Genomic DNA, 57,671 nt, shown 5'->3' with positions numbered 1-57,671 from the left:
TGGTAAAGGAATTAGCTAAAGCTTTAAATGCAGAATTTGCATGTACTAGACCATTGATTGAAGCAGGCTGGGTCGATGCAAAAAGACAGATTGGATTAAGTGGAAGAACTGTAAGACCAAGGCTGATAATAACTTGTGGTATATCAGGAGCAGTTCAGTTTACAGCTGGAATGAATAATTCGGATTATATATTTGCTATTAATACAGATGAAAAAGCACCAATATTCAAGGTTGCACATTATGGAGTTATTGGAGATATGTATGAGGTAATTCCTGAATTAATAGAAAAGATAAAACTTGCTAAGGAGGCATAGGCTATGAGTTATAAAGAAGTTGAATTAAAGGATTATGAATATATATTAGCTATTGCAGAAAATGATAAGGAAAGAGTATTCTTTAGAAGTGAAATAAATGAAGATTATAGTCATGATGAACTAGGTGGAATTAAAAAAATGCCTGACATAGTAATCCAAGCTATAAGTACAGAGGAAGTTTCAAAAGTAATGAAGTATGCTTATGAGAATAACATTCCAGTAACTCCAAGAGGATCGGGTACAGGTCTTGTAGGGGCAGCAGTTCCTCTTAAAGGTGGAATAGTTATCGATCTTAGTAGAATGAATAAAATATTAGAATTAGATGATGAAAATTTGACTCTTACCTTAGAAACAGGCGTATTGCTTATGGATATTGGTAAATATGTTGAAGAATTTGATTTGTTCTATCCTCCAGATCCAGGTGAAAAATCAGCAACAATAGGTGGAAATATAAGTACTAATGCAGGTGGAATGAGAGCTGTAAAGTACGGAGTGACTAGAGATTATGTAAGAGGACTTGAAGTTGTTCTTCCAAACGGAGATGTAGTTAATTTAGGAGGTAAAGTTGTTAAAAATAGTTCGGGTTATTCCTTGAAGGATTTAATGATTGGTTCTGAAGGAACTTTGGGAATAGTAACAAAGGCGATATTGAAACTATTACCACTTCCTAAAAAGGCAGTAAGCCTTCTTATACCTTTTGGCAGCCTTGAACAAGCAATAGAAACTGTTCCTAAAATAATTAAATCTAAATCAATACCAACAGCAATTGAATTTATGCAGAGAGAAGCTATCCTTGCAGCAGAAGAATTTTTAGGAAAAAGCTTCCCAGATAAATCTTCAGATGCATACTTATTGTTAACTTTCGATGGAAATTCCACAGAAGAAATTGAAAAGGATTATGAAAATGTTGCAAATATCTGTTTAGAAGCAGGAGCACTAGATGTATTTATTTCAGATACAGAAGAAAGGCAGGAATCAATATGGTCAGCTAGAGGATGTTTTCTTGAGGCGATCAAGGCTCTAACTAGCGAAATGGACGAAGTTGATGTTGTTGTTCCAAGAAATAAAATTGGAGAGTTTGTAACTTTTACACACGAGCTTGAGCATAAAGCAGATGTAAGAATAAAAAGTTTTGGGCATGCTGGAGATGGAAACTTGCATGTATATATATTAAGAGATGAATTAAAAGAAGATGAATGGCATGCAAAACTAGATGAGGTTATGCAGATCATGTATGATAAGGCTAAAGAATTAAAAGGACAGGTTTCAGGAGAACATGGTATAGGCTTTGCAAAGAAAGGATATTTAAAGCAATCTTTACCTGATGAATGTATAAACATAATGCAGGGAATAAAATTGGCTTTTGATCCTAAGAATATATTAAATCCAGGAAAAGTATGTGAATAAAATTATTATAGTAAATTTTATAAGATAATCAGATACAGTTTAACACTATCGTATATTAAAAATTAATAATACGATAGTGTTTTTTATATAGAGAATAATTCAGCACATAATGGAAAAAACTATATTAAATAATAAAAATATATTGAAAAATAATTCAAAACAAGATAAAATTAAAATATAATAATAATAAACAATATTAAATAAGCTGAAAGGAGAAAGAGAAATGGAGCAAATAATAATGTCTCAAAGGATTGAAAAGTTAAAAGAAAAGATGCTATCTGAAAAAAGATATGCATCAATTGAACAAGCACTTATTATAACAGAAGCATACAAAGAAAATGAAGATAAGCCAGTTATTATAAAAAGAGCATTAGCATTAAAAAATTCTCTTTCAAAATTAAAAATCGGTGTTGAAGCAGAAGAATTAATTGTTGGGAATCGTACAAAGGGTGTTAGATATGGAGTAGTATTTCCAGAGAGCGGAAGTTCATGGATTGATAAGGAATTTGAAAGTCTTCCAACTAGACCTCAGGATAAATTCAATGTAAGAGCAGAAGGTATAGAGAAATTCCGTGGAATTATTAAGCCTTATTGGGAGGGACATTCATTAGAGGATGTCATTAAAGCAAGGTATGGAAAAGAAATTAATGAGATTTCAAAGGTAGTAAAGATAAACCAAAAGGATCATGCTCAAGGGCATATTTGTCCCAATTGTAAAGAATGGCTTAAATTAGGGCCAGAAGGAATAAAACAGAGAGCATTTGATAAAATAAAAAATGCAGGTGGGGAAAATAGAGATTTCTATGAAAGTGTTATTATTGCAATGGAAGGTACACAAGAATTTATGCTTAGATATCATAAATTAATGATAGAAAAAGTAAACAAAGAGACCGATGAAAATCTGAAAGCAAGTATGCTCAAAGTGGCTGAAAACTGCAAAAATCTTTCAATAAGACCAGCGGAGAGTTTTCATGAAGCTGTGCAGGCAATTTGGTTTTTATTTGTCATACTTCATATGGAATCCAATGCATCATCTTTTTCACCAGGGAGAATGGATGAATTTTTATATCCATATTATAAGAAGGATATAGAAAATGGAACGCTTAATAATGAAGAAGTGCTAGAAATTATTGAATGTCTTTGGCTTAAATTTAATCAAATTGTGTATTTAAGGAATTCTCATAGCGCTAAATTTTTTGCAGGGTTTCCGATAGGATTTAATATTGCAATTGGTGGGCAGGATGAAAGTGGGAATGATTTTTCTAATGAATTATCTTTCTTATTTTTAAAAGCGCAAGAGCATTTAGGTTTACCTCAGCCAAATTTATCTGTGAGATTGCATAAGGAAACAAGTGAGAAGCTATTAAAAGAAAGTATAAAGGTTGTAGCAAAGGGAAGTGGAATGCCTCAATATTTCAATGATGAAGCAGTGATTTCAGCAATGATAGATTTAGGCATTAATGAAAAGGATGCACGAGATTATGCGATTGTAGGGTGCGTGGAACTTACCACTCAAGGGAACAATCTTGGGTGGAGTGATGCGGCAATGTTTAATTTGAATAAAGTATTAGAATTGACGCTAAATAATGGAAGATGCTTAATGACAAAAGACTTAATAGGTTTAGATTTAGGTAATTTAACTACTTATAATAAATATGAAGATTTAGAGGAAGCTTTTTCTAAGCAGATAGATTATTTTGTAGATAAGATGATTTTAGCATGCGAGCAAGTTGAAAAGGCCCATATAGATGTTCTACCATCTCCATTTTTATCATCCGTTATTGATGATTGCATAGAAAAAGGAATTGATGTTACAGCAGGTGGAGCAGTATATAATTTATCAGGAATTCAAATGATACAAGTTGCAAATTTAGCAGATAGCTTGGCTGCGATTAAACTTTTAGTTTATGATGAGAAAAGAATCCCTAAAGAAGAATTATTAAAAGCACTACAAAATAACTTTGAGGGATATGAAATTGTACGAGCAATGTTGTTAAATAGAGCACCTAAATATGGTAACGATATTGAATGGGTAGATGAGATTGGAGCTAAATGGGCTAGATACTTTAATAAAAAGCTTAAGAATTATACAAATTATCGTGGAGGCCCATATCATACTGGAATGTATACAGTATCGGCGCATGTTCCAATGGGTGAAAATGTAGGTGCATCTGCAGATGGAAGATATGCAAGATCTCCTTTAGCAGATGGGGGAATGTCACCTGTATATGGAAGGGACATTGCAGGACCTACTGCAGTCTTAAAATCAGTGTCGAGATTAGATAACGTGTTAACTACTAATGGTGGATTATTAAATATGAAATTCCTACCTGAGTTCTTTAAAACAGAAACAGGAATTGATAAATTTTCAAGGTTCTTAAGAGCATTTGTAGATTTAGAAATACCACATATTCAATTTAATGTTTTAAGAAAAGAAGATTTATTAGCAGCGCAGAAGAATCCAGAGAACTATCGAAGTTTGACTGTACGTGTAGCAGGCTATACCGCATATTTTACTGAACTTGCAGGAGAATTGCAAAATGAAATTATAGCTAGAACAAGTTATGGAGATATATAGCTTATGGATGGAGATAATTTAGCAGTACGAGGAAGGATTTTTGATATACGAAGATTTTCAACTCATGATGGAGATGGAATAAGAACAACAATTTTTCTTAAAGGCTGTCCATTAAGGTGTGTGTGGTGCCAAAATCCTGAAGGGATTTCGGAAGATGAGCATCTGATTCACTTTGAAAATAAATGCATAAGGTGTGGACTGTGCGTGAAGAATTGTGTTAATAAATCTGTTATAGAGAAAGATAATAAAATATCTATTATTCAAGAGCAATGTACAGAGGAGCAAAATAAAATTGTTATTGATGTTTGTCCAACAGGAGCATTAACTATGGATTCTAAAGTTTATACTTTAAATGAGATCATAGAAATAGTTATGAGGGATAGAGCATTTTTCAAATATGGCGGAGGAGTTACATTATCAGGTGGAGAGCCGCTTTTTCAAAAGGAATTTACAGTAGTTTTACTAAAGAAACTTAAAGAAATTGGCATAAATACAGCAATTGAAACTTCGTTGTTTGCACCTAGTAAATATGTATTAGAGATATTGCCATACATTGATATAATTTTTGCTGATTTAAAAGTATTTGATGAAGAAAAGCACAAGGCTTTTGCAGGCGTAAGCAATGAACTTATTAAAAGAAACATTAGTCTTGTTTTAGAAAGTGATAAGAAAGATAATATAATTATTAGAACACCATTAATACCAGAGTTTACAGCAAATAAGGAGAATATTAGTGATATAAGCAGCTATATTTCAAAGATATATTCAAATGTAAAATATGAACTATTAAATTATAATCCACTTGCAAAAGCAAAATATAATTTAATAGATAATTTAGATTATTGTTTTGAAGAAAACCCACAAATGTATAGTGACGAGCAAATGAATGAGTTTTATAATATTGCTTATGCAGCAGGAATAAAGAATTTAATTAAGCAATAAGTTTATTTTTATAATAATGTCTTAGAAACTCAGCAATTTTCAGCATATTCTTCAGAATAAATATTCTAATATTTTTAAGAATACAAGAATATTAAAAAGCAAGAATATGAAGTTGTAGAGTTAAAAGCGTTGTTTAAAGTATATATAAGTTAAAAGTAGAGGAGAAGATAGAAATGTTAATATTAATTGATGATGCAAATTTAGATGCAATTAAAAGAATTTATGAAAACTACCCATGTGATGGAGTAACAACAAACCCTTCTATTTTAAAAAAACAAGGTGGAAATCCTATGAAGGTATTAAAGGAAATTAGAGAATTCTTACCAGAAGGTGCACAGCTTCACGCTCAAGTAGTATCATTAACAGCTGAAAAGATGGTTGATGAAGCTCATCATATGCTAGAAGTATTAGGTAAAGATACATTTATAAAGGTTCCTGTAACAAGTGAAGGAATAAAAGCTATGAAATTATTAGCTAAGGAAAATGTTAATATTACGGCTACAGCTATATATACAGCAATGCAAGCGTTTATAGCAGCAAAAGCAGGTGCTAGATATACAGCACCTTATGTAAATAGATTAGACAATATGGGAGCAGATGGTGTTCAAGTGGCAAAAGACATTCACGATATGTTTAAAGTTCATAATTTAAATGCAGATGTATTAGCTGCAAGTTTTAAAAATTCACAACAAGTTTTAAATTTGTGCAAGTATGGAATTGGCTCCGTCACAGCAGCACCTGATGTAATTGAGGGATTAATTAAGCATGATGCAACTACAAATGCAGTAGAAGTATTTACGAAAGATTTTTATGCTTTAGTTGGTGAAGGAAAGACCATGGAAAGTTTATAGCATCAATGAATATAATTTAATAAGAGATAAATTTACATTAAAATGTATGGATATATGTAAACAAACAGAACTGCAGCTCATTGAATTAGAAGCAGGACATAAGGCTGCCTGCAACCTATATAATAAATAAAAATATTTGAACAAAGAAAACTATCCAATAATATAACTTCAAATGAAGCTATTTATATTGGATAGTTTTTTATGCTTTAAGTAGCACTTGTTACAAGTACTAATGAATATAGCACAAAATTATAAGGTAGAGATCAGTTGGATTTAGGAGTAGTTTAATTAGATTTGACTTTAATATAAGATGTAAGTAGAATCAGTATGGCACATAATTAATTAAGTTTATACTTAATTTAGGAGGGACTTATTAGAATTGAAGGGTAAATGTTACTATTGCGATAAAGAATTGACAGAAAGAACTATTAAGAGGCATATGAAAAGCTGTGCTGTAATGAAAAAAAGAATAAATGAAGAATTACAAGAAAATAAGAAAACAAGAAGTCAATATATTATATCTATTAAACCTAAACGTGGTAAGAGTGAATTCTGTATATATATATCTATAGATGAAGCACTAGGCTTGGTGCATATAGATAAATTAATAAGAGATGTTTGGATGGAAAATGATGGGCAGCTCAGTGGATTTAAAATCAACAGAAAATTTTATGAAAACAAAAAAATGAATATTAAGCTAAACGAGATATTAGAGATTGGTAAAAAATTTGAGTATGAATATGATTTTAAAAACACAATTAATTTAACTTTAGAGGTTGTTGATAAAATTGAGGTATCTAAAGAATTTTCTCAAATAGAGATAATAGCACGAAATGATGAAACTAAGCATATATGCAATAAATGTGAAGCAGAAGCTAAGTACTTTAGCTATGAAAAAGAAGAATGGTTATGTGAAAAATGTATTGATAAAGAAGACAAAGGATTGAAAGAATTAGACGATTGTAATTCTCAAGGAGATAGAGACTACCAGTGCTTTGCTAAAAAGGATGGGGAGGAAGTATACTTACCAGGCAATAATAATAAATATAAGCCTTTAAGAAAAAAAGCGATTAAAAGAGAAGATAATGATGAATTTTCTGATTTTAATAAAGAGGATAATATAGAGAGCAGTTGCGAAAATTTCTCTGAGGAAGTTCATGAATTAAAAGAAGATATATTTTTAAAAGATGCGTATTCTTTTGATATTAATACACTAGTAAGAAATTTGGATAAGGATAATATATATGATATAGGTAAAAATATTAAGATTAAAGGTATAGAAAATTTAGAAAAAGATCAGTTAGCTGATAAATTTTTACATAGCTATGAAAAAGCTATAGAGGATACATTAAATCTATTTGATGAAGAAAGATATAAAACATTAAAAAAAGTAGTAGATAATGCAGGCATCCAAGTGATGGACAATAATGAATTTGATAAGCATATGAATTATTTTGCTTCAATAGGAATGCTCTTTAAGGTTAGGGATAATGATGGACAAGATATAGCATTAATCCCAGAAATTCTTCAAAATTTAATTAAAAACAGAAATAATTCAGAATATAAGAAGCTTATAAGAATAAATACAGAAATAATAGATCTCTTTAGAGGAATGAATAGAGCTTATGGAATTATTAAGACAATTGATGTAATAAGTTTATTTGCAAAATATGGTATCAGAGAGTCAGAAAAAATTAATATTAAAGAAGTCATACAGGAAGCACAATATTATTATGATGAATATTATGAAGAAGAAAAGTTTATTATAAATAGCGAAGTATCTATGTGGCGCATGATGATAAAGGAAATAGATGAGAATTTAGATTATGCCGTAGTTTCTAAAGAAGAATTGCTTAGAACATCAAAACCAGATTGGATTTATACTTCAAAGATAGGTAAAGATTTCGTGGAGGAAGTTATAAGGGTATTAAATGCCGAGGAAGATGTTTTAAAAGAAATTGTAGAATCTTTGATTAGTGAAATTCAAAAAAGAGATTTTGATGAAATTATTGATGATATATTAGGTACAGATAATATCAATAATGAAAATGTAAAAGAATTTGTATATGTTAGTGTAGGTAAATTACTTAGAAATATAAGATTATGGAAATATAAAGGCGCAACTATTAATGAGAGAGTGAAATGTAAGATTGAAGCAGAAAAGAAGACTACTGTTGGTAGAAACGAGCCGTGTACATGTGGAAGTGGGAAAAAGTATAAGAGATGTTGTGGAATAAATATTGGGTGATCTATGTTTAATATAAAGGAGAATATATAAATTACTAATTGAGTCAGCTGTATCTTGACTCACACATGTCGATATTTTGACATATAATGAACTAGTATTATTACATGGAGTTGAAAATGCGTGATATACGGGCTGATTTTAGCTGGAGGTAAGGGCAGTAGACTATATCCTCTATCAAGAGCCGATCAACCAAAACAATTTTTGAAGCTGATTAATAATAAAAGCTTTTTAGTTAACACCGTTGATAGGATAATCCCCTTAATAGATAAAGATAATATTTATGTTGTGACAAATACAGATTACAAGGACAAAGTTAAAGAAGAACTTGTTGGAATTAAGGAAGAAAATATTTTTGTAGAGCCTGCCAATAAGGAGACTGCTACCTGCATTGGTTTATCGGCAGTGAAGTTATTAAAACAAGATGCCAATGCAATTATGGTTGTATTGCCATCAGATCATTATATTCAAGGTGAAAAGAATTATATAGATACGTTATCTCAAGCAATTGAGATGGCAAATAAGAGAAGATGCATTGTTACACTTGGAATCGAACCAAGTAGACCAGAAACTGGCTATGGTTATATAGAAATGGGAGAGAGGACAAATGGAAATATACCAACTTATAGGATTGCTAGATTCACAGAAAAGCCAAATTCAGAGGTTGCTAAGGATTTTGTATTAAAAGGAACTTATTTATGGAATTCTGGTATGTTCATATTTAGAGCAGATGTTATTTTAAGAGAAATAGAAAAATATCTACCTAAATTGCATAAATCATTAATGGAAATATATAAAAACTTAGGAGAAGAAAAAGAAGATGAGGTAGTTAAAGAACAATATGAGCTTATAGATGGAATATCAATTGATTTTGGAGTTATGCAGAGAACAAGAAAAGCATATGTCATAAAATGTGATTTCAATTGGGATGACATGGGAAGCTTTGGAGCTTTAAGTAGATTGTTAGACACTTATAGGAATAATAGTATATCTAAAAATGTTTATGTTGATGATTGTGAGAATTGCTCTATTTTTGGTGATAAAAATTTAATAATTGGATTTGGAATTAAGGATTTAGTTGTAGTAGATGCTGGAGATGTGATACTAGTAATGGATAAAAATAAGGATCAAGAAATAAAACATCTGTTAAATAAACTCAACGAAGAAGAGCAATTTAATAAGTTCCTATAATAAATGAGCTGTTTCAAATATATTAATTATTTTGGAACGGCTTAATTGTATTTTATTAATATGTCTGTAATTAAGAAGCTTCTTAATAATATAAATTTGAATTAATAACATAGTAAGCAAGGGGATATAGGAATGAGAATAATAACTTCTATGAAAAAATAAATTAACCGATTTAATATAAAGAATTTAATAACAAACATATATGTTAGCAGAATAAAAAAAATAAATTCTAAAAATATAATAAAAACTCAATAGCTAATCTTGATAAAATTGGTTTTATGAACAGATAATACTTGAATAAATTCTGAAATTAACTATTGTAAATTTGTACTTGGAGTATTATCATAAGGGTACAAATTAAATTTGGATTATATTGAAGAAATAATATATAGAAAATAAACATATCTATAGAATTATATAAAGTGAAATGTAGAGGATGTGATTAAGCTTTGATGATTAACACTCACAAGGTTATGGCTGAGAATATTATCAAATATGCTAACACAAAAAGTATTTATTTAATTAATAATAAAAGGTTCATATGGGGGTGCGTGAAGCCTGATTGTGTACCTAAATATAAATTTATGAAGCATTACTTTGATGAAAGTATAGACATGGTGGTTGAGAAAATTATATATTTATCAGGACTAACTTTGGAAGATATTTATTATGATATGAGCATTGGAAAGTTTAGTGAAGAACTTGGAGTAATATGTCACTTTTTATGTGATTTTTTTTGTGCTCCGCATTATTATAGATGGGAATTTAAAAGCACTAGTGCAGTTAGACAGCATATGGCATATGAAAATAAATTAGCGAAGTTAGCTAAAAATTTCAAGCATGCAAGAATTATAAATACTAATATAGATCCAAGTAATATGAAAGAATTTATATTGCAGTTACAAAAACAGTATGATGGAATAATAGATTATAAGAATGATTTAACATTTTCATATTATGTTTGTGATAGTGTGTTAAATATGATTTTAAATAATGTTTTCTTAAATGATAATAAGGTAAGTAAAGTAATTTAGGATAGAGCTTAAAATATCTCAAAATGATAGGATGTTATTTTGGGGTATTTTTTGTTACTTTTCATGTAATTTATGGCTTTTACAAAATAGTTGTTGCATAAATATAATAATCGTAATATAATTCAGTAAATATATGAACACGTGTTCATGCTCTTAAGGAGGATAATTATGACTAATAATGAAGAAATTGTTGAAAGCTGCAATTGTAATGTTATACATGAAGATGTTGTGTCAAAAGTTAAAGATTTGTTGCCTAAAGATGAAGTTTTATATGATTTAGCAGAATTATTTAAAGCTTTTGGAGATTCGACAAGAGTTAAGTTATTATGTGCTCTATTTGAGGCAGATATGTGTGTATGTGATTTGGCAGCAGTTTTAGGAGTGAGTCAATCTGCAGTATCCCACCAATTAAGGACATTAAAGGCGGCAAGACTTGTGAAATTTAAGAGAGTGGGTAAGGTTGTATATTATTCATTAGATGATGAACATATAAAAGGAATATTTAATCAAGGCTTTGAACATATAACAGAATGATTAAATAAATTAGAATTTACTTATAAGTATAGGCTATTTAAATACGTTTCTAGAAATAGTCTATAAATTTTATAAATAATTAAATTAAGCTTGACATAAAATTAGAGAAGTATGGTAGAATCATAATAGTTAGTTATATTAAGAGATAGGAATGTCAGATGCATATTGTTAAAAAAAAGATTAATCATGGTTATGATAAAAATAATATCAATTGCATGAACTGATTTATATAGTTAAAAAATTATTTAGGTAGGAGAAAGTAATATGGAGAAAAATAAAAATATATCTATGGCGGTTATTAAAAGATTGCCAAAATATTATAGATATCTTGAAGAGCTTATGAGAAATGATGTAGATAGAATTTCTTCAAAAGAATTAGGTGAAAAAATAGGGTTTACTGCGTCACAAATTCGTCAAGATTTAAATTGCTTCGGTGATTTTGGGCAACAGGGATATGGATATAATGTCAAAGATCTATATAATGAAGTCAGCTCTATTTTAGGATTGAATAGGGGATATGAAGCAGCATTGATTGGTGCAGGTAATATAGGGCAAGCAGTTTCCAATTATTCAAGATTTGAAAATTTAGGGTTTAAAATAACTGCTATATTTGACGCTAATCCTAAGCTTATAGGAATGAAAATTAGAAATGTGGAAATCATGGACATAGATGAGATGTCATCTGTATTAAGTTCGCGTAGAATAGATATAGGAATAATATGCGTTCCAAGAAAGAATGCACAAACAGTAGCTGATGAATTGATAAAAGGTGGTATAAGAGGAATCTGGAATTTCGCACCTGTTGATTTAATTGTTCCAGATTATGTGAAGGTAGAAAATGTTCATTTGAGCGAAAGTTTGCTGACTTTAATTTACTTATTGAATGAAAGTGATAATTAAAATTAATATTATAATGTTTTAATATATATAAGTTGCGATAATGAAACTACAGTACTATTGTTTATATGAATACGAGCATAAAATATGTAATGTAAACTCTTTAACACAACTTATATAGTTATATATAATAGTAAATCAATATTCTATGTTATTTTGTGGTATAGTACATTAGTGTGTTTGCTGAATGTGTTTGACATTTAGCAAACACATTTTGTTTTATAACGAGAATACTGAGATAATTACTGGCTTATTAATTTTTTTCATATGTTTATAAGTAAAAACTTGTATTAAAACATAATATTTTATTGCAAATAACTCAATGACGTATTATAATTTTACTTAAGGCGTGGTTGCTTTAATATTTTTTTAAATTCATTTGTTAATAATATAACAAATGAATTTAAAAATATCAAAAATAGTATGAAAATTAAAAAAATAAGTAAGCAAGTTTGAAGGAGGACCTTAACATGGAATTAAAAAATGTGATTCTTGAGAAAGAAGGACATTTAGCTATTGTTACAATCAATAGGCCAAAAGCATTAAATGCATTAAATTCAGAGACTCTAAAAGATTTGGATGCTGTTTTAGAAGATTTAGAGAAAGACAGCAATGTATACGCAGTTGTATTAACTGGTGCTGGTGAAAAATCCTTTGTAGCTGGAGCGGACATTGCAGAAATGAAGGATCTTAATGAAGAACAAGGTAAAGAATTTGGAATCTTAGGAAACAATGTTTTCAGAAGATTAGAAAAATTGGATAAGCCAGTTATTGCAGCTGTGTCAGGATTTGCTCTTGGCGGCGGATGTGAGCTTGCTATGTCATGTGACATACGAATAGCTTCAGAAAAGGCTAGATTTGGTCAACCAGAGGCAGGACTTGGAATAACACCTGGATTTGGTGGGACTCAAAGATTAGCAAGAATTGTAGGACCTGGAAAGGCAAAAGAATTAATCTATACTTGTGATTTAATAAAAGCCGAAGAAGCTTACAGAATAGGTCTGGTAAATAAGGTAGTTCCATTAGAAAGTTTAATGGATGAAGCAAAGGCTATGGCAAATAAAATTGCAGCTAATGCTCCAAAAGCAGTTGCATATTGCAAAGATGCTATAGATAGAGGAATGCAAGTTGATATAGATGCTGCTATTCTAATAGAAGCAGAAGATTTTGGTAAATGCTTTGCAACTGAAGATCAAACAGAGGGAATGACTGCATTCTTAGAAAGAAGAGCAGAAAAGAATTTCAAAAATAAATAATTTTTAAAGATTAAGTTAAAAATCTATTAAAGATTTATATATAGTTGTTATCAAATAGGTTTAATTAACAAGGAGGGTAATTTAATGAATTTCCAATTAACTAGAGAACAAGAATTAGTACAACAAATGGTTAGAGAATTCGCAGTAAATGAAGTTAAACCAATAGCTGCAGAAATCGATGAAACAGAAAGATTCCCTATGGAAAATGTTAAAAAGATGGCAAAGATTGGAATGATGGGTATCCCATTTTCTAAGGAAGTTGGAGGAGCAGGCGGAGATGTACTTTCATACATAATCGCTGTAGAAGAATTATCAAAAGTTTGTGGTACAACAGGAGTTATACTTTCAGCTCATACATCATTATGTGCATCAGTAATAAATGAACATGGTACTCCAGAACAAAAAGCAAAATATTTACCAGAACTTTGTAGTGGTAAAAAATTAGGTGCTTTTGGTTTAACAGAGCCAGGTGCTGGTACAGATGCAGCAGGACAACAAACAAGTGCTGTGCTAGAAGGAGACCATTATGTATTAAATGGTTCAAAAATATTCATAACAAATGGTGGAGTTGCTGAAACTTTCATAATATTTGCTATGACAGATAAGAGCCAAGGAACAAAAGGAATTTCTGCATTTATCGTAGAAAAATCATTCCCAGGATTCTCAATAGGAAAATTAGAAAACAAGATGGGTATTAGAGCATCTTCTACTACAGAATTAGTTATGGAAAATTGTATAGTACCAAAAGAAAACTTAATTGGAAAAGAAGGTAAGGGATTCGGAATAGCAATGAAGACTCTTGATGGAGGAAGAATTGGTATTGCAGCTCAAGCATTAGGTATTGCAGAAGGAGCATTTGAAGAAGCTGTTAACTATATGAAAGAAAGAAAGCAATTTGGTAAGCCACTTTCAGCATTCCAAGGATTACAATGGTATATAGCTGAAATGGATGTTAAAATACAAGCAGCTCAACATTTAGTATACAAGGCAGCATGCAAGAAGCAAGCTGGAGAACCATACTCAGTAGATGCTGCAAGAGCTAAATTGTTTGCTGCAGATGTTGCAATGGAAGTTACAACTAAAGCAGTGCAAATCTTTGGTGGATACGGATATACTAAGGAATATCCAGTAGAAAGAATGATGAGAGATGCTAAAATATGCGAAATCTACGAGGGAACTTCAGAAGTTCAAAAGATGGTTATCGCTGGAAGCATTTTAAGATAGGAGGACATTGATAATGAATATAGTAGTTTGTGTAAAACAAGTTCCAGATACTACAGCAGTAAAAATAGATCCTAAAACTGGTACATTAATTAGAGATGGAGTTCCATCAATCATGAATCCAGAGGATAAGCATGCTTTAGAAGGTGCATTACAATTAAAAGAGCAAGTTGGCGGAAAAGTTACAGTTATTAGTATGGGACTTCCAATGGCTAAAGCAGTTTTAAGAGAAGCATTATGTATGGGAGCTGATGAAGCTATCCTATTAACAGATAGAGCACTTGGGGGAGCTGATACTTTAGCTACTTCAAAGGCATTAGCTGGAGTTATTGCAAAATTAGATTATGATATAGTATTTGCTGGAAGACAAGCGATTGATGGAGATACTGCACAAGTAGGTCCAGAAATAGCTGAACATTTAGCAATTCCTCAAGTAACTTATGTTCAAGATGTTAAAGTTGAAGGAAGTTCATTAATAGTAAATAGAGCATTAGAAGACGGACACCAAGTGGTAGAAGTTAAAACTCCATGTCTATTAACTGCAATCGAAGAATTAAATGAAACTAGATATATGAATGTTGCAAATATATTCGCAACTTCTGATGATGAAATCAAAGTTATGAGTGCAGCTGATATAGATGTAGATGTATCTGAATTAGGACTTAAAGGTTCACCTACAAAGGTTAAGAAGTCAATGACTAAAGAAGTTAAAGGTGCAGGAGAATACGTTAGAGAAACACCTAAAAATGCAGCATATTATGTTGTAGGAAAATTAAAAGAAAAACACTACATCTAAGATAATAGGAGGGTAATTTATTATGAATATAGCAGATTACAAAGGCGTTTGGGTCTTTGCCGAACAAAGAGAAGGCGAATTACAAAAAGTATCTTTAGAACTACTTGGTGAAGGTAGAACAGTAGCAGATAAACTAGGAGTAAAATTAACTGCCGTATTATTAGGCAGCAATATAGAAGAATTAGCAAAAACTTTAGCACAGCACGGAGCTGATGAAGTTTTAGTTGCTGATGATAAAAATTTAGAACATTATACAACTGATGCGTATACTAAGGTTATTTGCGATTTAGCAAGTGAAAGAAAACCAGGAATATTATTTGTAGGAGCTACTTTTATAGGAAGAGATTTAGGTCCAAGAATAGCAGCTAGATTAACAACTGGATTAACAGCTGACTGTACATCAATCGATGTTGATGTTGAAAATGGTGATCTTTTAGCTACAAGACCTGCATTTGGTGGTAACTTAATGGCTACAATAGCTTGTCCAGAACATAGACCACAAATGGCTACAGTAAGACCAGGAGTTTTTGCTAAAATCAATACTGATGGAGCAAACTGCAAAATTGAAAAAGTTGAAGTTAAATTAGCTGATAGTGATGTTAGAACAAAAGTTTTAGAAATTATTAAAGCTAAGAAAGATATCGTAGATATAGCTGAAGCAGATTTCATAGTATCAGGTGGTAGAGGAGTTGGAAATAAAGAAAATTTCCAATTACTAAAAGAATTAGCTGATGCTTTAGGCGGAACTGTAGCAGGATCAAGAGCAGCTGTAGAAAAAGGATGGATTGATGGAGCATACCAAGTTGGTCAAACTGGTAAAACTGTTAGACCTCAAATTTATATAGCTTGTGGTATTTCAGGAGCAATTCAACACGTTGCAGGTATGCAGGATTCAGATTTAATCATTGCTGTTAATAAAGATGATTCAGCTCCAATAATGAAGATTGCAGATTATGCAATTGTTGGAGATCTTAATAAAGTAGTACCAGAATTAATTGCTCAAGTTAAAGAAATAAAGAGTGCTGAATAATTTAACCTGTTCTTTATAATTTGTTTTTGATATTGTAGTTTCCTTTTGATGGTTAATAATATAACAAGAAAAACAATTTGTTAACATGGTTAATAATTATTTAACAAGAATTTTGTTGTTAATTTAATCCTTAGTTAAAATTGATTTATTTTAACTAAGGATATCTATAATAAAAGTTTTGAGGAGGAATAATCTATGAAAAAGATTTTTGTACTTGGTGCAGGAACTATGGGTGCTGGTATTGTTCAAGCATTCGCTCAACATGGTTGTGAAGTAATAGTAAGAGACATAAAGGACGAATTTGTTGATAGAGGAATAGCAGGAATAGCTAAAGGCTTAGACAAACAAGTTGCTAAAGGAAAGATGGCTGAAGCTGATAAAGAAGCTATACTTTCAAGAATTTCAGGAACAACTGATATGAAGTTAGCTGCTGATTGTGACTTAGTAGTTGAAGCTGCTATTGAAAACATGAAAATAAAGAAAGAAATCTTTGCTGAATTAGATGGAATTTGTAAGCCAGAAACAATTTTAGCTTCAAATACATCATCTTTATCAATTACTGAAGTTGCTTCAGCTACAAAGAGACCAGATAAAGTTATAGGAATGCATTTCTTTAATCCAGCTCCAATAATGAAGCTTGTTGAAGTTATAAGAGGAGCTGCAACTTCTCAAGAAACTTTTAATACTGTTAAGGAAATATCAGAAGCAATTGAAAAGACTCCAGTAGAAGTTGCTGAAGCACCAGGATTTGTAGTAAATAGAATTTTAATTCCAATGATTAATGAAGCTACTTTCATATTACAAGAAGGCGTTGCTTCAGTGGAAGATATCGATGCAGCTATGAAACTTGGAGCTAATCACCCAATGGGACCTTTAGCTTTAGGAGATCTTATTGGTCTTGATGTATGTTTAGCTATTATGGATGTTTTACTTACTGAAACAGGAGACAGCAAATACAGAGCTAGCAGTCTTTTAAGAAAGTATGTTAGAGCTGGATGGCTTGGAAGAAAATCAGGAAAAGGATTCTATGATTATTCTAAATAATATATAGTCTTAAAAATTCTCAAAAGAAGATATTCTTTTGAGAATTTTTTAATTTGTTTTTTTACAAGTAAAGGATTTTGAGGATTTATATAGAAATATATAAATAATGGGAAAATTGTGAATATTTCCGTTAGTATATATTTTAGGGAGGGTTATTAAAACTATGATGAGATTTACATTACCAAGAGACATTTATTATGGAAAAGGATGCTTAGAACAATTGAAAACTCTTAAAGGCCAGAGAGCAGTATTAGCACTTGGTGGAGGTTCCATGAAAAAGTTTGGTTTTGTTGACAAGGCTTTAGAGTATTTAAAGGAAGCTGGAATAGAAGTCAAATTAATCGAAGGAATAGAACCTGATCCATCAGTTGAAACAGTGCTTAAAGGTGCTGAAGTAATGAGAGATTTTAAACCTGACTGGATAATTGCTATGGGTGGAGGATCACCTATAGATGCAGCAAAGGCGATGTGGGTATTCTATGAACATCCAGAAAAGACTTTTGATGATATCAAAGATCCGTTTACAATACCAGAACTAAGAAGCAAAGCTAAGTTTTTAGCAATACCATCAACAAGTGGTACTGCTACAGAAGTAACAGCATTTTCTGTAATCACAGATTATAAGACTGAAATAAAATATCCTTTAGCTGATTTTAATATAACTCCGGATGTAGCTATAGTAGATTCAGAGTTAGCAGAAACAATGCCGGCTAAATTAACAGCTCATACAGGAATGGATGCTTTAACTCATGCAATTGAAGCATATGTAGCGACATTACATTCACCATTTACTGATCCATTAGCTCTTCAAGCTATTGAAATGATTGATGAATACTTGCTAAAATCTTATGATGGGAACAAGGATGCTAGGGAACAAATGCACTATGCTCAATGTTTAGCGGGTATGGCATTTTCTAATGCATTACTAGGAATAACTCATAGTATGGCTCATAAGACAGGAGCTGTATTCCATATACCTCATGGATGCGCAAATGCTATATATCTACCATATGTAATTGACTTTAACAAAAAAGCTGCCTTAGATAGATATGCGAAGATAGCTAAAAGATTAGGGTTAAGTGGTACAAGCGATGATGAGTTGGTAGACTCATTGACAAGTTTAATAAAGGAATTAAATAAGAAAATGGCAATTCCAAGCACACTAAAAGAATATGGAATTGATGAAGAGGAATTTAAAGCAAAAGTCGATTTGATTTCAGAAAGAGCAATTGGAGATGCTTGCACAGGTTCAAATCCAAGACAAATAAATAAGGATGAGATGAAGAAAATATTTGAGTGTGTATATTATGGAAACAAAGTCGAATTCTAATAAGTAATATAATAATGACTGAGACAGATTAATTAATAAGATTAACTCTGACCCAGTCAATTTTTTTAGTTTATTTTTGATAAATTAGAAGGCGGAGATTCAGATTGAGTGATATAATATATTAAAGAATAATTATTTTCGATAGGAGAGATGAGAATGTTAAAGGAAACAGCCATGAAATATTGGGCAGATGAATATGATTTAAATTGTGCAGAGTGTATTATGTATGCAGCTAACGAAGAATATAATTTAAATTTGTCAGAAGAAACACTAAAAGTTATGGCGGGTTTTGGAGGTGGAATGGCAACAGGAGACGTTTGTGGAGTTATAACTGGTTCCATTGGTGTAATAGGAGCAATGTTTACAGAGGTAAGTGGCCATAAGAGTCCAATTGTTAGGGAGATGACGAAAGAACTTATAAATAGCTTTAGAGAAAAATTAGGACATACTAAATGTATAGATTTGAAAAAAGAATATAAAGATGTTAAAAAGTGCACACTAATGATCGAGACAGGTGCTGAAATTTTAGAAAAGATAATTTTTAAGGAAAAACATAAATAAATAATTAGAACGGAATATAAAATTTAATATTCGCTTTAAATTTAAAAGGAGTAGTAATACAATGGATTATAAAAATATAAAATTTTCTAAAGATCATGTGATAATAGAAGGCGTTAAGAATTTTAAACTTAAACATATATTTGAATGTGGACAAATTTTTAGATTTGAAGAGATAGAAGAGAATGATTTTATAGTCATTGCTTTTGGAAAATTAATTGAAGTAAAAGAAGAAGGAAGTAATGTAATAATTTATAATACAAATGAAGAAGAATTTAATAGGATTTGGTTAAATTATTTTGATCTAAATAGAGATTACTCAGATATAAAGGAAGAGCTTTCAAAAGATGTTTTGCTTAAGCAGAGTATAGAATTTGGATATGGGGTAAGAGTAATGAATCAAGATCCATTTGAGATGCTTCTTAGCTTTATTATTTCAGCTAGAAATAATATACCATCAATAAAAAAGACTGTAAATAAAATATCAACTAAGTGGGGAAAAGAAATTAGTTATAAAAATAAAGTGTATTATGCTTTTCCGAGCATATATGAAATAAAAGATGCAACGTTAGAAGAAATACAAGAGACGGGAGCTTCTTTTAGGAGCAAGTATTTAATAGATACGATTAAAAACGTATATAATTCAGTAAAAGATGAAAACTTAAAATTGAACGAAGAAAATTCATACATTAAATATAATTTAGATTATATTAAAAGATTAAGTGATGATGAATGCCATGATGCACTTCAAGAATTTAAAGGAGTAGGCTCCAAAGTGGCAGATTGCATAATGCTATTTTCTATGGAAAAGACTTCAGCATTTCCAGTGGATGTATGGGTTAAGCGGGCAATGATTCATTTCTATGGCGCAGAAGATTCATCATTAAATAAAATAAGAATTTTTGGAAGAAATAAATTTGGAAAATTATCTGGTTTTGCGCAACAATATTTATTCTACTATGCGAGGGAAAACAAAATAAATGTTGGTGATTAAGTTGTTAAGTATAATACTTTGAGTTAAGGCACTTGAAAATAAATAGCAATTTTGAACTTGTTATTTATTTTCAAGTGCCTAAAATTATATGGAAATTGGTATAAGTTAAAGCGAAGCTTATTTTTTGCAAACTATATGAATATATCACAAATAGCAAAAGCTTTGTGAATATATTGACGAAGTTTAAGGTGATATATAATGTTAAATTGGCTCATTTTTTTGAGAAATGTCCGAATATACAGAAAATTACTTTAGAGTAAATAATTCAGAATATTTAAATTATATAAAAATTGTTATAGTTTTAACAAGAGTATGGTATAATTATCTCATGCTATAATATGAAAGTAAAAAAATAATCATAGGAGAGTGTATATTAATGTTTCAATTTGAAAATCGACTTTTAAAGTTAAAGCATGAGGTTTTAACTAGAGTAGCAGTATTAGCTAAGGAAAATAAAATAAGCAAGGAAGAGTTAGAAAAAGTCCCTTATGATATGATTCAAGGAGATATTCCAAATTATAGAGATACAATTGAGCAAGAAAGAGATGTAGTCTTAGAAAGAGCAAAACTTGCAGCAGGTTATAAGCCAAATGGTAGAAATGGACAAGAGTTAATTAATGTAGAAGATGAAAAACAAATTTTATATGTAATAGAAGAAGCATGTGATAGATGTCCAACAAAGAAATTTCAAGTTACTGATGCATGTAGAAATTGTGTTGCTCATAAATGCCAAAGCGCATGTAATTTTGGAGCAATTACATATGTTGATGGTAAAGCTTATATTGATCCAGATAAATGTAAGGAATGTGGAATGTGTAAGAAGGCATGTCCATACGATGCTGTTGCAGAAGATATGAGACCATGTAAAAAATCATGCCCTACAGGTGCATTAAGCTATAATGCTGAAGATTTAAGAGCTGAAATTACTGAAAGCAAATGCGTAAATTGTGGCGCATGTATGTCAGCATGTCCATTTGGAGCAATAGAAGATAAGAGTTCAATAGTTAAGATAGTTTATGATTTAATGAGCAAAGGTAATATATATGCTATGGTTGCACCAGCAATAACTGGAGAATTTGGACCAAAGACAACTTATGGACAAGTTAAAAATGCAATCAAGGCAGTAGGATTTAAGGATATGATAGAAGTAGCATGCGGGGCAGATGCTGTTACTGTGCACGAAAGCAATGAGTTCGTGGAAAGAATGGAAAGAGGAGACAGCTACATGACAAATTCATGTTGTCCAGGTTTCCTTAGCTATATTGAAAAAATGATGCCAGATCAAGCAGAAAGAATTTCAGGAACTGTTTCACCTATGGTTGCTACAGGAAGATATATAAAATCTAAGGATAAGGATGCAAAGGTTGTATTTGTAGGGCCTTGTACTGCTAAAAAAGGTGAGGCGTTGATAGAATCAATAAAGGATTCTGTTGATTATGTATTGACTTTTGAAGAATTAGTAGCTTTATTTGATGCATTCGAAGTAGACCCAGCAAACTGTGAAGATATAGTAGTTGATGAAGCATCTATTTTTGGAAGAAACTTTGCTGTAGGTGGAGGATTAACTGCGGCTATAGAGAACTATGTTCAAGAAAAAGGTGTTAATATAGAATTTAAACCAGTCAAGGTTTCAGGTGGAGCTGAAATTAAGAAAACTATGACTATGGCTAAAGTAGGAAAATTACCTGGAAACTTTATTGAAGGTATGATGTGTGAAGGTGGTTGCATAAATGGAGCAGCTAAAATTGTATCAGTAATGAAAGCAAAAGCACCTTTCACAAAGATAAATCAACAAACAACAATTAAGAGTGTGTTATCTAATAAAGCGTTAGAAGAATTCCACGATATAAATTTAGAAAGATAATATAATTTATAAGAAGTTTTTATGGGAAGACTATAATATTAAAGCTTATAGATATGATAATATCATTTAAAACTTAATTTTGGATATTCATTCATAGTAATAATTAAAATTGAAGGTGTCTAAAAATAATTAGAGATTATTTTTAGACACCTTCCTTTTATATGAAAAACTGTATTTTATGCTTGATTGAAAGATTGTTTTTTGATTTAACAGTTTGTTAAAGTTTTAGGGCTGATGTATTGATATGGCAGGTATAATGGCTAATTAAAAGATAAGAATTTAAAAAATAACTATAGAATAAATAAAATGGAGAAAAATTAAGTAATTAAGACATATTTTAAGATAAAGAGTTATATTCGCTGAAAAGTGGGATATAATATTAGAAGTAATGTTTGAATTATATGGGTATAAAGGATATTATAATTATGTTAGCACTCGACGATGATGAGTGCTAACAGAAAAAGTAAAGATATTTTATATTTTTAAGGAGGGTTTTTCATGAATATTAAACCACTTGGTGAAAGAGTAGTAATAAAAAAATTAGAGGCGGAAGAAAAGACTAAAAGTGGAATAGTCTTAACTGGCACTGCAAAGGAAAGACCACAAGAAGCAGAAGTGGTTGCAGTAGGTCCTGGAGCTATTGTAGATGGAAATAGAGTAGCGATGGAAGTAAAAGTTGGAGATAAAGTTTTATATTCAAAATACGCTGGTACAGAAGTTAAAGTAGATGGAGACGAATATACTATATTAAAGCAAGACGATATATTAGCAATAGTTGAGTAATTAATTTTTTATTACAAGGCAATTTGAAAGTAAGAAATAAAAAGATATAAATAACATATAAAAAGGAGAGTGTTATAAGAAATGGCTAAGATGTTAAAATTCGGAGAAGATGCAAGAAGATCTATGCAAATTGGTGTAGATAAGTTAGCAGATACAGTTAAAGTGACTTTAGGACCTAAAGGAAGAAATGTTGTATTAGATAAAAAATTTGGTGCACCATTAATAACAAACGATGGTGTTTCAATTGCAAGAGAAATAGAATTAGAAGATCCATATGAAAACATGGGAGCACAATTAGTTAAAGAAGTTGCAACAAAGACAAATGATGTAGCTGGAGATGGAACTACTACTGCAACTTTATTAGCGCAAGCAATTATAAGAGAAGGTTTAAAAAATGTTACAGCAGGAGCTAATCCTATTTTAATAAGAACTGGTATTAAGATGGCTGTAGATAAAGCTGTTGAAGAAATTAAAAAAATCTCTAAGCAAATAGATGGAAAAGAGGATATAGCTAGAGTTGCTGCGATATCAGCTGCTGATGAAGAAGTAGGTAAGTTAATTGCAGACGCTATGGAAAAGGTAGGAAATGAAGGCGTTATTACAATAGAAGAATCTAAATCAATGGGAACTGAGTTAGATGTAGTTGAAGGTATGCAATTTGATAGAGGATATGTATCTCCTTACATGGCTACAGATAATGAAAAAATGGAAGCCAATTTAGAAAATCCATATATATTAATAACTGACAAAAAGATTTCAAGCATTCAAGAAATTTTACCAATACTTGAACAAATAGTTCAATCAGGTAAAAAACTATTAATCATTGCTGAAGATATAGAAGGAGAAGCAATGGCAACATTAGTAGTTAATAAGTTAAGAGGAACATTTACTTGTGTAGCTGTTAAGGCACCAGGTTTTGGAGATAGAAGAAAAGAAATGTTACAAGATATCGCTATATTAACTGGAGGAACTGTTATCTCAGAAGAATTAGGAAGAGATTTAAAAGAAACTACAGTTGATATGTTAGGTACAGCTGATAGCGTTAAGGTATCTAAAGAAAATACTGTAATAGTTAACGGTAAAGGTGAATCTGTAGCTATAAAGGAAAGAATAGGTCAAATTAAGGCTCAAATCGAAGAAACAACTTCAGAATTTGATAAAGAAAAATTACAAGAAAGATTAGCTAAATTAGCTGGTGGAGTTGCGGTAATCAAGGTTGGTGCAGCAACAGAAACTGAATTAAAAGAAAAGAAACTTAGAATTGAAGATGCTTTAAATGCAACTAAAGCAGCTGTTGAAGAAGGAATAGTAGCTGGTGGTGGAACAGCTTATGTTAATGTAATTAACGAAGTTGCAAAATTAACTTCAGATGTTCCAGATACTCAAGTTGGAATAAACATAATCACTAAAGCGTTAGAAGAACCAGTAAGACAAATCGCAGCTAATGCAGGAGTTGAAGGTTCAGTAATAATTGAAAAAGTTAAAAATAGTGAACCAGGTATAGGATATGATGCACTACACGATAAATATATCAACATGATTAAAGGTGGAATAGTTGATCCAACTAAGGTTACTAGATCAGCACTTCAAAATGCAGCTTCAGTAGCTTCAACATTCTTAACAACAGAAGCAGCAGTAGCTGATATTCCAGCAAAAGAACCTGCAATGCCAGGAGCTCCAGGAATGGGAATGGACGGAATGTACTAAAATAAAAATACTATAAATGTATTTAATCAGAGTAAGCAATTATTATAATTGCTTACTCTTTTTCGTGATGTATAAAAAGGTTATTTGTAGTTATTCATAGATGTTAAAGATATAGCGTGGTGCTTGAATGTTTGCAACATCAAATAATAATTTTTTTCAGTGTAACTTCCTAAGATTGTTTTTTAAGTTGTAATAAATTTACATTAATATTGTATATAAAATGTAAAAATAGGAATAATTTTAATAAAAAATATTATAGGAGGGTATATGAGAAATAAAAAAAATTTAAGTATCAGAGAGAGAAAGGACAGAAAAAAGATTAAGAAGAAAGAAGGATTTACTTTAATTGAATTAATAGCAGTAATAGCTATTATTGGTATTCTAGCAGCTGCATTATTACCTAAAGTAAATGGATATATAAAAGAGGCCAAAAAGGTAAAAGTTGTTGATCAATGCAGGAAGGCTGTAATGGCGGTTGAATCTTATAATTTAACTAGTAGTACACCTATAGCTGACAGTTCAAGTGTTAGTAGCATACAGGTATCAACATCAGGGGCATATAAGTACTTAAGTGGTGGTAAGCTAGATAAACTTCCTGGAACAACTACAATTACACAATGTTATGAGATAGTGAATGGGGCAGAATTTGATTTATCAGATAATACAGATGATTTAGATACATCATCTATTGTTATTCAAAATACTAATACAAATACATAGTAACTAATAATTTTAAAAATGTAGATAGTATAAAGATAGAAAAGTAAAACGAGATAAATATATAAAACAACAAATTTTAACTTGATAATTATTTCTAATTTTAATTTTGCAATTTTAATTTCAAATTTGTTGACTTTGACTTATACATACATTATAATAGTTTTAATTCAAAAACATAAAACATTTAAAAACTTATATATACCTTGAATATGGCAAGGAGTATCTACCGGAAGCCGTAAATTTCCGACTATAAGTGATATTGGTATAGGCTAAGTATAGACTTTTATTAGCATATTAACGTCACTTCTGAGGTTAATATGCTTTTTTTTATACCATAAAATATGCAAGAAACAATTCAAGATGAACTTAAAATGAAATAAAAATTGCAAAAATCAAGGGGGATTTAAAATGGCTAAAATTATTAAGACTGCATATACTTTTGACGATGTATTACTAGTACCAAACAAATCAGAAATATTACCAAGAGAGGTAAGTACTAAGACAAGATTAACGAAGACAATTCAGTTGAATATACCTTTAATGAGTGCTGGAATGGATACGGTAACTGAATCAAAGATGGCAATTGCTATGGCAAGAGAAGGCGGAATCGGAATTATACATAAAAACATGACTATTGAAGAACAGGCAAAAGAAGTTGACAGAGTTAAGAGACAAGAAAATGGAGTTATTACAGATCCTATATTTTTATCACAAGATCATTTAATTCAAGATGCGGAGAATTTAATGTCTCAATATAGAATATCAGGAGTACCAATCACCACTAAAGAAGGAAAGCTAATAGGAATAATTACTAATAGAGATATAATCTTTGAGACAGACTATCAAAGAAAGATATCGGAGGTAATGACTAAAGAAAACTTAATAACTGCATCGGAGGATACAACAGTAGAGGAAGCTAAAGAGATATTGAAGAAACATAAAGTTGAAAAGCTGCCTTTAGTAGATAAAGACGGATATTTAAAGGGATTAATAACTATGAAGGATATTGAAAAAGTTAGAAAGTTCCCAAATGCAGCAAAGGATAGTAAAGGAAGACTATTGTGTGGAGCAGCAGTTGGAATTACTGGGAATATGATGCAAAGAGTTGAGGCATTAGTTAAAGCTCAAGTTGATGTTGTTACTCTTGATACAGCTCACGGACATTCAAAAGGTGTTTTAGATGCAGTAGTAGAAATTAAGAAAGCATATCCAGAACTTCAGGTTATTGTAGGAAATATTGCTACAGCAGCAGCTACAGAGGATCTAATAAAAGCTGGAGCAGATTGCATCAAGGTTGGTATTGGACCAGGATCAATTTGTACAACTAGAATAGTTGCTGGAGTTGGAGTGCCTCAATTAACAGCAGTTATGGATTGTGCAGAAATAGGTAGAAAATATGGAATCCCTGTAATTGCAGATGGTGGACTTAAATATTCTGGAGACATAGTTAAAGCGCTAGCAGCAGGAGCTTCAGTTGCAATGCTTGGATCATTATTTGCTGGATGTGAGGAAGCTCCAGGAGAAATGGAAATATATCAAGGAAGAAGCTACAAGGTTTATAGAGGAATGGGATCTTTAGCAGCAATGGAGAGTGGCTCTAAGGATAGATATTTCCAAGAGGGTAACAAAAAGTTAGTTCCAGAAGGAGTTGAAGGAAGAGTAGCTTATAAGGGATCAGTCTCAGATACTATATTCCAATTAATAGGCGGAATTAGATCTGGACTTGGATATTTAGGATCAAAAGATTTTGACACTTTATATGAAACAGCTAATTTTGTAGTTCAAACAGCATCAGGACAAAGAGAAAGCCATCCTCATGATATTAATATCACTAAAGAAGCACCAAATTATAGTGTAGGACAATAATAATTAAGGCACATGAAAATAAATAACACGTCCAAAGTTGCCATGGGATATTTTTCATCAGGCAAGGAGATAAAGTGGACTAATAGCAGGGTTATTAGGTCACTTTGTCGACGTAGCATTATGGAAAATAGACTGGCAAATGGACTTGCTATTTATTCGATTGTGCCCAAATGCACAGTTTACAGCGAACGGCAAAATAAGCATGTGAACTGTGCATTACTTAATTTAGTTAAGTAAATCTATGAAATATTTTTCTTAAAGTTAAGATAATAATTTTTTATGTTGAAAATTGTTTTAATTTATTGATAAAAACTCATATTTAGTTAATAATAGAGATTATAAGAATAGTTTAGGAGGAAAACATGAAAAGAGATTTAGTTTTAGTTGTTGATTTTGGTGGACAATATAATCAATTAATAGCAAGAAGAGTAAGAGAATGCGGTGTATATTGCGAAATTATCCCATATGATTATACTATAGAGAAAATAAAAGCTAAGAATCCTAAAGGTATAATATTTACAGGAGGACCTAATAGTGTTTATGGAGAAGATACTCCAACTGTAGAAAAAGAAGTTTTTGAATTAGGTGTACCGGTACTTGGAATATGTTATGGAGACCAATTAATGGCACATCTACTAGGTGGAAAAGTTGCTACAGCTCCAGTAAGAGAATATGGTAAAACAAATGTGGTTTTAGACAATTCTTCTAAGTTATTTGATGGAATTGAAAAAGAAGGAATTGCTTGGATGAGTCATACTGATTACATATCAGAAGCACCTGAAGGGTTTAAAATAGTTGCACATACAGATGTTTGCCCAGTTGCAGCTATGGAAAATGAAGAAAAGAAACTTTATGGAGTTCAATTCCATGCAGAAGTAGAACATACTCAATTTGGTCAAAAAATGTTAGAAAACTTTATACACAATATTTGTGGTTTAGAAAATAGTTGGACTATGGGATCTTTTGCGGAAGAAAAAATAAAAGAAATAAAGGAATTGGTAGGAGATAGAAAAGTGCTATGTGCTCTATCAGGTGGAGTTGATTCATCAGTTGCAGCTATGTTAGTACATAAAGCTATTGGACATAATTTAACTTGTATTTTCGTTGATCATGGTTTACTTAGAAAAGATGAAGGAGATACTGTTGAAAGAGTATTTAAGAAGGAATTTGATATGAACATTAAGAGGGTTAATGTTGCAGATAGATTTCTTGGAAAACTTGCAGGAGTATCAGATCCAGAAAGAAAGAGAAAAATTATTGGTGAAGAATTTATAAGAGTTTTTGAAGAAGAAGCTAAAAAGGTTGGTCAAATAGATTACCTTGTTCAAGGAACAATTTATCCAGACATAGTTGAAAGCGGAACTAAAACTTCAGCAACAATAAAATCTCATCACAATGTTGGTGGTCTTCCAGAAGATATGGACTTTGAACTTATAGAACCATTAAGAGAACTTTTTAAAGATGAAGTTAGAGCTGTGGGAGAAGAACTAGGAATTCCTCATAAATTAGTATGGAGACAACCATTCCCCGGTCCAGGACTTGCTATAAGAGTGTTAGGTGAAATAACAGAGGAAAAGCTTGAAATAGTGAGAGAGGCGGATGCTATTTTCAGAGAAGAAATTGCAAATGCAAATCTTGATGAAAGCATATGGCAATATTTTGCATGCTTACCTAACATTAGATCAGTTGGAGTTATGGGAGATGAAAGAACATATTCTCATACAGTGGCATTAAGAGCGGTTACTTCTAGTGATGCAATGACTTCAGAATGGGCAAGAATCCCATATGAAATCTTAGATTTAGTAAGCAGAAGAATTGTAAATGAAGTTAAGGGAGTAAACAGAATTGTTTATGATATAACATCAAAACCACCAGCTACTATAGAGTGGGAATAAGATTGAAAAGTTTCGAATAAAATATATTATAATTTAGAAAAAATTCAACAAAAAAATTATCAGCTTAGATATTATATGAAAAAGTAATATCTAAGCTGTTTTTTTAGCTATTTTTAATTTGTAGCACTGATGTATAGGAGTATTTTTCTAATAAAAAATAAGGATTTTAGAGGCGTTACTATTATTTTTGTCTAATTGATAGCAAATATAGCAAATCGGCATAATATATTATTAGGTAATTATTAAGATCTCTAAAATAACTTTAGAAAATATTTTTATCATTACGAAATTAGGTTGATTATATCGTATATGCTATCACCAATAAAAGTAAGTATGTTGGTGATGAATGCTGAATAAGTAGACTTAAGGATCAATTACAAAGGAGAGAAAAGAATGGAAAACAGAGCTGATTGTAATAGAGAATGTATAAATCATGATGAAGACGAATCTGTATGTAGAAAGAAAAGGGGATGCGAACCTCCTCGTAATAAATGTCAGCGTAAACCTGATAACAGAGGAGACCGTTTTGGTGAAGCATTAGAAGAAGCCTATAATGAAGGTTATAGAGACGGCTATTGTGATGGAGTTGAAGATGGTCGTGAAAAAGGACAAGAAGAAGCCTATGACGAAGGATATAAAGATGGATATGAAAAGGCAAAACAAGAAGTTATAGATTATATAAAGAAAAATAAATCTTGTGGCCATAAATGTTGCTGTTGTAAGTGCTGCTAATTAAAAACTATATATATAATAATATTATAAAAAAGAGGAGTATATTATGTATTCCTCTTTTTTGATGGCTTATCTGAAAGATTGGAATTGATAAATAATAATAAGAAAATATGAAATTAAGTTATTTAGAAAAGTTTAATTAAATAAGTTTAAGTAATATAGAATGTACTTAGACAAGTTATTTCTTGTCAATGGAAAAATACAGTATTAATTATTAAAACTATGCGCGATATAATTACATTACAGAAAGGAGGCAGATATAAATAGTAAAAGAATTAGGAGTTATGGATAAGACATAAGGATTACATTGAAGAAATGTAAACGATAAGAAAGATTTTAAAAAAGAAGGTAAATCAATTCGGGTAGGGATAAATTAATGAGTAATATTTTAATTTTAATGAGTATAATTGGGGATTGATTGTTTTCAAGGAGGCAACAATGAGGCATTTTTATACTGAAAATCGTTCTACAAGAATTTTAAAATTAATTGAACAAAGAAATTCAGTTTCAATTGACATTATTGCAGAAAAATTTGATGTAAGTTCTAAAACAGTTAAAAATGATGTGAAAGACTTAAATAATTTACTAAGAGGATCAGCAGTCATTGATAACAAGCAAGGTTTTTGCAAAATTTATATCGTTGATGGTATTAAGTTCAATAAAGTAAAGGAGAGCATATATAATCAGAAGGAATTTTTTAATTCACCTCAGAGAAGAATGGCATTTATTTTGCATAAACTCATGAATAGTGAAAAACCATATTTAACTGAGGAATTGGCAGATGAAATGAATGTAGGAAGAACTACTGTTATAGGTGATATAAAAAAAATTAGAGATATACTCGAGCATTATAACTTAAATATCGTAGGAAAAACAAATACTGGACTCTCTTTAGAAGGCTCAGAATTGGAAATAAGATTCTTTATCCTTGAAAATCTCTATGAAATGATTTATGAAGATCATGATCTAGATGTGGATATCATTGAGTTAGTTAAAAATATAATTGGTGAATATCATTTTGATACAACAACTCTCCATTCGTTTATACATTCTTTAACTGTGACTTTAGAAAGATTCTTAAATGGACATGTTATTACGGATATATGTGATAACTATATAGAACTTTTAAAAAGTTGGGAGTTCAACTTAGTGAATACAATATCAGATAAAATTGAGGAAAGGTTGCATATTACAATTCCAATTAATGAGAGACTTTTTCTGGTGTTACCCATTATAGGAATGAATACTCCAACTAATACGGAAGGAATTTCACAGCATATTCAGATCACAGAAGAGGTAATAAGCCTAGTAACTGAAATACTAGAATGTATTAAAGAACAAATGGGATTAAATGTAGCATTGGTAGATGATATACGTAAGGATTTTATATATCATATAGCTTTTTTAATTAATCGTTTGAAGTACAGTGTTAATATTCACAATCCAATAGTTGATGAAATTAAGGAGAAGTATAGACTGGCTTATAAAATGGCAGAGTTAGCGGGAGAGGTAATTCGTAAGCACTTTAACGTAGAAGTTACACAGGATGAAATAGGATTTATAGCAGCATACTTTGGAGTTTTCATTTCAGAACAGCAAAGAGAAAAGAGCAAAATATATAAAGTTGCAGTTATATGTGGGACTGGCAGGGTTACTGCAAGGTTAGTTGCTAGTCAGCTAAGAAGCATTTTTGATGCAAATACTGTAATAGATGTGTATTCAGATAGTGCAATTGCTGATGAGGTACTAGATAATTATAATTTAGTCTTATCCACTGTACAGATAAATTTTAATACTAATACTCCAGTAATACACCTAGGAAAAATATTTGATGAAGAGGTGTTAAAAAAAAGAATACAAAGTATTAAATATATAGATAAATTAGACATGCCGTCAATGCAGGGAAGGGATTCTATATTACTGAGCATTCTAGATGAAGATACTTTCTTTATTCTTAATAGTAAATTAAGCTACAAAGAAAATATAGATTATATGGTTGATAATTTATATTTAAAGGGCTATGTGGATTATGATTTTAAAGAAAGGATAAGAAAAAGGGAAGAAAAATCTACAATGAAGTTTAATGACTCTATAGCTTTTCCTCATACAATTAATTACCAAGCTGATCAGCTTGTGATTAGTTTAGGTATATTCCCAGAGGAAATGATGGAGAATAATCAAACAAAATTGGTATTTTTATTAGGACTTCCAGAGGAAACAAATGATGATACAATATTGGTTAAAATTTATGACGAAATTATAGCTATTGCAAATAATAAAAATACTATTGAGACTATTTCTAAGGTGAAAAATTATAAAGAATTAATTCTATATTTAACAAAAGAAAATGATATATTCAATTTGTGAATAGGAGGGGCATAATGAATTTTTGGTTTTTGATTATATGTTTTGGAATTGCATTTATATTTCAATATATACTTACCTTTATTCAAATGAAGAGTTTTACAGTTCATTATAGTAAACTGCGAAGAAAAGGTAGAGTTGCTATTGGTAAGGTAAAAGGTGGATTTAATGCCGGATGTATTGCTATGTTTGCAATTAATAAAGATGGAATAATACTTGAAGGAAGTTATATGCAAGGGGTAACAGTATTTGCAAGAGTAAAGAAATTAACAGGATTTGAAGGAAAAGACGTTGGAGTATTAACCAAAACAGATTGTGAAAATTTATCAAGGCCATTAGTTAAAGCAGTGTTAGAAGCTTCTTCAAATTATAACGTCATTATGGGCGGTGGCGAAGTTATAGAACCTCCTAGTCCTTTACAAAGATTAGGTAAATTTTTTACAGTTAAAAAATTAAGAGCCCACAATTAGAAAGGAGAAATGTATATGGACGCAATTGTTTATTTTGCAAAAGGATTTTCGTATTTATTTGAGGTTGGTGGAAATATATTTGTTGGCTGGGTAACTGGTATTATTCCAAGGGTATTATTACTTTTAGTATGTATGAATTCAATAATTGCTTTTATTGGACAAGACAAAGTTGATAGGTTTGCAAAATTTGCTTCAAAAAATGTTATATTGGCTTATGGAGTTTTACCATTTTTATCAGCGTTTATGTTAGGAAATCCAATGGCATTATCAATGGGAAAATTCCTTCCTGAAAGAATGAAACCAAGTTACTATGCATCAGCGTCTTATCATTGCCATACAAACAGTGGTATTTTTCCTCATATTAATGTAGGTGAAATATTTATTTATCTAGGTATTGCAAGTGGTATCACAACACTTGGACTTGATCCAACGGCTTTAGCAGTTCGTTATTTATTAGTAGGTTTAGTAATGAATTTCTTTGCGGGCTGGGTAACTGATTTTACTACAAAGATGGTTATGAAACAACAAGGTATCGAATTAAGTAATCAGCTTAAAATAAACTAGTTTAGGAGGGGATTTATATGGAGAAATATAATGCAATTAAAATTGTAAAAGGTAGTGGAGGTTTTGGAGGTCCACTTATAGTAAAGCCTGAAGAAGGAAAAGATACGTTATTATACATTACAGGTGGTGGAGCTGAACCTGAAATTGTAGAAAAAATTGTTAATTTAACAGGATGTAAAGCAGTAAATGGATTTAAAACAGCTGTACCGGAAGAACAAATTTTCTTAGTTATTATTGACTGTGGCGGAACACTTCGCTGCGGAATATATCCACAAAAGAAAATCCCTACAATTAATGTAATGCCAGTAGGTAAGAGTGGCCCTTTAGCAAAATTCATTACTGAGGATATTTATGTATCTGCAGTTGGTCTAGATCAAATTTCTTTAGCTGATTCAAATGCAGAGCCTATAACGGCTGCAGCAGCACCTGAAGCGGAGAAAAGAGAATTTAAATATAGTGCAGATAAAAAGGTATCACAAACATTGGCAGAACATAGTAAATCTAGTATTATTCAAAAAATTGGTATGGGGGCAGGTAAGGTTGTAAATACATTTTACCAAGCAGGACGTGATGCAGTTCAGTCGATGATTACAACAATATTACCATTCATGGCGTTTGTTGCAATGCTAAGTGGAATTATACAAGGTTCTGGATTTGGTAATTATTTTGCTAAGATATTAATTCCACTAGCAGGAAATGGAATTGGACTTATGATACTTGGATTTATATGCTCTATCCCATTATTATCAGCATTGTTAGGACCAGGTGCTGTTATTGCACAAATTATAGGTACTTTAATTGGAGTTGAAATAGGTAAAGGAACTATTCCTCCAAGTTTAGCACTGCCTGCATTATTCGCTATTAATACACAATGTGCGTGTGACTTTATACCAGTAGGTTTAGGTTTAGCAGAGGCAGAGCCTGAAACTGTAGAGGTTGGTGTTCCATCTGTATTATACTCACGTTTTATGATTGGTGTGCCTAGAGTAGTTGTTGCATGGATTGCAAGCATAGGCTTATATCAATAAATTACAAATTAAATTAATTGTGATTGATAGCTTTTTATAAGCAGCTCAATCACAATTAGTTTTCAATAAAAGAAATAATTATATTTTGAAGGAGCGAAAACATTTATGAGTAGTAAGATAATCTATAAAAACAAAGTAAAAGCGCTAGGAGATTTAGCAGAAACATTCTTAGATGAAGGAATGATTATATTTTTTGGAGACAATGCACCAGATACACTAGCAGATTATTGTTACTCTATTGATATAAATAAGGTTGAAGAGACAATAAAATCAGGACAAACTTTAATGCTTGATGGTATAGCTTTTAAAATTACAGCTGTTGGTGATGTAGCAGAAAAAAATTTGGTGAATTTAGGGCATATTACGGTTGCATTCAATGGATCAACAGAACCTACATTATCGGGAACAATATGTGTCGAAAAGAAGAAAATACCGAGCGTGAAAATTGGAAGTGAGATTAGTATAGTAGTATAATTAGTAGTTTTTTAATTTTATGAGATGTTAAATAAGTTAATAATAATTTTAAAATTATAGTTTAATGTTTTGTAAATGTATTTAGGAGGAATTTTTTATGGAAAGTACATGGCTTAATTTAGATGGAAAAACAGCAATAATAACAGGAGGGGCATCTGGTATTGGAAAGGCAGTAGCGCAGGAATTTTTAAACAATGGTGCAAATGTAGTAGTTTGTGATATGAATCCAGATAGACCAGAATTTGATGAAGAAAATGGAAATGTAGAATATATAGTTACTAATGTTGCAAGTAAACAAAGTGTGGAAGAAATGATTGAAAAAACTAAGGCAAGGTTTGGAAGAATTGATATAATTGTAAATAATGCAGGTATTAATGTTCCGAGATTATTAGTGGATTCTAAAGAGGCAAATGGAAAGTTTGAATTAGATGAAGGCGTTTGGGATAAAGTTATGAATGTAAATTTAAAAGGCGTATTTTTCTGTTCACAAGTAGTAGCCAGGGAAATGGTGAAACAAGGAGGAGGAGTTATTATAAATATGTCTTCTGAAAGTGGATTAGAGGGTTCAGAAGGGCAGAGTGTTTATGCAGCAAGTAAAAATGCAGTAAATTCTTTAACTCGTTCTTGGGCAAAAGAGTTGGGAAAATTAGGAATAAGGGTTGTTGGAGTTGCACCTGGTATTTTAGAAGCTACAGGACTTAGAACGTTGGAATATGAAACCGCATTAGCTTATACAAGAGGGATTACTATAGAGGATCTAAGAGCAGGGTATAGTAAGACATCCACAACTCCATTAGGCAGGTCAGGAAAGCTTTCAGAAGTTGCAGACTTAGTATGTTATTTGGCTAGTGATAGAGCAAGCTATATTCATGGAGTGACTTATAATATTGCCGGTGGAAAAACAAGAGGCTAAAGTTATCTTATATAGGTAATTTATATATATTATAAGTACAAAAAGTAATTTAAATAGACAGTATTTTTAAGTAAGACTTAGTTAAAATTTCAACTAGGTCTTGCCTAAATATATGGATAAAAGTAGTGATAATAGATTGGAATAAGTGCAGTAAGGCAAATGTATATTAATTATTATTAGAGTAAAAATAAAATAGAGAAAGTTAAAAGGATTTAAACAATATTAATTATTTGATGCATTGTTTTTGTTTGTTAAAATGACTAAAAGTATCCGTTAAAAAGCTAAAATTAACGATTGATTTAAATTTTTTGTGATATAATAAGAGTGATATTTTATTAGTATGGAGGTAGGATGAAGAAATGAATAAAGGTATATCATTGGATTTATCAAAATTAGCACCTTATTTAGACATGACTGAAGTTGACTATATGGAGGAAATGGTTAAAAGTGCCCATGAAAAGTTACATAATAAGACAGGAGCAGGAAACGATTTTTTAGGTTGGGTCGATCTTCCTGTAGATTATGATAAAGATGAGTTTGCAAAAATTAAAAAAGCAGCAGAAAAAATCAAATCTGATTCAGATGTATTAATCGTTATTGGAATAGGAGGATCATATCTTGGTGCGAGAGCAGCAATTGAAATGTTAACACATAATTTCCATAACGTATTAGGTAAGGATAAGAGAAAAGCCCCTAAGGTTTTCTATGTTGGAAATAATATTAGTTCAACATACATGGCTGAACTTTTACAAGCAATCGAAGGTCAAGATGTAAGTGTAAATGTAATTTCAAAATCAGGTACTACTACAGAGCCAGCAATTGCATTTAGAATTTTTAGAGATTATTTAGAAAAGAAATATGGAGTTGACGAAGCTAGAAAGAGAATATATGCTACAACAGACAAAGCTAAAGGAGCACTAAAAACATTAGCTGATGCTGAAGGATATGAAACATTTGTAGTTCCAGATGATGTTGGAGGCAGATTCTCAGTACTAACAGCAGTTGGATTATTACCAATAGCTGCAGCTGGAATTGATATAGATGAAATGATGAAAGGTGCTGCTGATGCAAGAGAAGCTTATTCTGATCCATCTATTAAGAATAATGATGCTTATAAATATGCAGCAGTTAGAAATGCTTTATACAACAAAGGTAAGGCAATTGAAGTATTAGTAAATTATGAACCATCACTTCACTATTTTAATGAATGGTGGAAGCAATTATATGGAGAATCAGAAGGAAAAGATAATAAAGGATTATTCCCAGCAGCTGTAGATTTTTCAACTGATCTTCATTCAATGGGACAATTTATCCAAGATGGAAAAAGAATAATGTTTGAAACAGTTATAAACATTGAAAAGGCTAAATATGAAATTAACATAGAAAAAGCTGATAGTGATTTAGATGGTTTAAATTTCTTAGCTGGAAAAACTATGGATTTTGTTAATAAGAAAGCATTCCAAGGAACTTTATTAGCTCATAATGATGGAGGAGTTCCTAATATGGTATTAAATGTACCAGAGTTTTCAGCATATTACTTTGGATATATGGTTTATTTCTTCGAAAAAGCTTGTGGAATCAGTGGACATTTATTAGGTATAAATCCATTTAATCAACCAGGAGTTGAGGCATATAAGAAGAACATGTTTGCTTTACTAGGAAAGCCAGGATATGAAGATATGAAGGCAGAACTAGAAAAGAGACTTTAATTAAATATATGAAGATTATAATTGATGGAGATGCCTGTGCAGGCATCTCCATCATTGAAAAAATAGCAAAAAAGTATGAAATTCCAATTATAATTTATTGTGATATTCATCATTTCATTCAAAGTGATTATTCAGAGGTTAAGGTTGTGGATAGTGGATTTCAAAGTGTGGATATGTATGTGGCAAATGAAACTAAACAAGGAGATATAGTTGTATCTCAAGATTATGGTGTGGCTGCCATGTGTTTATCTAAGAAAGCTAAAGTAATAAATCCAAAAGGCTTCATATATGATGAAAAAAATATCGATAGATTATTAGAGGAAAGACATATTTCGCAAAAAATAAGAAGAGGTGGAGGAAAAACCTCGAATCCTAAAAAGAGAACAGAAGAAGATGATTCAAAATTGGAAAGAAATTTAGTAAAACTAATAGAAAATTGATATGTTTTAGAAGCTTAAAAATATAGGCTTCTTTTTTGTATTTATGTTTAAATTAAACCTTAATACATGAAAACACAAGATTTATGTGGTAAGGAGAATGGTGTAGTACATATATTAAGATCTCGTTTTATATGTATATGATTTCTTCTAATGAAATATGTTATAATCAAAATAAAAATTAACTGGAGTTATTTACAAATAATGGTATAATTGTATATTATAATAATAGGGAATATTGAGAAGCATTTGTGAAAGGGGTATAGATTCATGGAAGAACTTCAGTTGAAATATGTTGAGATAATTTTTGATAAACAAACACCACAGAATATTGGAACGGAAATAAATATATCTAGTAGAATAGATGATTGTGATGGTAAATTAGAATACAAGTTTATAGTTGGTAAAGGCGGAATTTGGAATACAATACAGGAGTTTTCTGAGAATAGTAAATGTGTATGGAAACCTAGAACAGAAGGGGAGTATATGGTTATGGTACAAGCAAGGGATAAAGATGGGAAAAAGCCGTTAGATTATTTGGCAAGAGAAGAATTTTCTATAACAAATGATGAAGCAACAGATGCTATGTTAAATGAAGAAATCTTATCTAAGGTTGCAAACGATGAAGAAGGTGACATAAGCTTTAGAGGGATAGTAGAAGATGAAATTTCTTCTGATAACTTGGAGTTTAAAGAAGCTGTAAATAATGACCAAGAGAGTAATGTAGTATTTCTTGAAGTAAAAGAACTTTCGAAAGAAGAAAAAGAAACGTTGATAGGTGAAAAGAGTATTAATGAAGAATTACTTTTTTCAGAAGGAACTGAAAGAAGAGAGTGTAAAAAAATAGATTTTGAAGGAAATGAAGAAAAAGAAGTAGAGCTTATAAATACTATTATTACTGATAAAGAAGAATACATGGTTGGTGAAAAGTGTTCAATAGAAGTGAAAATGAATAATGAAGGTGCGTATTTATATAGATTTTATATTAAGAATAATGATGAATGGGATATAATAAGAGATTATGATACAAGTAATTTGTTAAAATATACAGTTAATGAAGAAGGAGAAAAAAAATTCTTGGTACAATGCAAGATGATGCAATCAACTGAGGCCTTTGAAGACTATAAAATTGTAAGAATAAATGTTAAAAGCATTAGAAAAATAGAAATAACAGATTTTAAATGCTTGAATAAAGCTCTAATATCTGGTGAAAAACTTGGATTTGTTGTAGAAACTAATGTTTATAAAAATGAAGCTGAAAAAGATAAAGTTGTATTGCTATATAAGTTTTATAAATTATATAAAGATGGAAAGTCTGTATGTATACAAGATTATTCTACAAGAAATGATGTATATTACAAGGAATTAGAAGCGGGAAGTTATAGGATTTTATGCCTTGTGAAGAGTATATTTTCTAATAGAGAATATGACGATAGAGCTATTTTAGTATATGACGTTAAACCATATGAAGATATAAAAATTAATAGTTTTGTAGCTAGTTTAAATTCTCCTCAAACAACTGAAACAGATATACGATTTACATCAGAAATACAAGGCGGAAAAAATTTATTATATAAATATAAGGTTAAGGGACCAATTGAGGAAGATACAGGATTTACTGCAGAAAAGGAATTTTCATGGAAGCCTATAGAAGCCGGAGAATATGAAATAATATTATATGTTAAGGATTCAGAGTATAAAGGCGAATATGAAGCTACTAAAAAAATAGCATTTACAATTGAAGAAAAAGGGAAAAAACCAGTAAAAATTTTAGATGTAATAGTTGACAGGGAAAAGAAAGTCATAGCAGGAGAGTCAGTTAACATAATGGTTAATGGGGAAGGTGGAACTAGACTTCAATATGCATTTACAATAAGAGAAAATAAAAAGAAACTAGAAGGGGTAAGCTATAATAAATCAAATTGGATTAATTTCATTCCAGAACATGCCGGAGAATATGAAGTGGAGATAATGGTTAAAGATCAATATTCTGATAAGCCATATGATGCGAATACATTTGTTCATTTAAAGGCTATGGAATACTTACCAGGAGAGATTGATTATATAATTTTACCATACAAAGAAACTCATCTGATTGGAGAAGCTATAGAATTTGAATGCATTATTCAAAATACACAAGATGTCTTAGTTAAATATGAAACAAAAATTAATGGACATTCGGTTGAGGAGACAGAGTTCTCAAAAAATAAGAAACTAAGATTCGTTCCTAAAATTGCAGGAAAATATACAATAGAAGTTTATGCTAAAAATATAAAGTGCAAAGACGAATACGATTCAAAGAAACAAATAAACTTATATGTAAGTGAGGCACCACCAGTAATAGAAACAAAAATAATAACCAATAAATTAGAGTTTAACATAAATGAAGAAGTAACTTTCGAAGCTATAAGCAGAGGAGGAAAAGATGTATGTTATGAATTTTATTTAATGGTAAATAATGAATGGAAAAAAGTACAGCCTTATAGTAAGAAGCATTATTATAGCTTTATACCATTTGCTGAAGGAAAATATAAGATTTTAGCATTGGCAAAGAGTTATTATAAAAAAGTTAGTTATGAAGATTATGATCAAATAACATTTTTTGTTAAGGCGCAATAAGCAAAATAGTTAATGTTAATGTAGCTAAAGGTTTAAGAAAATGGTTCGAAAATAAACATAAGATAAATTTTGGAGGAAGGTTATTAAAAATGGCGATAAATGGTGTAAATCAACTTTCAAATGAACAGCTATTAGCAATGAATATGATGGGAAACGGACAAATAACAAATGATTCTGATTCTGGTGATACTAGTAATGAGTCAAACTATGCATTTCAATTGGCTATGCAAAATTTAATGGATGAATCATCGAAAAAAACTAGTAAAAATGCTAATGGTGGATTAAATAGTACTAGTGACAAGGTTGATAAAACTGATAATAAAATAGATGCGAGTGAAAAATCTAATGCTTCTAATAATGATAAGGCGAGTGCTACAGCAGCTAAAATTGGACAGACATATTTAACAGGACAAAAATTAGAAGACATACCTATGATTATGAATGGGAATTATGTGAACTTTTCAAAAAAAGCAGGGTCCATTTTAGATAATAGAAGTGATGCTGACATAGAAAAGATATATGGTGCAGTTGATTCAGCGGCTAAAAAGTATGGAGTAGATTCAAACTTGATTTTGGCTGTAATTAAACAAGAGTCTGATTTTAATCCTAATGCAACTTCAGAGGCTGGTGCTGCTGGATTAATGCAAATCATGCCTGAAAACTTTTCGAGTTTAGGAATAAAAGATCAATATGATATGGACCAAAATGTTAGTGGAGGAACTCAGCTTCTTAAAGAATATTTGGATAAATATAATGGAAATACTGAGATGGCACTTATGGCTTATAATGCAGGCCCTGGAACTATGCAAAGAAGAGGTGTTTCATCATCAAGCGATTTATATAAAATGCCAGAAGAAACTCAAAATTATGTACCTAAAGTAATGGGGTATTATAGAAATGGAGTCTAAAATACTATTGTATTTTAGATTTTTTTCTATAAGTTATAGTATAAGAGTATAATTTTTAGAAAACTGAATTAAGTGCGTCATATGAATAATAATATGACGTTTTTTTATTCAGTTTTATTATGATTTGATAAAATATTAATATAAAGTAAATCATTTCAAGTGTTATCGTATTCATATACTTGAAAACGTTTTAAAAAGGCAAAATAAAAAACGCAACCCTTGGGGCCAGGTTGCGCTTTAGCAATAAGCAATAAGCAATAAATAAAAAGGGGGCTATATATTCCTTTTATTTATCCTTGCAAGAACATTATAGAGTATTCTCGTTAATAATGCAAGTGATTTAATAAAAAATGTGATTATTTTTGTAAAAAATGAATTACTTTATTGCAAAACAAATTAACATTCGTTAATAGCTCTTTAAAAGGCTTAATTCTTCATCGGTTAATTCTCTATATTCGCCTTCTTCTAAATCCGGGTCTAATAGAAGTCCTCCAAATTCCTCTCTTTTTAGATATACAACTTTTTTATCAACGGCCTCGAACATTCTTTTTACTTGATGAAATTTCCCTTCTTGTATTGTAATTCTTACTTCCGAGCCTTCATCCGTGCTAGTCAATATTTCAAGTTTTGCTTCTAAGCACTTATATCCATCATCTAATGTAATTCCATTTTTAAAAGCAGTAATATCTTTTTCATCAACTTTTTTATTAATTTTAGCATAATAAATCTTATCCACATGCCATTTAGGTGATATTAATCTGTGATTAAGTTCACCATCATTAGTCAAAAGTAATAAACCAACTGTATCCTTATCTAATCTTCCAACTGGAAATGGCTCAAACACTTGATGGTCTAGTGCCAATAAATCAATTACAGTTTCATCTCTATTGTCATGAGTTGCTGATACAACTCCATCTGGCTTATTCATCATTAAATATATATATTTACGATATAACAGTTCTTCGCCGTTAATTTTTATTATTGACTTTTCAGGATCAACAAGCATTCCATTATCTTTTACTACAATACCATCTACCTCAACAATTCCTTTTTTAACAAAGGATTTAACATCTTTTCTGCTTCCATATCCTAAATTAGAAATCACTTTATCTAATCTTTCCAAGTTATTCACTCCAATTCTTTAAATTAGTTAAGAGTTAAATTATTCATTTATTTTATCATAATAGTAAATAGCTTAACACATAGGTATATAATTTATCAAATTTATTTTTATTATGAATTTAAAAATTTATACAAGTTATTATTTTATTATAAAAAATGAGTCATACCTATATAAGAAGATGACTCGTTTTTTATCGAATGTTTTAAATAATTAAATTTTCCAAAGCTGTTATTATGCTAATTTAAATCCACTGTACTACATCATCTAAAGGCTGTCTAGTCTTTTGATATGGCTCTCTTGCGCGATATCCAAAGCTTGCCATAACAGAAACGCCAAAGTGTTCAATATCTAGAATGCCTTCCTCTTTAAGAATTGTTTCTACTTCCTTTATATTGAAACCTTCAATTGGGCAAGAATCAATACCTAAGAAAGCTGCTGCTGTTAACATATTTGCTAAGGCAATATAAGTTTGTTTACTAGCCCAATCATAAAGGAATCTATCATTTTCAAGTAAATTGAAGTCATTTTTTTGGAAGCTTTCGAAAGCCTTCCTCCTACCGTCAGCCATATCTGTAGGAAGATTTTGAACTTCAGACATTATCTTAGTAATATATTCAGAGCTATAAATTGTATCGACTTTCTTACGTGCAAGAAGAATTATAAAATGGCTGGCGCCATTAAAGCTATTTTGAGCCCCCCATGATACAGGGTATAATTTTTCTCTAAGTTTTTTATCTTGAACTACAAGGAATTTCCAAGGTTCAAAACCAAAAGAGCTTGGAGAAAGATGTCCAGCCTCTAAGATTGTATCGAAGTCTTCTTTAGGTATTATTTTTTCAGAATCAAATTTTTTACACGCATGACGAAAATTAAACACATTTATTAATTCTTGATTTTTATTATCCATTTGAAAACCACCTTTCATTTTATGAGTTAAGTTTAACATCATTAGATACTATGTTGAAGTACGCACAATTTTTATATATAATATAAATAAATTCACCTAAGTATCTTTTTTATACTAAAGGAGTTGATAAATATGAAAACAGAAAGTATATATCCAGACTGTCCTAATCATCCATGCCCTGTAGAAACAACACTAAATATAATTAGTGGTAAGTGGAAGGGTATTATTTTATATCGTTTATTGGGTGGCAAGAAACGATTTAATGAACTAAAAAGATTAATTCCAAGTGTAACTCATAGAACATTAACACTACAGCTGCGTGAATTGGAACGAGATAGAATTCTAAAACGTACAGTATATGCTGAAGTACCACCGCGAGTTGAATATGAATTAACTGATCTTGGATTATCAATGTCTCCAATAATTAAAGCCATGTATGATTGGGGATTAAATTATCAATCCGAATTAAATTTATAGAAAGAATAATCTTTTTAAAAATCAATTGTTTTAATATAACGATAGTTTAGGATATAATAAAGTAAAAAATGCAATTTAAATTTAAAAAAAATGTATTGACAGAAGAATTTAATAATCTTATAATTAATTCGTACCCGAACGAACGAGGTGACTAAAATGGAAAAGAAATGTATCATAGCAAAATTAAATATGATTAGTGACGCATCTAATAAATTTTTGACAAGAAAAATAAAAGAGGAGCAGTTATCTATATTACAAAATCATGCTATGCTATTTAATATCTTACCAGAAGATGGTTCAAAACTTCTTTTTAATGAAATAGCTAGCACATGGAAAATATCAAAATCTTCTTTATCTGATATAATAAACAAATATGAAAATCAAGGATTAATAAAAAAGTGTGTTTGTGATTCAGATAAAAGAAGCGTATATATCAGCTTAGCTTCTAAAGGTATATATGTAAAGCAAAAGCTTCAAGGTGTGGAACAGGAGTTCCTGAATTTATTATTAGAAGATTTTGATCAGGAGCAAAGGACAACTTTTGAGGATGATATAGATAAAGCTCTTAAAAATATAATAAAAATGCTTTAAAAGCATTTTTTTTAAATAGATAATTCGTACGCGTACGGAAAAAATACAGAAAGAAGGATTTTAGATATGAAAGAATTAGTAATAAAGTCATTAGAGAAGATTAGACCAATGCTACAAAGGGATGGTGGGGATGTTGAACTAGTTGACGTAAGCAGTAATGGAATAGTAAGTGTAAAAATGCAAGGAGCTTGCGGAAATTGCCCAGGAGCAATGATGACAATAAAGGGTATTATAGAGCAAAGATTAAAGGAAGAAGTGCCAGGAGTTACAGAAGTAATAGGTGTTTAGAAATAAAAAACTTTAATTAAATCTCACAATGGTAAAGAGGACATTAAGTCCTCAGATTTTTCCAGAACATATTCGTACACGTACGAATATGTTCTGGAAATATATTAAGATTCGTTTCGGGTACAAATAACATAGAAATTATGATTTACATATTCAAATAAAATACTTAAGTTTTGAAGGAGGGATAATATGTTTAACTCTATAAGAAAAAGGCTGGTTTTTAATTTTGTTTTAATTGCAGCAATAATAATTTTAATTTGTACATCTTTTTTTACATATCAAATGATAAATGGAATACAAAATCAGATGAAAGCCGACGGAATTACTTTGGTTAACAATGTAAGAGCAAACATTGAGAAAGTAGGAATAAAAAACATAGATAAAATACAGGATATAATAGATGCTACATATGAATATGCAGATGGTGGATTGTGGTATATAGGTATAACAGGAAAAGATAAAACGCTTATTGCAGGTACATCGAAGGATTCCATTGGCGAAAAAATAGATTCATCAGGATCTAACAGTGTATTTGAAGGTAATACAGATTCGTATATATATGAATGGCAGGGAAAGCCTGCGTATAATGTAAGTGTTCCAATTAAGGATGGAAATAGTGTAGTATATAGTTTATCGATAGGAATTTCTGTGGATAATATGCAAAAAGTTATTAGAACAACTATTATAAAAAGTGTAATTTGCGCTATAGCGGCCTTAATATTATCTGCTATTATGGGAATATTTATAGGAAGGCGAATTGCTAAGCCTATAGAAATCATTAAGGAAGCAATTGAGAAAGCAGGTGACGGAGACTTTACAGTAGAATATGAAATTACAGGAAAAGATGAAATAGGAAAGCTTGCAGCTGCAAGTGCTAAAACAAGAAAGAGTATGAGAGAACTTGTTAGAAAAACAAAAGTGATCTCAGAGAGTTTAAGTAACTTATCTAAAAACATTGAAAGTGGTGGTAGTACAGTAGCATTATCAAGTGAAGAAATTGCAGTTTCAGCAGTAAATGTATCTCAAGAAGGAATAAAACAAGCAGAAGATTTAGAAGAAGCTGTTAGATTACTAGAAAGTTTTTCAATAGACTTGGATAATGTGGATAATAACTTAACTTTATTAGCTGATGGCGGAAGAACTATAAAAGAAGATACAAATAAAGGAGCAGAAGCTATAAATAAGTTAGCGGATAGTATTGATGATATGTTAAATTCATTTTTAGCATCAAAGGTTAAAATTGAAAATTTAGATAAAACTATATCGCAAATTAATTCAATAGTAGATGTGATAAATGGAGTAGCTAAACAGACTAATCTTTTAGCCTTAAATGCATCTATTGAAGCAGCGAGGGCTGGCGAAGCAGGAAAAGGATTTTCGGTGGTAGCAGAAGAAATAAGAAAGTTAGCAGAAGAAGTTTTAAATTCATCAAAAAGCATAACTAAGTTAATAAATACAGTAATGAAGGAAACTCATGAAGTTTCTAGTACGACAGAACTTGTAACTCAAATAGTAGAAGATAGCAGAGCGAATATTAACAATGTGACAACTTCTTTTAAAGGAGTTATAAGTAAAGTAAATAACATTCCTAGTGACATTAATAAAGTACATATGGTACTTAAGGAAACCATGAATGGCAGAGATAAGATCTTAGGTACAGTTGAAAATATAGCTTCAAAATCACAAGAAATTTCATCACTTTCGGAAGAAGTGACTGCGTCTACAGAGGAACAGGCAGCTATAACAAATGAATTATCTGTAACAGCAAAAAAGCTGGTAAATATCTCAAAAGTATTAGAAAAGAATGTTTCTGACTTCAAAATATAATCTTAAAGTCGTAGATAATAGTAGATTTTAAATTAATAATAATGGTGGTGTATTTTATGGAATCATTAATATTAATAAAGGATTAACACTTGATATAAATATATCAGGTGTTTTTTAGTGCTTGAGAGCATAAAAAATAATATTTTAGCTAGAGCAATGATTTAAATATTAATACATATGGTATAATATTTAAGGATTGGGAAAGGAGGAATAAGTAAATGGATTTAAAATCATTACTTAATAAAGAGCAGTATGAAGGGGCAACTACAATTGATGGGCAGGTACTTATATTAGCAGGAGCAGGATCAGGTAAGACAAGAGTCTTAACTCATAGAATAGCTCATATGATTGAAGATTTGAATATTGCACCATACAGTATACTGGCTATTACTTTTACAAATAAGGCAGCTAAGGAAATGAAGGATAGAGTTAAGGCACTTATTGGTGAAAGGGCTGAAAACATGTGGATATCCACTTTCCATTCAACTTGTGTTAGGATTTTAAGAAGAGAAATAGATAAAATAGGCTATAAAAGTAGCTTTACTATATATGATAGCTCGGATCAAAAGACTTTAGTCAAAGAATGCATGAAAAGTCTTAATATTAATGATAAAGATATAACTGAGCAAGAGATACTTGGGAAAATTGGAAAAGCAAAGGACAAAATGCAAAGTGTAAGAAACTTTATGATGGAAAATGAAGCTAACTTTAGAGAAAAGAAAATTGCAGATGTCTATGAAATGTATCAGAAGAGACTTAAGGAAAACAATGCCTTAGATTTTGATGACTTGATTTTTAAGACAGTAGAACTTTTTAAAAGTAACCCAGAAGTGTTGGAATTTTATCAAAATAAATTTAAATATATAATGGTTGATGAATATCAAGATACTAATGGAGCTCAATATCAGTTGGTAAAATTACTTGCAGCAAAATATAAGAATATATGTGTTGTAGGGGATGACGATCAATGTATTTACCAATGGAGAGGCGCAGATATAAAAAATATCTTGGATTTTGAAAAAGACTATCCAGGTGCCAAAGTTATAAAATTGGAACAAAATTATAGATCTAAGGGAAATATATTAAATGCAGCTAACGTTGTCATTGTTAATAATTCAAATAGAAAGAGCAAAGTATTACGAACAGAGCAGGAAGCAGGTAATAAGATTAAAATATACAGAGCTTATGCTGATAGTGATGAAGGAGACTTTGTTGGAAAGCAGATTTTAGATATAAAAAATAAAGAGAGTAAAAATTATAACGATTTTGCTATATTATATAGAACAAATGCCCAATCTAGAATTTTTGAAGAAAGTCTTAGAAGAAAAGGGATTCCATATAAAATTGTAGGAGGAACTCGTTTCTATGATAGAAAAGAAATAAAAGATATACTAGCGTATTTAAAGGTTCTCGTTAATCCACAAGATGACATAAGCATCAGAAGAATAATAAATGTGCCTAAAAGGAGCATAGGAGATGCAACTGTAGCTAAGGTACAGGAATTTGCAACAAACTTTGAACTTAATTTATGGGATGCTTTATCTGAGGTTAGGGGAATTTCAACATTAACAGCAAGAAATATTTCGTGTATAGAACCTTTCGTAGCACTAATGGAGAATTTGATGGAATTAAGTGAAACAGTGCCAGTTTCAGTGCTTATTGAATCTATCTTAAAAGATACCGGATATATGAAGCAATTACAGGAATCTAATGAAATTGAAGACAAGAGTAGAATTGAAAACTTAAAGGAATTAGTATCAGATGCTGTTGACTTTGAAAAAAGCAATGAAGATAAATCTTTAGCTGCATATTTAGAAAGAGTTTCTTTAGTTCAAGATACTGATAAAATTGAGGAAGAAGATGACGCAATAGTACTTATGACAATACATAGTGCAAAAGGACTAGAGTTCCCAGTAGTGTTTATGGTTGGTATGGAAAATGGTATTTTCCCGGGAAATGCGTCATTTGAAAGCGAATCAGAGATGGAAGAGTCGAGAAGATTGTGTTATGTCGGGATAACTAGAGCAAAAGAGACATTATTTATGACTTCAGCGGAAGTAAGAAGAGTATTTGGTAAAACCATGGCATATCCTCAATCTGATTTTATTAATGAAATAAAGCCAGAACTTAAGGAATATGTAAGTGGAGAAAAATCAGGTATTATGAGCAGAGAAAGAATTATGCAAAGTAGTTCTTATACAAATCCGCATAGTTTACGAAATAGCATGAATAGAGCAAATATCGCAGGGTCAGGCAGCGGGAACACTAATATAGGCAATATAAATACTACTAAGGAAGCTGGAACAGAATATATAACAAGTAATGAAGCGACTCTTGGTAGAAAAGTTTTTCATGATAAATTTGGAAAGGGAACTATTGTAGCAGTTCAAGCTTCTGGCAGCGATAAAAAGTTAACAATTGCCTTTGATAAGCAAGGAGTTAAATCATTGCTATTATCTTTTGCAAAGCTTAAAATGATGTAAAGACATATTCTAGTGATAATTGTGGAGGATTAATTGTGGATAAAATTGAAAGAATAAAAGAGCTTGTGGAAAAATTAAATAGATACTCTTATGAATATTATTCTCTAGATAATCCTTCTGTAAGTGATAAGGATTATGATGAAAAATATTATGAACTTCAAGAGTTAGAGAGAGAGACAGGATACATACTTCCATATTCTCCAACATTAAGAGTTGGGGATGTAGTTCTTGAAGGATTTAAGAAGTATACTCATAAAGCAAAGCTTTGGAGCTTGGATAAGGCTCAAAGCCTGCAAGAAATTATAGATTGGCATAATAGAAACGTTAAGTTCATTGAAGAAATGAGAAACAGGGGCGAAAATCTGCCGGATTTAAAATATGTACTTACCAAAAAGTTTGATGGATTAACAATTAATTTAACATATAATAAGGAAGGTATACTCGAAATTGCGGCGACAAGAGGAACTGGAAGCATCGGAGAAGAAGTAACGGCTCAGGTAAAAACGATAAAATCAATTCCGCTTAAAATTCAAAGTGAAGATATTTTAGAAGTTCACGGAGAAGCAATAATGACTCAAGAGGCTTTTAATAAATATAATGAAGCCTCTGATACTCCATTAAAAAATTTAAGGAATGGAGCAGCAGGAGCTTTAAGAAATCTTAATGTAAAAGAGACTGCTAGAAGAAATTTATCTGCTTTCTTTTATGATGTTGGATATAAGGAAGGAACTCCATTTAAAAGCTACTTAGAAATGATGAAATTTATAAAAGAACAAGGCTTACCAGTTGATGAATACATTAAAGTATGTTCTTCCATAGAGGAGATTCAGGAGCAGATTGATTATATTAAAGGCATCAGATTTGACTTGAATTACGATATTGATGGATTAGTAATTGCAATAGATGATATTAGAACTAGGGAACTTTTAGGATATACAATCAAATTTCCTAAATGGGCAATTGCATATAAATTCGAAGCTCAAGAAGCAACAACTAAGCTTTTAGATGTTGAGTGGAATGTTGGAAGAAGCGGAAGAATCGGTCCAACGGCTATACTAGAACCAGTTGAACTTGCAGGAGTCACAGTTAAAAGGGCTACCCTTAACAATATGGATGATATTGCAAGAAAAGGTGTTAGAATTGGAGCTGAAGTATTTATACGCAGAAGTAATGATGTTATACCTGAAATAATGGGCGTTGTACCAGAATCCTTAGAAGGTTCAGAAGAAATAACAGTTCCAGAAACATGTCCAGCATGTGGAAGTCACTTGGTTTTAAATGGTGCACACTATTTTTGCGAAAATACATTATCTTGTAAACCTCAATTAGTAAAGAGTATAGTTCATTATGCATCTAGAGAAGCAATGAATATAGCTGGCTTTTCAGAAAGGACAGCAGAGCAGTTGTTTGAGAAGCTTAATATTAAGTCAATTTCAGACTTATATAAATTAAAGGAAGAAGAATTGATAGGTTTAGAAAAGTTTGGCGCTAAGAAGGCACAAAATCTTTTAGAAGCCATTGAAAAAAGTAAAGATTGTGAATTAGATGCATTTATATATGCTTTAGGAATACCTAATGTAGGTGCAAAAACAGCAAAGGATTTGGTTGACAGATTTAAATCCATAGAGGGATTAAAAAATGCTTCTTTCGAAGAACTAGTTGAAGTTAAGGATGTAGGAGATATAGTTGCACAAGGTGTTGTTGCATTCTTTAAAGAAGAAAAGGTATTAGAGACCATAGAGGAATTATTAGCTTTAGGAGTTAGTCCTAAGTTTATAGAGAAAGAAGTTATAGAAAATCCTTTTGAAGGAAAGACTGTTGTAGCTACTGGTTCACTTGTAAATTATTCTAGAACTGAAATAAAGGATAAGCTAGAAAGCTTGGGAGCTAAAGTTGCAGGAAGTGTTAGTAAAAAAACAGATTATGTGATAGCAGGAGAAGCAGCTGGATCGAAATTAACTAAAGCACAGGAATTAGGAATTAAAGTTCTTTCGGAAGAGGAATTTGAGAAAATATTAAGGGGGTAAAGTATGAAAAAATTAATAAACTTGCTTGGATTTGCAGCAGCGTTTATAACAAGCATCTTAATAATTTGTACCTTTATGACAACATATCAATTTTACTATGTTGGATTAATTTTTAATTCATATTTACCCGTACAAATAGGTGTTTGCATTACAATGATAATATTAGCAATTAGATTTCTTGTTATTGAGACAGGGAAAAAAAGAATAGTGTATTTCATATTTAGTTTAGGAATATCAATTTCATTGATTTTTTTTATGATAAATCAAATTAGATAGTTAATATGAAGTGAGAAATAGATTTCTAGCAGGTAAATATTCATTATTAAATCTAAATATATATGTTGCAATTGATTTTCTACATTTGACATCTGGATATTTACTTAGCAGATGGGCATTCTAAATGTAATTTTATTATTGCAACATATATATAATAGATAATTTATAAAATCTTTAAATTAATAAGACTGACTTAAAATAATCTTAGATTATTTTAAGTCAGTCTTTTTGATTAGAAGAAATATTTTGTGGTAATAATATGAAATATAAATAAAGGTAAAGGGTGTAATTATGAAAAAATATTTTTTCAGTATGATCATGCTGACTTTAGTTATTTTATTTTGTTTAGGATTTATAGATAAAGAGAGCAGCAATGTATCTAATAATAATTCAGAAGAAACTATAAGTTATGGTATAGATCAAATTCCTGAAGACTTAGAAAAAGTAACTAAACTATCTAAGCGTGATGAGGATATTATATGTGCAGTAAGTAAAGGATTAGTTTCAAAAGGAGAAAATAATGAAATAAAACCTTCTTTAGCAAGCGAAATTATAAAAGATAAAGACGGAATTCAATATGAGTTTAAAATTAGAGATGATATTTTTTGGAGTGACGGAAGCCAGATAACACCGAATGATGTGGTCACATTTTTTAAGGAATTATTAAAAGAAGAAGATGAAGAAAATATACAAGCATTACTTAATGTGTATGGAGCCAAGGAATTTAAAGATGGGAAGATTACATTTGATACTGGTGTTGCAATAAGAGAAAGTGGAAATTCTGTTATAATCAGATTAAATAAGAAAGATGATGAGTTTTTAAATGAATTAACTAAACCACAATACAGATTACGAAAGTATCTCGTAATGTGGCGGAATATAAAAAATAACTATGATAAATTAGTTTATTCAGGAGAGTACAGCATAAATTCTATAAGCGATGATAAGCTCGAACTAACAAAAAACAATAAAAGTGATGAAGCTAATAGTATATCAAATATTAGTATAGTAAGTGATGCAAGCGTGGAAGCATCTATGGCATCATATGAAGTAAAACAAAGAGATATAGTAATAAATCCTCCAGAAAGTGAGATTAATAAATTAGCTGAGCAGAAAAAAATAATAACGGTCCCAGAAAATCAGGCGGCATATTTAGTTATTAATGATAAAGACGATTCTACACCAATTCAAGGAAGGAGAGAAATCTATAATAATGTGTGCAAAGCTCTTGAGGAGTATGAAAATTCTAATAGTAACGAGTTTGAACTTGCAGAAGGGAGCTATTTTAGGGAAGATAAGCAGGATTTGACTAAATTGCAGGCAAGAAAGGTTGTCAGTAATAAAGAAGGTGAATGGAGTGCACCTCAGGTTTTAACAATATTATGTGAAGATACCAATGAAAATAGAAACTTATGTAGAATAATCCAGGAGTGGTTTAAAAATAATACAAATATAACTATAAAATATAGTGCGGTAAAAGAAGAATTTGAAGATGAGGAATTGAAAAAAAGATATGATATGATTTTAATTAATGAAGAGGCTAATGCATTTAACAAGTTAAATTTTTATTCGAATCTAAAAGCGTATTTAACGGAAGGACAGAGTGAACTTTTAGAAAAATGTACAGCAAGTAAATCAGGAAGCGACTATTCAAACTTGGAAGAAAGTCTATTTCAAAATTATGATATACTTCCCTTAGTGTTTTATAATGAGAATATAGCTATTTCAGATAAGATATCAAAACTAAAGTTAGATGGAAATGGAAATATAGATTTTGAGACAATTAGCTGATTGAAGTTATATTAAACGCATATTCAAAGATAAATTATATTCTCTGAATATGCGTACTAAATTTATATATTTTGATTTCATCTTAAAATTAATGTTTCTTTTTCTTAGGATGATGAGTTTTATTTTTCTTATTCTTTTTACTAGTTGGAGGAGGAGAAAATTTAACATTTTTAATATTATCTTTGCTTAATGTAGGAATATTACTAATTTTTTTTGAAGATAACAGGTTTTTAGGTTTAGATTCGTCTGAATTAATGCATTCTTTAGCAAATTGAGCATTAATAGTTGAATAGTATATATTATCATCATCTAAGTATGATTTTTTATTTATATTATCAGAAACTGAATTTTTAACCAGAGAATAATTATGACAGGTGCTTTGTGGCTTGCTAATATTTAAAGATTCGGGTGTCTTTTCTGAGTCTATAGGTAAATTAAATTCCATGAAATCTTCCACCATGTCTTTAAATAAATAAATAATCAAAAAGAAGATAAACATATTCCTATTACTATCAAGAGAAGTTTTTTTGGAACTTAAAGAATCCTTTCTTTTTGAATAATCTAAACTTTTTACAAATATAGATGCTAAACCTGCACTTTTTGGAGTTGGTAATACAGGCATTCTAAAATATGTTTCATCAAGCATATCAGCAGAATGCAAGCTGAGCCTTCTATATCTTTCAACTTCATCTAAAGTCGGCGCTTCAGGCCAGCTTGTCAAAAGGCCGCCATTTACAAAAAACTTCCTATATATTCCTGAAATTATTGGTCTTAATTCAGTAGATTTATCTTCTTGAAGAGAATACATAATTAGACAAAGAAGATAAAAAGCAACTTCGAGACATGAGTATTTAGAGTCTTTTTTATCAGAAAGTTTAACAAATATATTTTTATCTATATCATATAGGTTAATTAATTTATCAACTATTTCCTTAGCAGCATCTTTAAAGGAAATTATTTCTGTATGTTTATAAGCTTCCATTAGACATATAGCAAACAATGCACAATTATCTATTGAATCTGAATAATAATCTTTGTCTTGAAACTTACTTATTAAAAAGTCACCTAAGTCTAAAATAAGTTTTCTTGCATCATCATCAGAAGAATATTTATAAAATATATTTAGTGCAAGAAAAATTTCCACACCTTCATTGAAAGATAAATCATATAATACAGTTTTATAATCTTTAAACATATCCAAGATTTCGTGGGAAAATTTAGAGTATTCTTCACTGTCATTGTCGGATTTATTATAATTGGAGTATAATAGGTAACTATCCATCATAAAAGCTTGGTCTGCAAATTTAAATTTATCATCTTTATCGACTAAAGAAAAACCCTTTGAATTACCATCAGACATATTTTTTTTACTAACAAATAATCCCTCATTGTTTCGCAAATTTTCAGAATAGAATTGTAATTGCTCTTTTGCTAGGTATCTGAATGGTTTTTCGAGTGAGGAAATATTTCTTTTGCCATCATTAAAATGGGAATAATATTCACTTAATTCAAGTAAGGATAATGTCATAAAAGCATTTGTAGAAGGATTTATTTCTTTTTTAAAGCTAGATTCATCAAAACCATGAGAGCTTTTACTGTGAATAAATACAGGGGAAGCTTTTCTATATATGCACAATAGTGGAGAAAAATTATTTAATATGCTAATATCATCTATAGAAGATTTTTTTGAAGTTCTAAGTTGTGCCAAAAGACCACATTTAGAGTTCAATACTAAAGTTTTTATGGATTCTTTTGATAAGTGAAATAGCTGACCACTGATTTCTTGCTGGGAAAGACTATTCATCCTAAAAAATGGTCCTATATATCTCAATGTATAAAACACCTCTCACAAAATTCTCATCTTATTCATTAATATGAAGTTAGTAAATAGAAGGTGCATAAAATAAAAATAAAAGGAGATTTTTTTATAATGAAGGAAGGAAAATTAGATTTTGATGATCTAAGAAGTATCATATTAAATAATAAAACAGTTAAGAGAAATGAAGTAAAGGTTAGAAATGATGTCGGAGAAGACTGTACAATAATTGATTTTGGAGAACATGAAGGGATATTTTCTACAGATCCCATAACTGGAGCAAGCGAAAATGTAGGAAAATTAGCTGTACATATAAATTGCAATGATATTGCCTCATCAGGGGGAGAGCCTATAGGGATCTTAGTTACTATTTTAGCACCTACATCTGCAAGCTTAGAGGATATAAATAAAGTTATGAGTGAAATTGATGAGGAAGCAGCTAAGATTAATGTTGAAATCATAGGCGGACATACAGAAGTAACCAGCGCAGTTAATAAAATAGTTATATCGGTTACTGTCATAGGAAAGAACTTAAAAGGTAAATCAGTCAAAACAGCAGGGGCAGAAATAAATGATGATGTAATAGTAACGAAAAGTATAGGAATTGAAGGGACTCATATTTTAATAAATGAATATGAAAATAGAATAAAAAGAATTTTATCTGAAGAAGAAATAAAGTTTGGGAAGAATTTAATAAATGAAATCAGCGTTTTAGAAGAGGGGAAGATAGGCGGAGAATTTGGAGTAAATTCAATGCATGATATAACAGAAGGCGGTCTTCTTGGAGGGTTATTTGAGGTGGCTATGGCATCAAATAAAGGATTTAAAATATATAAAGATAGAATACCAATGCTTGAAATAACAAAAAAAGTCTGCGAAGAATTTAAAATAGATCCCCTTAGACTCATATCATCTGGAAGCATGCTTATTACTACTAAAAATGGAGAAAAGTTGGTTGAAAGACTCAATAAACAAGGTATAAGTGCCAGCATAATAGGGAAGATATGTGAGCGTGATGGGATTTTAGTTGATAATGAAGAAGAAATAAAAGTAGAGCCACCTAAAAGAGATGAACTATTTAATGTAGAATAATTGCTTAAAAATGATTATTTTGTAAAATCTTTATGTATTTTTATTAATAAATGCAGTTGCTTAAGTTAAATTGTAATATTATATAGTATAAGAAATAGAATTGATTTTGTTTTAAAGAAATGAGGAGAAAGCGATGAAAAGATTAATATTAGCCAGCAATAATAAAAAAAAGATAAAAGAAATGAAAGAAATATTAAAAGAATTAGATATAGAAGTTAAATCCTTAGAAGATGAGAATATTGATATAGATGTGGTTGAAGACGGGAAGAGTTTTGAAGAAAATGCAAAAAAGAAAGCTAAAGAAATATATGAATACCTATTAAAAAGAGGAGACGAAAACTTTATTGTATTGGCAGATGATTCAGGACTTTCAGTTGATTATTTAGGAGGAGAACCTGGGATATATTCGGCAAGATATGCAGGGGAACATGGGAATGATAAAAAGAATAATGAAAAGCTTTTGAATAATTTAAAAGGTATAAGTATGGAAAATAGAAGCGCTAAGTTTATATGCCAGTTAGCAATGTTTACAGATAAGGGGGAATATTTCAGCGTTCTTGGAGATGTTAAAGGATATATTATAGAAGAGTTACAAGGTGAAGGTGGATTTGGATATGATCCATTATTTTTCTACGAGCCATTAAACAAAACTTTTGGAGAATTATCACCAGAAGAAAAAAATGAAATAAGTCATAGAGGATTAGCGCTAAAAGAATTAAAAAAGATATTATATAAGTTAGTATAGCTAATGAAAAAGAATTATATTGGTATATAACAAACAATATTTATTAGAAAAGATAACGTGTCATCATATAACTTAATCTTATTATTGAAGCAATATAATTAATAAAGGAGTTTAGGAGGAAATTTTATGCTAATTGCAGTTGTAAGTGATACACATAGAATAACTAAATATATTAAACTGGCTAAGGAATTAATAAAAGGAGCTGATATATTAATACATTTAGGTGATAATATTGAAGATGTAAAAATATTAGAAGATAATTTTAAGGGAAAAGTATATGCGGTTGCAGGGAATTGTGATTATTCAGGGAAATATCCAAAGGAAGGAATTATAGAAGTAAATAACAGAAAAATATTCTTTACTCATGGAGACCTATATGGGGTTAAAAGTTCTATAAATAATATTTATTATAGAGGCAGGGAAGTGGAAGCTGATGTTGTTTTGTTTGGGCATACCCATGAACAATTATTAGAAAAAGAAAATGATATTATATTAATGAATCCAGGAAGTGTGTCTTTGCCAAGGTTTAGAGGAAGATATGTTGGATTTATAAATATAAGCGACAATAGTGATATGGATACATACTTTAAGGAAATAAGAGAATAAATGAATTGCTTGAATGTAGGTTAAGGATAATAAATTCATTCAAATATGTATCTTAAAAATTATGAATTTGGGGAAGTTGATAAGGTAATGAAGCTTAATATGAACCGTTAATTCTGTGCTTGAATAAATTTGAAAGAAAGTACTTCCATGGATATAAAATCATTTAAATTCCATTAAGTAAAATATTTATTATAAAATTATTAAAAAAGGTATTGACGAAACAGATTTCATATTGTAGAATAATCATTGTCGCTGAGAGATAAGCAGCAAAGCTTAAAATCGGTCAAGACCTTCGGGGTGTAGCGCAGTTGGGAGCGCGCGTGGTTTGGGACCATGAGGTCGCAGGT

49 protein-coding genes and 1 riboswitch (1 of these 50 running past the window's edge) are annotated in these 57,671 nt (G+C 30.5%); of the genes, 46 read left to right on the top strand and 3 right to left on the bottom strand.

Features of this window, described 5'->3' with window-relative positions; genetic code table 11:
* From CLOBL_RS07320 to CLOBL_RS07150, 35 genes are all read left to right on the top strand, one after another.
* A protein-coding gene (locus CLOBL_RS07320) for an FAD-binding protein (RefSeq protein ID WP_077858421.1) crosses the window boundary here: on the top strand, positions 1-314 show its 3' end. 877 nt of this gene lie to the left of the window's left edge; 314 of the gene's 1,191 nt are visible here — the last part of the coding sequence; its start codon lies beyond the left edge, outside the window; its stop codon occupies positions 312-314.
* A 3-nt stretch (positions 315-317) separates the two neighbouring features.
* On the top strand, positions 318-1,721 hold the full coding sequence (locus CLOBL_RS07315) for an FAD-linked oxidase C-terminal domain-containing protein (protein WP_077858420.1): 1,404 nt from the start codon (positions 318-320) through the stop codon (positions 1,719-1,721).
* A gap of 223 nt (positions 1,722-1,944) precedes the next feature.
* Positions 1,945-4,299, top strand: coding sequence for a formate C-acetyltransferase/glycerol dehydratase family glycyl radical enzyme (locus tag CLOBL_RS07310; RefSeq protein ID WP_077858419.1), 2,355 nt, complete (start codon positions 1,945-1,947; stop codon positions 4,297-4,299).
* A 3-nt stretch (positions 4,300-4,302) separates the two neighbouring features.
* Positions 4,303-5,241, top strand: coding sequence for a glycyl-radical enzyme activating protein (locus CLOBL_RS07305; RefSeq protein ID WP_077858418.1), 939 nt, complete (start codon positions 4,303-4,305; stop codon positions 5,239-5,241).
* Positions 5,242-5,414: 173 nt separating this feature from the next.
* Positions 5,415-6,092, top strand: a complete 678-nt coding sequence (locus tag CLOBL_RS07300; protein ID WP_077858417.1) for a transaldolase family protein — start codon at positions 5,415-5,417, stop codon at positions 6,090-6,092.
* Positions 6,093-6,471: 379 nt separating this feature from the next.
* Positions 6,472-8,340, top strand: coding sequence for an SEC-C metal-binding domain-containing protein (locus CLOBL_RS28915; RefSeq protein WP_077858416.1), 1,869 nt, complete (start codon positions 6,472-6,474; stop codon positions 8,338-8,340).
* Between the two features lie 120 nt (positions 8,341-8,460).
* The gene (locus CLOBL_RS07290; RefSeq protein WP_009168015.1) at positions 8,461-9,528 is read left to right on the top strand and encodes a mannose-1-phosphate guanylyltransferase; all 1,068 of its coding nucleotides are present in this window, start codon (positions 8,461-8,463) and stop codon (positions 9,526-9,528) included.
* A 452-nt stretch (positions 9,529-9,980) separates the two neighbouring features.
* A complete protein-coding gene (locus CLOBL_RS07285; RefSeq protein ID WP_077858415.1) occupies positions 9,981-10,562 on the top strand; it encodes a zinc dependent phospholipase C family protein in 582 nt (193 codons plus the stop codon).
* A gap of 168 nt (positions 10,563-10,730) precedes the next feature.
* Positions 10,731-11,096, top strand: a complete 366-nt coding sequence (locus CLOBL_RS07280; protein ID WP_077858414.1) for a metalloregulator ArsR/SmtB family transcription factor — start codon at positions 10,731-10,733, stop codon at positions 11,094-11,096.
* 264 nt (positions 11,097-11,360) lie between these two features.
* Positions 11,361-11,996 carry a redox-sensing transcriptional repressor Rex gene (locus CLOBL_RS07275; RefSeq protein WP_077858413.1) on the top strand — a complete coding sequence of 212 codons (636 nt, stop codon included), beginning with the start codon at positions 11,361-11,363 and terminating at the stop codon, positions 11,994-11,996.
* Positions 11,997-12,463: 467 nt separating this feature from the next.
* A complete protein-coding gene (locus CLOBL_RS07270) occupies positions 12,464-13,249 on the top strand; it encodes a short-chain-enoyl-CoA hydratase (RefSeq protein ID WP_077858412.1) in 786 nt (261 codons plus the stop codon).
* 84 nt (positions 13,250-13,333) lie between these two features.
* The gene (locus CLOBL_RS07265; RefSeq protein ID WP_009168021.1) at positions 13,334-14,473 is read left to right on the top strand and encodes an acyl-CoA dehydrogenase; all 1,140 of its coding nucleotides are present in this window, start codon (positions 13,334-13,336) and stop codon (positions 14,471-14,473) included.
* 13 nt (positions 14,474-14,486) lie between these two features.
* Positions 14,487-15,266: an electron transfer flavoprotein subunit beta/FixA family protein gene (locus tag CLOBL_RS07260; RefSeq protein WP_009168022.1), complete on the top strand. Its 780-nt coding sequence runs from the start codon at positions 14,487-14,489 to the stop codon at positions 15,264-15,266.
* A 22-nt stretch (positions 15,267-15,288) separates the two neighbouring features.
* A complete protein-coding gene (locus CLOBL_RS07255) occupies positions 15,289-16,296 on the top strand; it encodes an electron transfer flavoprotein subunit alpha/FixB family protein (RefSeq protein WP_009168023.1) in 1,008 nt (335 codons plus the stop codon).
* 195 nt (positions 16,297-16,491) lie between these two features.
* Positions 16,492-17,340: a 3-hydroxybutyryl-CoA dehydrogenase gene (locus CLOBL_RS07250; RefSeq protein WP_009168024.1), complete on the top strand. Its 849-nt coding sequence runs from the start codon at positions 16,492-16,494 to the stop codon at positions 17,338-17,340.
* A 163-nt stretch (positions 17,341-17,503) separates the two neighbouring features.
* Complete coding sequence (locus tag CLOBL_RS07245) at positions 17,504-18,670, top strand: NADPH-dependent butanol dehydrogenase (RefSeq protein ID WP_077858411.1); 1,167 nt, start codon at positions 17,504-17,506, stop codon at positions 18,668-18,670.
* 156 nt (positions 18,671-18,826) lie between these two features.
* Positions 18,827-19,231: a C-GCAxxG-C-C family (seleno)protein gene (locus tag CLOBL_RS07240; RefSeq protein ID WP_077858410.1), complete on the top strand. Its 405-nt coding sequence runs from the start codon at positions 18,827-18,829 to the stop codon at positions 19,229-19,231.
* Positions 19,232-19,292: 61 nt separating this feature from the next.
* Positions 19,293-20,222, top strand: coding sequence for a DNA glycosylase (locus CLOBL_RS07235; protein ID WP_077858409.1), 930 nt, complete (start codon positions 19,293-19,295; stop codon positions 20,220-20,222).
* A gap of 376 nt (positions 20,223-20,598) precedes the next feature.
* The gene (locus tag CLOBL_RS07230) at positions 20,599-22,086 is read left to right on the top strand and encodes a 4Fe-4S dicluster domain-containing protein (RefSeq protein ID WP_077858408.1); all 1,488 of its coding nucleotides are present in this window, start codon (positions 20,599-20,601) and stop codon (positions 22,084-22,086) included.
* 498 nt (positions 22,087-22,584) lie between these two features.
* A complete protein-coding gene (gene groES, locus CLOBL_RS07225; RefSeq protein ID WP_009168029.1) occupies positions 22,585-22,869 on the top strand; it encodes a co-chaperone GroES in 285 nt (94 codons plus the stop codon).
* Positions 22,870-22,950: 81 nt separating this feature from the next.
* Positions 22,951-24,576, top strand: a complete 1,626-nt coding sequence (groL, locus tag CLOBL_RS07220) for a chaperonin GroEL (protein ID WP_009168030.1) — start codon at positions 22,951-22,953, stop codon at positions 24,574-24,576.
* A gap of 267 nt (positions 24,577-24,843) precedes the next feature.
* A complete protein-coding gene (locus CLOBL_RS07215) occupies positions 24,844-25,296 on the top strand; it encodes a prepilin-type N-terminal cleavage/methylation domain-containing protein (RefSeq protein ID WP_077858407.1) in 453 nt (150 codons plus the stop codon).
* Between the two features lie 172 nt (positions 25,297-25,468).
* Positions 25,469-25,566, top strand: a riboswitch (purine riboswitch).
* A 138-nt stretch (positions 25,567-25,704) separates the two neighbouring features.
* Positions 25,705-27,162, top strand: coding sequence for an IMP dehydrogenase (guaB, locus tag CLOBL_RS07210; protein ID WP_077858406.1), 1,458 nt, complete (start codon positions 25,705-25,707; stop codon positions 27,160-27,162).
* A gap of 362 nt (positions 27,163-27,524) precedes the next feature.
* Positions 27,525-29,057, top strand: a complete 1,533-nt coding sequence (guaA, locus tag CLOBL_RS07205; protein WP_009168033.1) for a glutamine-hydrolyzing GMP synthase — start codon at positions 27,525-27,527, stop codon at positions 29,055-29,057.
* Positions 29,058-29,450: 393 nt separating this feature from the next.
* Positions 29,451-29,789 carry a hypothetical protein gene (locus tag CLOBL_RS07200; protein WP_077858405.1) on the top strand — a complete coding sequence of 113 codons (339 nt, stop codon included), beginning with the start codon at positions 29,451-29,453 and terminating at the stop codon, positions 29,787-29,789.
* 438 nt (positions 29,790-30,227) lie between these two features.
* Positions 30,228-32,156, top strand: a complete 1,929-nt coding sequence (locus tag CLOBL_RS07195) for a PRD domain-containing protein (protein ID WP_077858404.1) — start codon at positions 30,228-30,230, stop codon at positions 32,154-32,156.
* 14 nt (positions 32,157-32,170) lie between these two features.
* Positions 32,171-32,623: a transcriptional regulator GutM gene (locus CLOBL_RS07190; RefSeq protein WP_077858403.1), complete on the top strand. Its 453-nt coding sequence runs from the start codon at positions 32,171-32,173 to the stop codon at positions 32,621-32,623.
* Between the two features lie 15 nt (positions 32,624-32,638).
* Entirely contained in the window at positions 32,639-33,187 is a 549-nt protein-coding gene (gene srlA, locus CLOBL_RS07185; protein WP_077858402.1) for a glucitol/sorbitol-specific PTS transporter subunit IIC, read from the top strand.
* A 17-nt stretch (positions 33,188-33,204) separates the two neighbouring features.
* Complete coding sequence (locus CLOBL_RS07180; RefSeq protein WP_077858401.1) at positions 33,205-34,215, top strand: glucitol/sorbitol-specific PTS transporter subunit IIBC; 1,011 nt, start codon at positions 33,205-33,207, stop codon at positions 34,213-34,215.
* 105 nt (positions 34,216-34,320) lie between these two features.
* Positions 34,321-34,689, top strand: coding sequence for a PTS glucitol/sorbitol transporter subunit IIA (locus CLOBL_RS07175; RefSeq protein ID WP_077858400.1), 369 nt, complete (start codon positions 34,321-34,323; stop codon positions 34,687-34,689).
* 97 nt (positions 34,690-34,786) lie between these two features.
* The gene (locus CLOBL_RS07170; RefSeq protein WP_077858399.1) at positions 34,787-35,602 is read left to right on the top strand and encodes an SDR family oxidoreductase; all 816 of its coding nucleotides are present in this window, start codon (positions 34,787-34,789) and stop codon (positions 35,600-35,602) included.
* 359 nt (positions 35,603-35,961) lie between these two features.
* Positions 35,962-37,311, top strand: a complete 1,350-nt coding sequence (locus CLOBL_RS07165) for a glucose-6-phosphate isomerase (RefSeq protein ID WP_009168036.1) — start codon at positions 35,962-35,964, stop codon at positions 37,309-37,311.
* Between the two features lie 8 nt (positions 37,312-37,319).
* The gene (locus tag CLOBL_RS07160; protein WP_077858398.1) at positions 37,320-37,751 is read left to right on the top strand and encodes a YaiI/YqxD family protein; all 432 of its coding nucleotides are present in this window, start codon (positions 37,320-37,322) and stop codon (positions 37,749-37,751) included.
* Between the two features lie 267 nt (positions 37,752-38,018).
* Positions 38,019-40,367, top strand: coding sequence for a triple tyrosine motif-containing protein (locus CLOBL_RS07155; protein WP_077858397.1), 2,349 nt, complete (start codon positions 38,019-38,021; stop codon positions 40,365-40,367).
* Between the two features lie 89 nt (positions 40,368-40,456).
* On the top strand, positions 40,457-41,275 hold the full coding sequence (locus CLOBL_RS07150; RefSeq protein WP_077858396.1) for a lytic transglycosylase domain-containing protein: 819 nt from the start codon (positions 40,457-40,459) through the stop codon (positions 41,273-41,275).
* A gap of 406 nt (positions 41,276-41,681) precedes the next feature.
* On the opposite strand, the gene CLOBL_RS07145 is transcribed toward CLOBL_RS07150, so the two are convergent.
* Positions 41,682-42,398, bottom strand: coding sequence for a pseudouridine synthase (locus CLOBL_RS07145; protein ID WP_077858395.1), 717 nt, complete (start codon positions 42,396-42,398; stop codon positions 41,682-41,684).
* Between the two features lie 241 nt (positions 42,399-42,639).
* Positions 42,640-43,305 carry an NAD(P)H-dependent oxidoreductase gene (locus CLOBL_RS07140; protein ID WP_077858394.1) on the bottom strand — a complete coding sequence of 222 codons (666 nt, stop codon included), beginning with the start codon at positions 43,303-43,305 and terminating at the stop codon, positions 42,640-42,642.
* 132 nt (positions 43,306-43,437) lie between these two features.
* Between CLOBL_RS07140 and CLOBL_RS07135 the strand changes: the two genes are divergently transcribed.
* The 8 genes from CLOBL_RS07135 (at position 43,438) to CLOBL_RS07100 (ending at position 53,065) form a co-directional block, all read left to right on the top strand.
* Positions 43,438-43,782, top strand: a complete 345-nt coding sequence (locus tag CLOBL_RS07135) for a helix-turn-helix domain-containing protein (protein WP_077858393.1) — start codon at positions 43,438-43,440, stop codon at positions 43,780-43,782.
* Positions 43,783-43,938: 156 nt separating this feature from the next.
* Positions 43,939-44,373 (top strand): MarR family transcriptional regulator, encoded by a 435-nt coding sequence (locus CLOBL_RS07130; RefSeq protein WP_009168043.1) that lies wholly within the window; start codon positions 43,939-43,941, stop codon positions 44,371-44,373.
* Positions 44,374-44,439: 66 nt separating this feature from the next.
* Positions 44,440-44,661 (top strand): NifU family protein, encoded by a 222-nt coding sequence (locus CLOBL_RS07125; RefSeq protein ID WP_009168044.1) that lies wholly within the window; start codon positions 44,440-44,442, stop codon positions 44,659-44,661.
* A gap of 189 nt (positions 44,662-44,850) precedes the next feature.
* Positions 44,851-46,488 carry a methyl-accepting chemotaxis protein gene (locus CLOBL_RS07120; protein WP_077858392.1) on the top strand — a complete coding sequence of 546 codons (1,638 nt, stop codon included), beginning with the start codon at positions 44,851-44,853 and terminating at the stop codon, positions 46,486-46,488.
* A gap of 218 nt (positions 46,489-46,706) precedes the next feature.
* Positions 46,707-48,971: a DNA helicase PcrA gene (pcrA, locus tag CLOBL_RS07115; protein ID WP_077858391.1), complete on the top strand. Its 2,265-nt coding sequence runs from the start codon at positions 46,707-46,709 to the stop codon at positions 48,969-48,971.
* 32 nt (positions 48,972-49,003) lie between these two features.
* Entirely contained in the window at positions 49,004-50,998 is a 1,995-nt protein-coding gene (gene ligA / locus CLOBL_RS07110) for an NAD-dependent DNA ligase LigA (RefSeq protein ID WP_179117699.1), read from the top strand.
* Between the two features lie 3 nt (positions 50,999-51,001).
* Positions 51,002-51,274, top strand: coding sequence for a hypothetical protein (locus CLOBL_RS07105; protein ID WP_009168048.1), 273 nt, complete (start codon positions 51,002-51,004; stop codon positions 51,272-51,274).
* Positions 51,275-51,565: 291 nt separating this feature from the next.
* Positions 51,566-53,065 (top strand): ABC transporter substrate-binding protein, encoded by a 1,500-nt coding sequence (locus tag CLOBL_RS07100; RefSeq protein WP_077858389.1) that lies wholly within the window; start codon positions 51,566-51,568, stop codon positions 53,063-53,065.
* A gap of 88 nt (positions 53,066-53,153) precedes the next feature.
* Here CLOBL_RS07100 and CLOBL_RS07095 read toward each other — a convergent pair whose 3' ends face one another.
* Positions 53,154-54,896 (bottom strand): hypothetical protein, encoded by a 1,743-nt coding sequence (locus tag CLOBL_RS07095; RefSeq protein WP_077858388.1) that lies wholly within the window; start codon positions 54,894-54,896, stop codon positions 53,154-53,156.
* Positions 54,897-54,995: 99 nt separating this feature from the next.
* Between CLOBL_RS07095 and CLOBL_RS07090 the strand changes: the two genes are divergently transcribed.
* From CLOBL_RS07090 to CLOBL_RS07080, 3 genes are all read left to right on the top strand, one after another.
* Positions 54,996-55,973: an AIR synthase family protein gene (locus CLOBL_RS07090; RefSeq protein ID WP_077858387.1), complete on the top strand. Its 978-nt coding sequence runs from the start codon at positions 54,996-54,998 to the stop codon at positions 55,971-55,973.
* Positions 55,974-56,106: 133 nt separating this feature from the next.
* Positions 56,107-56,718: an XTP/dITP diphosphatase gene (locus CLOBL_RS07085; RefSeq protein ID WP_077858386.1), complete on the top strand. Its 612-nt coding sequence runs from the start codon at positions 56,107-56,109 to the stop codon at positions 56,716-56,718.
* Between the two features lie 126 nt (positions 56,719-56,844).
* On the top strand, positions 56,845-57,324 hold the full coding sequence (locus CLOBL_RS07080) for a metallophosphoesterase (protein WP_077858385.1): 480 nt from the start codon (positions 56,845-56,847) through the stop codon (positions 57,322-57,324).
* The last annotated feature ends 347 nt before the right edge of the window (positions 57,325-57,671 follow it).

It is taken from the genome of Clostridium sp. BL-8, from assembly GCF_002006495.1.
In the GTDB taxonomy this organism is placed as follows: domain Bacteria; phylum Bacillota; class Clostridia; order Clostridiales; family Clostridiaceae; genus Clostridium.
Note: the sequence above shows the minus strand (reverse complement) of the source record. Positions and strands in the feature narration are given on the sequence as shown.

Excerpts from the sequence above, each read along its gene's own strand:
- CLOBL_RS07215 (WP_077858407.1), top strand. The coding sequence starts at position 24,844 with ATGAGAAATAAAAAAAATTTAAGTATCAGAGAGAGAAAGGACAGAAAA.
- CLOBL_RS07260 (WP_009168022.1), top strand. The coding sequence starts at position 14,487 with ATGAATATAGTAGTTTGTGTAAAACAAGTTCCAGATACTACAGCAGTA.
- guaA (WP_009168033.1), top strand. The coding sequence starts at position 27,525 with ATGAAAAGAGATTTAGTTTTAGTTGTTGATTTTGGTGGACAATATAAT.
- CLOBL_RS07105 (WP_009168048.1), top strand. The coding sequence starts at position 51,002 with ATGAAAAAATTAATAAACTTGCTTGGATTTGCAGCAGCGTTTATAACA.
- CLOBL_RS07285 (WP_077858415.1), top strand. The coding sequence starts at position 9,981 with ATGATTAACACTCACAAGGTTATGGCTGAGAATATTATCAAATATGCT.
- CLOBL_RS07305 (WP_077858418.1), top strand. The coding sequence starts at position 4,303 with ATGGATGGAGATAATTTAGCAGTACGAGGAAGGATTTTTGATATACGA.
- CLOBL_RS07190 (WP_077858403.1), top strand. The coding sequence starts at position 32,171 with ATGAATTTTTGGTTTTTGATTATATGTTTTGGAATTGCATTTATATTT.
- CLOBL_RS07315 (WP_077858420.1), top strand. The coding sequence starts at position 318 with ATGAGTTATAAAGAAGTTGAATTAAAGGATTATGAATATATATTAGCT.
- guaB (WP_077858406.1), top strand. The coding sequence starts at position 25,705 with ATGGCTAAAATTATTAAGACTGCATATACTTTTGACGATGTATTACTA.
- CLOBL_RS07195 (WP_077858404.1), top strand. The coding sequence starts at position 30,228 with ATGAGGCATTTTTATACTGAAAATCGTTCTACAAGAATTTTAAAATTA.
- CLOBL_RS07150 (WP_077858396.1), top strand. The coding sequence starts at position 40,457 with ATGGCGATAAATGGTGTAAATCAACTTTCAAATGAACAGCTATTAGCA.
- CLOBL_RS07180 (WP_077858401.1), top strand. The coding sequence starts at position 33,205 with ATGGAGAAATATAATGCAATTAAAATTGTAAAAGGTAGTGGAGGTTTT.
- CLOBL_RS07310 (WP_077858419.1), top strand. The coding sequence starts at position 1,945 with ATGGAGCAAATAATAATGTCTCAAAGGATTGAAAAGTTAAAAGAAAAG.
- CLOBL_RS07255 (WP_009168023.1), top strand. The coding sequence starts at position 15,289 with ATGAATATAGCAGATTACAAAGGCGTTTGGGTCTTTGCCGAACAAAGA.
- groES (WP_009168029.1), top strand. The coding sequence starts at position 22,585 with ATGAATATTAAACCACTTGGTGAAAGAGTAGTAATAAAAAAATTAGAG.
- CLOBL_RS07300 (WP_077858417.1), top strand. The coding sequence starts at position 5,415 with ATGTTAATATTAATTGATGATGCAAATTTAGATGCAATTAAAAGAATT.
- CLOBL_RS07090 (WP_077858387.1), top strand. The coding sequence starts at position 54,996 with ATGAAGGAAGGAAAATTAGATTTTGATGATCTAAGAAGTATCATATTA.
- CLOBL_RS07155 (WP_077858397.1), top strand. The coding sequence starts at position 38,019 with ATGGAAGAACTTCAGTTGAAATATGTTGAGATAATTTTTGATAAACAA.
- CLOBL_RS07125 (WP_009168044.1), top strand. The coding sequence starts at position 44,440 with ATGAAAGAATTAGTAATAAAGTCATTAGAGAAGATTAGACCAATGCTA.
- CLOBL_RS07250 (WP_009168024.1), top strand. The coding sequence starts at position 16,492 with ATGAAAAAGATTTTTGTACTTGGTGCAGGAACTATGGGTGCTGGTATT.
- CLOBL_RS07200 (WP_077858405.1), top strand. The coding sequence starts at position 29,451 with ATGGAAAACAGAGCTGATTGTAATAGAGAATGTATAAATCATGATGAA.
- pcrA (WP_077858391.1), top strand. The coding sequence starts at position 46,707 with ATGGATTTAAAATCATTACTTAATAAAGAGCAGTATGAAGGGGCAACT.
- CLOBL_RS07270 (WP_077858412.1), top strand. The coding sequence starts at position 12,464 with ATGGAATTAAAAAATGTGATTCTTGAGAAAGAAGGACATTTAGCTATT.
- CLOBL_RS07140 (WP_077858394.1), bottom strand. The coding sequence starts at position 43,305 with ATGGATAATAAAAATCAAGAATTAATAAATGTGTTTAATTTTCGTCAT.
- CLOBL_RS07080 (WP_077858385.1), top strand. The coding sequence starts at position 56,845 with ATGCTAATTGCAGTTGTAAGTGATACACATAGAATAACTAAATATATT.
- CLOBL_RS07240 (WP_077858410.1), top strand. The coding sequence starts at position 18,827 with ATGTTAAAGGAAACAGCCATGAAATATTGGGCAGATGAATATGATTTA.
- CLOBL_RS07235 (WP_077858409.1), top strand. The coding sequence starts at position 19,293 with ATGGATTATAAAAATATAAAATTTTCTAAAGATCATGTGATAATAGAA.
- CLOBL_RS07230 (WP_077858408.1), top strand. The coding sequence starts at position 20,599 with ATGTTTCAATTTGAAAATCGACTTTTAAAGTTAAAGCATGAGGTTTTA.
- CLOBL_RS07175 (WP_077858400.1), top strand. The coding sequence starts at position 34,321 with ATGAGTAGTAAGATAATCTATAAAAACAAAGTAAAAGCGCTAGGAGAT.
- CLOBL_RS07120 (WP_077858392.1), top strand. The coding sequence starts at position 44,851 with ATGTTTAACTCTATAAGAAAAAGGCTGGTTTTTAATTTTGTTTTAATT.
- CLOBL_RS07160 (WP_077858398.1), top strand. The coding sequence starts at position 37,320 with ATGAAGATTATAATTGATGGAGATGCCTGTGCAGGCATCTCCATCATT.
- CLOBL_RS07100 (WP_077858389.1), top strand. The coding sequence starts at position 51,566 with ATGAAAAAATATTTTTTCAGTATGATCATGCTGACTTTAGTTATTTTA.
- CLOBL_RS07280 (WP_077858414.1), top strand. The coding sequence starts at position 10,731 with ATGACTAATAATGAAGAAATTGTTGAAAGCTGCAATTGTAATGTTATA.
- CLOBL_RS07165 (WP_009168036.1), top strand. The coding sequence starts at position 35,962 with ATGAATAAAGGTATATCATTGGATTTATCAAAATTAGCACCTTATTTA.
- CLOBL_RS07130 (WP_009168043.1), top strand. The coding sequence starts at position 43,939 with ATGGAAAAGAAATGTATCATAGCAAAATTAAATATGATTAGTGACGCA.
- CLOBL_RS07245 (WP_077858411.1), top strand. The coding sequence starts at position 17,504 with ATGATGAGATTTACATTACCAAGAGACATTTATTATGGAAAAGGATGC.
- CLOBL_RS07135 (WP_077858393.1), top strand. The coding sequence starts at position 43,438 with ATGAAAACAGAAAGTATATATCCAGACTGTCCTAATCATCCATGCCCT.
- CLOBL_RS07265 (WP_009168021.1), top strand. The coding sequence starts at position 13,334 with ATGAATTTCCAATTAACTAGAGAACAAGAATTAGTACAACAAATGGTT.
- groL (WP_009168030.1), top strand. The coding sequence starts at position 22,951 with ATGGCTAAGATGTTAAAATTCGGAGAAGATGCAAGAAGATCTATGCAA.
- CLOBL_RS07085 (WP_077858386.1), top strand. The coding sequence starts at position 56,107 with ATGAAAAGATTAATATTAGCCAGCAATAATAAAAAAAAGATAAAAGAA.
- CLOBL_RS07170 (WP_077858399.1), top strand. The coding sequence starts at position 34,787 with ATGGAAAGTACATGGCTTAATTTAGATGGAAAAACAGCAATAATAACA.
- CLOBL_RS07275 (WP_077858413.1), top strand. The coding sequence starts at position 11,361 with ATGGAGAAAAATAAAAATATATCTATGGCGGTTATTAAAAGATTGCCA.
- srlA (WP_077858402.1), top strand. The coding sequence starts at position 32,639 with ATGGACGCAATTGTTTATTTTGCAAAAGGATTTTCGTATTTATTTGAG.